This is a genomic window from Leifsonia sp. Root1293 (assembly GCF_001425325.1).
In the GTDB taxonomy this organism is placed as follows: domain Bacteria; phylum Actinomycetota; class Actinomycetes; order Actinomycetales; family Microbacteriaceae; genus Orlajensenia.
In genome coordinates this window covers 113,166-168,019 of the sequence record NZ_LMEH01000002.1, presented here as the reverse complement: position 1 = coordinate 168,019, position 54,854 = coordinate 113,166, and the positions used below count along the sequence as shown (strand labels likewise).

The 54,854-nt window shown below is 68.5% G+C and carries 57 protein-coding genes and 1 tRNA gene (2 of these 58 cut by a window edge); 33 read left to right on the top strand and 25 right to left on the bottom strand.

Annotated features, from left to right (window positions below; genetic code table 11):
- On the top strand, nt 1–59 hold the end of the coding sequence (locus ASC59_RS12630) for a TIGR03618 family F420-dependent PPOX class oxidoreductase (RefSeq protein WP_055823685.1). Its footprint begins 352 nt before the window's first position; 59 of the gene's 411 nt are visible here — the last part of the coding sequence; its start codon lies off the left edge, out of view; the stop codon is at nt 57–59.
- Nucleotides 60–66: 7 nt separating this feature from the next.
- On the opposite strand, the gene ASC59_RS12625 is transcribed toward ASC59_RS12630, so the two are convergent.
- The 3 genes from ASC59_RS12625 to ASC59_RS12615 form a co-directional block, all read right to left on the bottom strand.
- On the bottom strand, nt 67–933 hold the full coding sequence (locus tag ASC59_RS12625; protein ID WP_055825456.1) for an AraC family transcriptional regulator: 867 nt from the start codon (nt 931–933) through the stop codon (nt 67–69).
- A gap of 122 nt (nt 934–1,055) precedes the next feature.
- Complete coding sequence (locus ASC59_RS12620) at nt 1,056–2,024, bottom strand: LLM class flavin-dependent oxidoreductase (RefSeq protein WP_055823682.1); 969 nt, start codon at nt 2,022–2,024, stop codon at nt 1,056–1,058.
- A 49-nt stretch (nt 2,025–2,073) separates the two neighbouring features.
- Nucleotides 2,074–2,631 carry a TetR/AcrR family transcriptional regulator gene (locus ASC59_RS12615; protein ID WP_055823679.1) on the bottom strand — a complete coding sequence of 186 codons (558 nt, stop codon included), beginning with the start codon at nt 2,629–2,631 and terminating at the stop codon, nt 2,074–2,076.
- Nucleotides 2,632–2,800: 169 nt separating this feature from the next.
- Here ASC59_RS12615 and ASC59_RS12610 point away from each other — a divergent pair, with 169 nt between their 5' ends.
- On the top strand, nt 2,801–3,892 hold the full coding sequence (locus ASC59_RS12610) for an SDR family NAD(P)-dependent oxidoreductase (protein WP_055823676.1): 1,092 nt from the start codon (nt 2,801–2,803) through the stop codon (nt 3,890–3,892).
- 9 nt (nt 3,893–3,901) lie between these two features.
- On the opposite strand, the gene ASC59_RS12605 is transcribed toward ASC59_RS12610, so the two are convergent.
- Complete coding sequence (locus ASC59_RS12605; protein WP_055823673.1) at nt 3,902–4,327, bottom strand: hypothetical protein; 426 nt, start codon at nt 4,325–4,327, stop codon at nt 3,902–3,904.
- Nucleotides 4,328–4,458: 131 nt separating this feature from the next.
- Entirely contained in the window at nt 4,459–5,016 is a 558-nt protein-coding gene (locus tag ASC59_RS12600; protein WP_082513661.1) for a CGNR zinc finger domain-containing protein, read from the bottom strand.
- 99 nt (nt 5,017–5,115) lie between these two features.
- On the opposite strand from ASC59_RS12600, the gene ASC59_RS12595 reads away from it, so the two are divergent.
- Nucleotides 5,116–6,132 (top strand): EamA family transporter, encoded by a 1,017-nt coding sequence (locus ASC59_RS12595; protein ID WP_055823671.1) that lies wholly within the window; start codon nt 5,116–5,118, stop codon nt 6,130–6,132.
- On the opposite strand, the gene ASC59_RS12590 is transcribed toward ASC59_RS12595, so the two are convergent.
- The 3 genes from ASC59_RS12590 to ASC59_RS12580 form a co-directional block, all read right to left on the bottom strand.
- Nucleotides 6,033–6,536 carry an FBP domain-containing protein gene (locus ASC59_RS12590; RefSeq protein ID WP_055823668.1) on the bottom strand — a complete coding sequence of 168 codons (504 nt, stop codon included), beginning with the start codon at nt 6,534–6,536 and terminating at the stop codon, nt 6,033–6,035. The two genes, ASC59_RS12595 and ASC59_RS12590, sit on opposite strands and share 100 nt — an antisense overlap.
- A 208-nt stretch (nt 6,537–6,744) precedes the next feature.
- The gene (locus ASC59_RS12585; protein ID WP_235492719.1) at nt 6,745–7,281 is read right to left on the bottom strand and encodes a MarR family winged helix-turn-helix transcriptional regulator; all 537 of its coding nucleotides are present in this window, start codon (nt 7,279–7,281) and stop codon (nt 6,745–6,747) included.
- An 8-nt stretch (nt 7,282–7,289) separates the two neighbouring features.
- Nucleotides 7,290–7,649: a nuclear transport factor 2 family protein gene (locus tag ASC59_RS12580; RefSeq protein ID WP_055825447.1), complete on the bottom strand. Its 360-nt coding sequence runs from the start codon at nt 7,647–7,649 to the stop codon at nt 7,290–7,292.
- Between the two features lie 119 nt (nt 7,650–7,768).
- Here ASC59_RS12580 and ASC59_RS12575 point away from each other — a divergent pair, with 119 nt between their 5' ends.
- Nucleotides 7,769–8,449 (top strand): ThuA domain-containing protein, encoded by a 681-nt coding sequence (locus ASC59_RS12575; protein ID WP_082513660.1) that lies wholly within the window; start codon nt 7,769–7,771, stop codon nt 8,447–8,449.
- A gap of 64 nt (nt 8,450–8,513) precedes the next feature.
- On the opposite strand, the gene ASC59_RS12570 is transcribed toward ASC59_RS12575, so the two are convergent.
- Entirely contained in the window at nt 8,514–9,116 is a 603-nt protein-coding gene (locus ASC59_RS12570; RefSeq protein ID WP_235492718.1) for a TetR/AcrR family transcriptional regulator, read from the bottom strand.
- 78 nt (nt 9,117–9,194) lie between these two features.
- Here ASC59_RS12570 and ASC59_RS12565 point away from each other — a divergent pair, with 78 nt between their 5' ends.
- Nucleotides 9,195–11,681, top strand: a complete 2,487-nt coding sequence (locus ASC59_RS12565; RefSeq protein ID WP_055823663.1) for an MMPL family transporter — start codon at nt 9,195–9,197, stop codon at nt 11,679–11,681.
- Between the two features lie 90 nt (nt 11,682–11,771).
- On the opposite strand, the gene ASC59_RS12560 is transcribed toward ASC59_RS12565, so the two are convergent.
- From ASC59_RS12560 to pdhA, 4 genes are all read right to left on the bottom strand, one after another.
- On the bottom strand, nt 11,772–12,413 hold the full coding sequence (locus ASC59_RS12560) for a class I SAM-dependent methyltransferase (protein ID WP_055823661.1): 642 nt from the start codon (nt 12,411–12,413) through the stop codon (nt 11,772–11,774).
- Between the two features lie 260 nt (nt 12,414–12,673).
- Nucleotides 12,674–14,035 carry a dihydrolipoamide acetyltransferase family protein gene (locus ASC59_RS12555; RefSeq protein ID WP_055823659.1) on the bottom strand — a complete coding sequence of 454 codons (1,362 nt, stop codon included), beginning with the start codon at nt 14,033–14,035 and terminating at the stop codon, nt 12,674–12,676.
- A complete protein-coding gene (locus ASC59_RS12550; protein ID WP_055823657.1) occupies nt 14,035–15,051 on the bottom strand; it encodes an alpha-ketoacid dehydrogenase subunit beta in 1,017 nt (338 codons plus the stop codon). The genes ASC59_RS12555 and ASC59_RS12550 overlap by 1 nt, the downstream gene beginning before the upstream one ends.
- The gene (gene pdhA / locus ASC59_RS12545) at nt 15,048–16,136 is read right to left on the bottom strand and encodes a pyruvate dehydrogenase (acetyl-transferring) E1 component subunit alpha (protein WP_055823654.1); all 1,089 of its coding nucleotides are present in this window, start codon (nt 16,134–16,136) and stop codon (nt 15,048–15,050) included. The genes ASC59_RS12550 and pdhA overlap by 4 nt, the downstream gene beginning before the upstream one ends.
- 159 nt (nt 16,137–16,295) lie before the next feature.
- On the opposite strand from pdhA, the gene ASC59_RS12540 reads away from it, so the two are divergent.
- The 5 genes from ASC59_RS12540 to paaZ all read left to right on the top strand — a co-directional run bounded on the left by ASC59_RS12540 (nt 16,296) and on the right by paaZ (nt 21,707).
- Entirely contained in the window at nt 16,296–16,730 is a 435-nt protein-coding gene (locus ASC59_RS12540) for an Lrp/AsnC family transcriptional regulator (RefSeq protein WP_200942396.1), read from the top strand.
- 153 nt (nt 16,731–16,883) lie between these two features.
- On the top strand, nt 16,884–18,071 hold the full coding sequence (locus ASC59_RS12535) for a thiolase family protein (RefSeq protein WP_055823651.1): 1,188 nt from the start codon (nt 16,884–16,886) through the stop codon (nt 18,069–18,071).
- Complete coding sequence (locus tag ASC59_RS12530) at nt 18,068–18,799, top strand: enoyl-CoA hydratase/isomerase family protein (RefSeq protein ID WP_055823648.1); 732 nt, start codon at nt 18,068–18,070, stop codon at nt 18,797–18,799. The genes ASC59_RS12535 and ASC59_RS12530 overlap by 4 nt, the downstream gene beginning before the upstream one ends.
- Nucleotides 18,796–19,674, top strand: a complete 879-nt coding sequence (locus ASC59_RS12525; protein ID WP_055823643.1) for a 3-hydroxyacyl-CoA dehydrogenase family protein — start codon at nt 18,796–18,798, stop codon at nt 19,672–19,674. The genes ASC59_RS12530 and ASC59_RS12525 overlap by 4 nt, the downstream gene beginning before the upstream one ends.
- Complete coding sequence (gene paaZ / locus ASC59_RS12520; protein WP_055823639.1) at nt 19,671–21,707, top strand: phenylacetic acid degradation bifunctional protein PaaZ; 2,037 nt, start codon at nt 19,671–19,673, stop codon at nt 21,705–21,707. Before ASC59_RS12525 ends, paaZ begins: the two co-directional genes overlap by 4 nt.
- A gap of 101 nt (nt 21,708–21,808) precedes the next feature.
- Here the strand turns inward: paaZ and ASC59_RS12515 are convergent, their stop codons facing one another.
- Complete coding sequence (locus ASC59_RS12515) at nt 21,809–22,426, bottom strand: TetR/AcrR family transcriptional regulator (RefSeq protein WP_055823637.1); 618 nt, start codon at nt 22,424–22,426, stop codon at nt 21,809–21,811.
- Nucleotides 22,427–22,485: 59 nt separating this feature from the next.
- Nucleotides 22,486–22,917 (bottom strand): hydroxyphenylacetyl-CoA thioesterase PaaI, encoded by a 432-nt coding sequence (gene paaI, locus ASC59_RS12510; protein WP_082513659.1) that lies wholly within the window; start codon nt 22,915–22,917, stop codon nt 22,486–22,488.
- Between the two features lie 104 nt (nt 22,918–23,021).
- Between paaI and paaA the strand changes: the two genes are divergently transcribed.
- The 6 genes from paaA (at nt 23,022) to ASC59_RS12480 (ending at nt 27,662) form a co-directional block, all read left to right on the top strand.
- On the top strand, nt 23,022–23,993 hold the full coding sequence (paaA, locus tag ASC59_RS12505; protein WP_055825439.1) for a 1,2-phenylacetyl-CoA epoxidase subunit PaaA: 972 nt from the start codon (nt 23,022–23,024) through the stop codon (nt 23,991–23,993).
- A complete protein-coding gene (paaB, locus tag ASC59_RS12500; protein WP_055823634.1) occupies nt 23,990–24,295 on the top strand; it encodes a 1,2-phenylacetyl-CoA epoxidase subunit PaaB in 306 nt (101 codons plus the stop codon). Before paaA ends, paaB begins: the two co-directional genes overlap by 4 nt.
- 173 nt (nt 24,296–24,468) lie before the next feature.
- Nucleotides 24,469–25,251, top strand: a complete 783-nt coding sequence (gene paaC, locus ASC59_RS12495) for a 1,2-phenylacetyl-CoA epoxidase subunit PaaC (RefSeq protein ID WP_055825436.1) — start codon at nt 24,469–24,471, stop codon at nt 25,249–25,251.
- On the top strand, nt 25,245–25,727 hold the full coding sequence (gene paaD, locus ASC59_RS12490) for a 1,2-phenylacetyl-CoA epoxidase subunit PaaD (protein WP_055823631.1): 483 nt from the start codon (nt 25,245–25,247) through the stop codon (nt 25,725–25,727). Before paaC ends, paaD begins: the two co-directional genes overlap by 7 nt.
- Nucleotides 25,727–26,881: a 1,2-phenylacetyl-CoA epoxidase subunit PaaE gene (paaE, locus tag ASC59_RS12485; RefSeq protein WP_055823628.1), complete on the top strand. Its 1,155-nt coding sequence runs from the start codon at nt 25,727–25,729 to the stop codon at nt 26,879–26,881. Before paaD ends, paaE begins: the two co-directional genes overlap by 1 nt.
- A 7-nt stretch (nt 26,882–26,888) precedes the next feature.
- Entirely contained in the window at nt 26,889–27,662 is a 774-nt protein-coding gene (locus ASC59_RS12480; RefSeq protein ID WP_055823624.1) for an enoyl-CoA hydratase/isomerase family protein, read from the top strand.
- A gap of 16 nt (nt 27,663–27,678) precedes the next feature.
- Here ASC59_RS12480 and ASC59_RS12475 read toward each other — a convergent pair whose 3' ends face one another.
- Entirely contained in the window at nt 27,679–28,677 is a 999-nt protein-coding gene (locus ASC59_RS12475) for a TIGR00341 family protein (RefSeq protein ID WP_055823620.1), read from the bottom strand.
- 166 nt (nt 28,678–28,843) lie between these two features.
- Nucleotides 28,844–28,917 (bottom strand) — tRNA-Gly (locus tag ASC59_RS12470).
- A gap of 57 nt (nt 28,918–28,974) precedes the next feature.
- Between ASC59_RS12470 and dcd the strand changes: the two genes are divergently transcribed.
- Entirely contained in the window at nt 28,975–29,580 is a 606-nt protein-coding gene (gene dcd, locus ASC59_RS12465; protein WP_055823617.1) for a dCTP deaminase, read from the top strand.
- 10 nt (nt 29,581–29,590) lie between these two features.
- Here the strand turns inward: dcd and ASC59_RS12460 are convergent, their stop codons facing one another.
- Nucleotides 29,591–30,427, bottom strand: a complete 837-nt coding sequence (locus tag ASC59_RS12460; RefSeq protein ID WP_055825433.1) for a class II glutamine amidotransferase — start codon at nt 30,425–30,427, stop codon at nt 29,591–29,593.
- Between the two features lie 253 nt (nt 30,428–30,680).
- Between ASC59_RS12460 and ASC59_RS12455 the strand changes: the two genes are divergently transcribed.
- A complete protein-coding gene (locus ASC59_RS12455) occupies nt 30,681–31,205 on the top strand; it encodes a hypothetical protein (protein WP_055823614.1) in 525 nt (174 codons plus the stop codon).
- A 40-nt stretch (nt 31,206–31,245) separates the two neighbouring features.
- On the opposite strand, the gene ASC59_RS12450 is transcribed toward ASC59_RS12455, so the two are convergent.
- Nucleotides 31,246–31,890 carry a TetR/AcrR family transcriptional regulator gene (locus ASC59_RS12450; RefSeq protein WP_055823612.1) on the bottom strand — a complete coding sequence of 215 codons (645 nt, stop codon included), beginning with the start codon at nt 31,888–31,890 and terminating at the stop codon, nt 31,246–31,248.
- Between the two features lie 146 nt (nt 31,891–32,036).
- Here ASC59_RS12450 and ASC59_RS12445 point away from each other — a divergent pair, with 146 nt between their 5' ends.
- The 6 genes from ASC59_RS12445 to ASC59_RS12420 all read left to right on the top strand — a co-directional run bounded on the left by ASC59_RS12445 (nt 32,037) and on the right by ASC59_RS12420 (nt 39,944).
- Nucleotides 32,037–33,713 (top strand): ABC transporter substrate-binding protein, encoded by a 1,677-nt coding sequence (locus ASC59_RS12445; RefSeq protein WP_055823609.1) that lies wholly within the window; start codon nt 32,037–32,039, stop codon nt 33,711–33,713.
- 85 nt (nt 33,714–33,798) lie between these two features.
- A complete protein-coding gene (locus ASC59_RS12440; RefSeq protein ID WP_055823605.1) occupies nt 33,799–34,623 on the top strand; it encodes an ABC transporter ATP-binding protein in 825 nt (274 codons plus the stop codon).
- The gene (locus tag ASC59_RS12435) at nt 34,620–35,432 is read left to right on the top strand and encodes an ABC transporter ATP-binding protein (RefSeq protein WP_055823603.1); all 813 of its coding nucleotides are present in this window, start codon (nt 34,620–34,622) and stop codon (nt 35,430–35,432) included. Before ASC59_RS12440 ends, ASC59_RS12435 begins: the two co-directional genes overlap by 4 nt.
- Nucleotides 35,429–36,586: an ABC transporter permease gene (locus tag ASC59_RS12430; RefSeq protein WP_082513657.1), complete on the top strand. Its 1,158-nt coding sequence runs from the start codon at nt 35,429–35,431 to the stop codon at nt 36,584–36,586. Before ASC59_RS12435 ends, ASC59_RS12430 begins: the two co-directional genes overlap by 4 nt.
- A gap of 2 nt (nt 36,587–36,588) precedes the next feature.
- Entirely contained in the window at nt 36,589–37,674 is a 1,086-nt protein-coding gene (locus tag ASC59_RS12425) for an ABC transporter permease (protein WP_055823600.1), read from the top strand.
- Entirely contained in the window at nt 37,671–39,944 is a 2,274-nt protein-coding gene (locus ASC59_RS12420) for a glycoside hydrolase family 3 N-terminal domain-containing protein (RefSeq protein ID WP_055823597.1), read from the top strand. Before ASC59_RS12425 ends, ASC59_RS12420 begins: the two co-directional genes overlap by 4 nt.
- Nucleotides 39,945–40,001: 57 nt before the next feature.
- On the opposite strand, the gene ASC59_RS12415 is transcribed toward ASC59_RS12420, so the two are convergent.
- The 4 genes from ASC59_RS12415 to ASC59_RS12400 form a co-directional block, all read right to left on the bottom strand.
- A complete protein-coding gene (locus tag ASC59_RS12415; protein WP_055823595.1) occupies nt 40,002–41,303 on the bottom strand; it encodes an MFS transporter in 1,302 nt (433 codons plus the stop codon).
- Nucleotides 41,304–41,447: 144 nt separating this feature from the next.
- A complete protein-coding gene (locus tag ASC59_RS12410) occupies nt 41,448–42,374 on the bottom strand; it encodes a serine protein kinase RIO (RefSeq protein ID WP_200942395.1) in 927 nt (308 codons plus the stop codon).
- 300 nt (nt 42,375–42,674) lie between these two features.
- Nucleotides 42,675–43,259, bottom strand: coding sequence for a hypothetical protein (locus ASC59_RS12405; protein WP_055823592.1), 585 nt, complete (start codon nt 43,257–43,259; stop codon nt 42,675–42,677).
- 494 nt (nt 43,260–43,753) lie between these two features.
- Complete coding sequence (locus tag ASC59_RS12400) at nt 43,754–44,371, bottom strand: hypothetical protein (protein ID WP_157488130.1); 618 nt, start codon at nt 44,369–44,371, stop codon at nt 43,754–43,756.
- 333 nt (nt 44,372–44,704) lie between these two features.
- Here ASC59_RS12400 and dnaK point away from each other — a divergent pair, with 333 nt between their 5' ends.
- From dnaK to ASC59_RS12375, 5 genes are all read left to right on the top strand, one after another.
- Complete coding sequence (gene dnaK, locus ASC59_RS12395; RefSeq protein ID WP_055823583.1) at nt 44,705–46,555, top strand: molecular chaperone DnaK; 1,851 nt, start codon at nt 44,705–44,707, stop codon at nt 46,553–46,555.
- Between the two features lie 2 nt (nt 46,556–46,557).
- Entirely contained in the window at nt 46,558–47,181 is a 624-nt protein-coding gene (locus ASC59_RS12390) for a nucleotide exchange factor GrpE (RefSeq protein WP_055823580.1), read from the top strand.
- Between the two features lie 25 nt (nt 47,182–47,206).
- Complete coding sequence (locus ASC59_RS12385; protein WP_055823578.1) at nt 47,207–48,193, top strand: DnaJ C-terminal domain-containing protein; 987 nt, start codon at nt 47,207–47,209, stop codon at nt 48,191–48,193.
- A 14-nt stretch (nt 48,194–48,207) separates the two neighbouring features.
- Nucleotides 48,208–48,627 carry a heat shock protein transcriptional repressor HspR gene (locus tag ASC59_RS12380; protein ID WP_055823575.1) on the top strand — a complete coding sequence of 140 codons (420 nt, stop codon included), beginning with the start codon at nt 48,208–48,210 and terminating at the stop codon, nt 48,625–48,627.
- A 171-nt stretch (nt 48,628–48,798) separates the two neighbouring features.
- A complete protein-coding gene (locus ASC59_RS12375) occupies nt 48,799–49,935 on the top strand; it encodes a class I SAM-dependent methyltransferase (RefSeq protein WP_055823572.1) in 1,137 nt (378 codons plus the stop codon).
- Here ASC59_RS12375 and ASC59_RS12370 read toward each other — a convergent pair.
- Complete coding sequence (locus ASC59_RS12370; protein WP_157488128.1) at nt 49,907–51,292, bottom strand: glycosyltransferase 87 family protein; 1,386 nt, start codon at nt 51,290–51,292, stop codon at nt 49,907–49,909. The two genes, ASC59_RS12375 and ASC59_RS12370, sit on opposite strands and share 29 nt — an antisense overlap.
- A 128-nt stretch (nt 51,293–51,420) precedes the next feature.
- On the opposite strand from ASC59_RS12370, the gene clpS reads away from it, so the two are divergent.
- Both clpS and ASC59_RS12360 read left to right on the top strand, forming a co-directional pair.
- The gene (clpS, locus tag ASC59_RS12365) at nt 51,421–51,717 is read left to right on the top strand and encodes an ATP-dependent Clp protease adapter ClpS (protein ID WP_055823566.1); all 297 of its coding nucleotides are present in this window, start codon (nt 51,421–51,423) and stop codon (nt 51,715–51,717) included.
- The gene (locus tag ASC59_RS12360; RefSeq protein ID WP_055823563.1) at nt 51,714–52,238 is read left to right on the top strand and encodes a DUF2017 family protein; all 525 of its coding nucleotides are present in this window, start codon (nt 51,714–51,716) and stop codon (nt 52,236–52,238) included. Before clpS ends, ASC59_RS12360 begins: the two co-directional genes overlap by 4 nt.
- On the opposite strand, the gene ASC59_RS12355 is transcribed toward ASC59_RS12360, so the two are convergent.
- Nucleotides 52,235–52,675, bottom strand: a complete 441-nt coding sequence (locus tag ASC59_RS12355; protein ID WP_055823561.1) for a nitroreductase family deazaflavin-dependent oxidoreductase — start codon at nt 52,673–52,675, stop codon at nt 52,235–52,237. The genes ASC59_RS12360 and ASC59_RS12355 overlap by 4 nt on opposite strands.
- Before the next feature lie 135 nt (nt 52,676–52,810).
- Between ASC59_RS12355 and ASC59_RS12350 the strand changes: the two genes are divergently transcribed.
- Both ASC59_RS12350 and ASC59_RS12345 read left to right on the top strand, forming a co-directional pair.
- The gene (locus ASC59_RS12350) at nt 52,811–54,460 is read left to right on the top strand and encodes a SulP family inorganic anion transporter (protein WP_055823558.1); all 1,650 of its coding nucleotides are present in this window, start codon (nt 52,811–52,813) and stop codon (nt 54,458–54,460) included.
- A gap of 58 nt (nt 54,461–54,518) precedes the next feature.
- On the top strand, nt 54,519–54,854 hold the 5' end (the start) of the coding sequence (locus tag ASC59_RS12345) for a GAP family protein (RefSeq protein WP_055823555.1). Its footprint extends 336 nt past the window's final position; only the first 336 of its 672 coding nucleotides appear in the window; the start codon lies at nt 54,519–54,521; its stop codon lies off the right edge, out of view.

Below are 54,854 nucleotides of genomic sequence, written 5' to 3'. Positions count from 1 at the left end.
TGGTCATCGCGATCACTGTGACGAAGGTGCTCGGTTCGCCGGGCCTCGTTCAGAAGTAGGACGCCGTCAGGCCCGTTCCACCGGCAGCCACAACTCGCACGTCGCCGTACTGAAATCGGCAGCGCGGTCGAGCACTGCCACGATGGAGGGTCCGGGCCGGAGGCGCCACGGGTTCGACGGGAACCAGTCGGTGGCTGTTGCGGCCCAGGTGGACTGCAGTGCCGCCGGGTAGTCCCCGTCGACACGGAACACGGCCCACGTGCCTGCGGGAACCTCGATCGCGTCGAGTTCTGCCGGCACCGGTGTCTCCTCAGTGACGGCGACGCCGTGGAGATAGATGAGTTCGCTGCCCTCCGTGTAGTCGGGGTCGACATCTGCACTCACCTGGAGGAGCCCCACCGGCTCGGTGTTGCCGAGTTGCTTGAGTCTGGCGTGCTCCGACATCGGGAGGCCGGCGATGTGGGCCTGGATGTGCGGATTCGCACCGTGGTGGATGAGCGGTACGCGAGCCGAGTGGCCGACGAGTCGGAATCCGGGTCGATCCGTGATTCGAGTGTCCATGGAGGTGTTCCCTTCTACGCTCAGGCGGAACCTGAGCCGTGGTTGCGTGCGAAGGGGGCCGCCGTGGCGACGGACATCACCGACGCTGGCACCATGCACTGCTCGGAATGCACGACCGAACGCGTCAGTCGACCCGTAGCCGTAGCGCAGGGCGATCTCCAGCAGCATGTCATCTCCGACGACGTCTGCCGCCGCGGCGGTCATCCGACGTCGCCGGATGTATTCCGACAACGGCATGCCCGCCAGCGACGAGAACATGCGACGGAGGTGGTACTCGGTCGTTCCGAGGCTGCTCGCAACGCCGGCGACATCGGTCTCCTCGGCGAGGTGATCCTCGACGTGGTCGACGACCTGGTTGAGAAGTGCGATCACTGATTCCCCCTTCGCCATCAAGCATGCGCGTCAGGATCGGCCCTCGCCCGATACCTGCGGACCGATTCGATCGGCCTCGGCCTCTGCCCCGAACGCCGGACCGGTCCGCGCCGTGGTCTGGATCACAGCACCGAGGCGAGCGACTCCAATGCCTCGAACGGATAGCCCACGGGGATGAACACGCTGCTCGTCACTCCCGCGGTCGAGAGCTCGGCCAGCCTGTCGCGCACCTGCGCCGCCGTGCCGGCGAGGGCCAGCTGCGGCACCCAGTCGGCCGGCATCCGTGCGACGAAGTCCTCGCCCGAGGCGCAGTTGGCCCGCAGCGCGGCGAACTCGGCCGCGAACGGCAGCGGCGCGATGTGGGGCGCCCAGTCGGGCTCGCCGATGGCCGCGAGGCCGGGTCGCGCGGCGTCGATGGCGACATCGGCATCCGGATGCACCGAGCCGATGTTGAAGGTGACGAGCCGGTGCGGTCCCGTGGCCGCGATGTGTCCGAGGGCAGCCCGCGCGTACTCGGGGCCGGCCGGCTCGGCGAGGATCGTGCCGTCGGCGACGCGGCCCGAGACGGCGAGCGACTTGGGTCCGCGCACGCCCGCTAGCACGGGTGGCGCGGCAGCCGGAATCGACGACGGCTCGAGGCCGGCGTCTGCCAGCTTCACGTAGCGCGCCGAGTCGGCGGTGTCGACGCGCTCCCCGGCGAGCAGGCCGCGCACTGTGGTGAGGTATTCCTCGAGCAGGGTGAGCGGGCTGGCCGGCCAGGCGCCGATCGACCGCATCCACTGCGGCATCCCGTGCCCGATGCCGGCGACGAGACGCCCCGGGAACAGCTGCTCCAGCGTGGCGAGCTCCATGGCGGCGAACGCGGCGTTGCGAGCGCCGGCCGGGAGGATGCCGATGCCCAGCACGATGTGCGACGTCGAGGCGAGAACGGATGCCGCCTGCGCGATGCCACCGCGGAAGCCCAGGTCTTCGACCACCCAGAGCTCGGCGAACCCGAGCTCCTCCGCCCGTCGGGCGAACGGGATGACGTCGGCGGCGGGCAGGTCACGGGGGAGCATGACGCCGACGGCGGCGCCCTGGGATTCGGTCATCTCGCCACGCTAGCAGCGGGGTCGGAGCGGCAGCAGGCTGACGGCCGCCCTACTCCTCGGTGAAGGCCGCGCGGAAGATGCCGCGCGCTCGGTCGGCCACGTGCACGCGGTCGTCGGCATCCGTCTTCGCCAGAAGGAAGGCGAGCATGCCGATCGCCAGCATCACGTCTTCCGTCGTGACCTGCTCCCGGATGCGGCCCGAGGCGCGATCGCGGATCACCAGCGCGTCGACGAGGGTCGTCATGCGGCTGGCGAGATGTTCGGCCCGCTCGTCGTGCCGGGCGGCAGCCGTGAGCTCGATGAGTGCGGTGGAGCTCATGGCCTGCTCGGCGATGCCGTCGAAGAGGTCGACGAGCGTCGACCCGGATGCGGCGGCCAGGGACTCGAGCTCGGCGATGTTGTCGTCGAACACGGCCACGGCGAGGCCGATCCGATCGGGGAAGTGGCGGTAGAGGCTGCCCTGGCCCACTCCGGCCCGGCGGGCGACCGCGCTGAGCGGAGCGTCGAGGCCCGACTCCGCGAAGACCTCGCGAGCGGCCGTGATCAGTGCGGCCCGATTCGCCGGCCCGGCGCTGGGGCCGCGATTCGCTTTCGGGTTCTCAGGCACAGGTGTTAGCGTACAACCGGACAACGTAGTCCGGTATGTGGAGTCCAGTGGATCGCGCAGTGCTTCACGCCGCCGGGGCGGACGTCACCGACGGGACACGCCGGTCGACGAGGCATCCGATCACGTCACGACACCACGACCACCCGAGAGAACAGAAGGAAACATCAGCATGAGCACCCCAGCACCCCTCACCGGCGACTCCTCTATCAAGACCTGGCTCGAGCACCCCGTGGGCGGACCCATCCTGCGCGAGATGCTCGCGCAGTCCGGACAGGATGCCGACGTCCTGAAGCCCGTGCACCGTCTGGCGCTGAAGCGCCTCATCAAGCTCAGCAAGGGCCAGTTCTCGCAGGAGGCGGTCGACGCCCTCGTGGCGCGGGCTGCGGCCGGCGATGTTCCGGTCGCGGCGACCGGTGCTGAGGGCGCTGCGGATGCCGGCGCCGGCGGGGCATCCGTCACCACCGACACCGAAGAGGTCGTGCCCGTCGCCGAGGCTCCGGAGTGGGTCGAGAAGGTGACCGGCGGTCGCTTCGACGGCCAGACCATCATCGTCACGGGTGCGGGGTCCGGCATCGGCCGTGCCACCGCCTCCCGCGTGGCTCGCGAAGGCGGCCGCGTGATCGCCGTCGACATCTCGCAGGAGCGCCTCGACGAGTTCGCTGCCGACCACGCCGGCTCCGATGTCGTGGTCGTGTCCGGCGACATCACCGATGACGCCGCCATCGCCGCGATCGTCGACGCAGCGGGCGACCGCATCGACGGCCTGGCCAACATCGCCGGGATCATGGATGACATGACGCCCGTCGGCGAGGTGTCCGACGCCGTCTGGGACCGCGTGTTCCACATCAACGTGACCGGAACCATGAAGCTCACCCGGGCGGTCATCCCCGCCATGCTCGCGCAGGCGAAGGGCTCGATCGTGAACACGGCCTCCGAGGCTGCCCTCCGAGGCTCAGCCGCCGGAGTCGCCTACACGGCGTCGAAGCACGCCGTCGCCGGCATCACCAAGTCGACAGCCTTCATGTACGGACCGAGCGGCATCCGTGTGAACGCCGTGGCCCCCGGTCCGACCATCACGAACATCGAGGCATCGTTCGGCTCGCCCCTCGGTGCAGCGCGCGTTCAGCTCGCGATGACCCTGCTGCCGGATGCCGCCGAGGCCGAGGCGCTCGCCGCGTCGATCACGTTCCTGCTCAGCGACGACGGCGTGAACGTCAACGGCGTCATCCTCCCGTCGGACGGCGGCTGGTCGGTCGCGTAGCGACCACAGCTATCGGCGGCTCGCGCAGAGTTCCCGGCGGATCCACTCCGCCGCGGAACTCTGCGCGAGCTCTCCGCTCCGGATGCCGCTCGCGAAGGCGATCGCCGAATCGGTGAGGCGTCCGTCCGCGGAGTCGGGATGGTCGCGCCCCACATGCACCGAGAGCCAGCGCGTGAGCGGTGCCCCGAGTCGGGCGCTCACCGCGACCAGCCCGGCGAAGTGCCGCGCCTGGCCATCGCTGCCGTCATCGAACCGGCGGCGGAAGCCGCGGCCGCTGAGCACATTGCGCCCGCCCAGCCCGGCGTCGATGACCCAGAGCGGTCCGCTGCGCACCCCACCGGCGGCGGAGCCCAGCTCGACCAGGAAGCGTCGCGAGCGGTGGCCGGCCGCCGCGAGCCGGGTCGCGGTCTCGGCGAGTGAGTCGCAGGCGTTCATCCATTCAGCCTACGGATCGCGGGCTCCTGCTCGCCGAGGACCGCGCGAAGCGTGCGTCCGAAGCGTCGTTCCCTCACACAGCGCGCTTCGGCCGCGGACTTCGTGCGGGCCTCAGCGAACAGATCGCGCCGCTACTCCGCTGCCGCCGCCTTGCGCTCGCGGAACGCGATCATGTTCATGCGGCTGCCGCAGCGCACGCTGCAGAAGCGCTTGGAGCGGTTCCGCGACAGGTCGAGGATCAGGCCGGTGCAGTCGTCGGCTTCGCACACCCGCAACCGCTGCATCTCGTCCATGCGGATGACGTCCATGAGCGCCAGGGCCGCCTCGACCCGCATCCGCTCGCCCAATGGGGCGTCATCCGACGTGGCGTGCAGGTGCCAGTCGATGTCGTCGTGTCTGGCGAGGTAGGGCAGCGCGTTCGCCTCGCGGAGCATGCGGTTCACCTCGACCACGGCGGCATCCCGGTCGAGTGTCCAGAGGTGCCTGATCTGCTCCCGGGTGTCGAGAACGTCGAGGCGCTCGGCCTCGTCTCCGTCGATGCGCCCCGTGAACGGGTACTGCTGCAGAAGCGCTGCCAGCTCCTCGACGCTGCCGATCTCCTCGAGGTCGCTGCGCGAGGAGCCGGCGGCGGTGTTCCCGAGCTCGACCGCGAACTCGAGCGCCACGACCGTGTCATGGGCAAACTGCATGTTGACTCCTAACAAGGGCCGCAGTAGCGTTATGGGCTAACAGCATTTCAATCCTAACGCTTCGTCGATTCCGACGGGCCGGGTTTCGACGGAGGCATCGTGAGAATATCGTCCAGGGCATCCGGTCTGGCGATCGCCGTGCTCGCCGCAGCCTCGTTCGGCACGTCGGGTGTGCTCATGAAGCCGCTCCTGGAGGCGGGCTGGTCACCGGCCGCGGCCGTCACCGCTCGGGCCGTCGGTGGCGCGATCATTCTGCTGCCGATCACCCTGATCGCACTGCGCGGCCGCTGGAACGCGCTCTGGCGTGCCCGCTGGCGCGTGCTCGTGATGGGTGTCGTCGGAGTGGCCTCCACGCAGTTCTTCTACTTCGCCGCCATCCGCACGGTGCCGGTCTCGACGGCGATCCTCATCGAGTTGCTCGCCCCCCTGCTCCTCGTTGCGGTGGTCTGGGCGAGGACCCTCCGGATGCCGCGCCCCCTGGTCCTGGCGGGCTCCGGGCTGGCGATCGTCGGTCTCGTGATGGTCATCGGCCCCGGCTCCATCGGGGCGCCAGACCCGGTCGGCCTGCTCTTCTCGGTGCTCGCCATGGTGGCCTGCGCCGTCTACTTCGTGATCGCTGCGCGGCCGAGCGACGGCCTGCCGGCCGTCGCCTTCGCCGGCGTCGGGCTCGTCATCGGTGCGCTCACGCTGAGCTTCCTCGCCCTCATCGGCGTGCTGCCCTTCACCGCCACGTTCGGCGACCTGCCGCTCTTCGGCGCCGCGCTGCCGTGGTGGGTGCCGCTGCTCTTCGTCGCCGTCGTGAGCACCGCCCTGGCCTATGTCGCCGGCATCACGGCGGCGGAGTCGCTCGGCTCCCGGCTGGCGTCGTTCGCGGGCCTGCTCGAGGTCGTGTTCGCCGCGCTCTTCGCGTGGATCCTGCTGGGCGAGCAGCTCCAGCCGCTGCAGCTGGTGGGTGGAGCGCTCATCCTCGGCGGGATCGCGGCGGTGAGGGCGTCGGAGCCCATGGAGGATGCCGATCAGGCGGTTCCCGCGACCGTTGCGGCGAACGCCGCCGACCGCAGGCGGAGTCCCAGCATCCGTTCCTCCCGGGCGGCCTCCACGTCGAACCCGATGTAGGCGACGGGCGGCTTCCTGCGCACGTTCGCCGAGCACTCGAAGTCGGCGCACACGAGGGTTCCGGCGGTGTCGCCGTTGCGTCCGGCCGAGCCGGCGAGGCGTGCGCCGAAGAACACGACGTCATTGGGCAGCGTCACGTCCTGGCACCACGAGCACTGCGCTCGCTTCTGCGGCGAAGCCTTCGCCTGCTGCAGCATGACGCCGACGAGTTCGTCCTCGCCATCGCCGAGGCCGGGAACCACGATGTACGCGCGCCGGGCGATCCGGCGGTCGCGCCAGCCGAGGAAGTCGAGTCGTCCCCAGTCGAGGTCGGCGAACTCGGCCGGCAGGGTGATGTCGGTGATCTCCTTGCGCGAGGCGTTCACGAAGCTCGCGCGGATGGTCTTCTCGCTGATGGGCAGCATGATTGTTCTCCAGTGGTGGGCTGGTCGCATCGACGTCTCCAGAAGACGGATGCGGCCAGCAGGTTCGTTCGGATGAGGGAGGGGTAGCGACTACCTGCCGCCGGCGGGTGAAGCGCCGACGACCTCCCCACGCCCCGAGGGCAGTGCGAACGAACGTGAAGAACTCATGGCTCCACCCTATGTCGCCGTGGTGCGGTATCGCGCGTCGCTAGGGACGGTCCGTCGGGCGGGGGAGGCTGCCGTGCGCGATGAGGAGTTCGTAGATGTTCTCGAACGCCTCGGCGAGCTGGGCACCCTGCTGCGGGTTCAGTGCGTCGAAGAACACGGAGCGGACGAAGTCGATGTGGCCCGGCGATGCCCGGACGAGGAGTGCTCGGCCGTCGTCGGTGAGAGCGACATCGGTCGCCCGCCGATCGTCGGGATTGGGCTGCAGCGCGATCAGCCCCTGCGTCGCCATCCGTCGAGCCTGGTGCGAGATGCGGCTGCGTTCGGCCCCGATGCGGATGGCGAGGTCGGAGATGGTCATGGTTCCGTTGGATTCGCTGGTGAGGGCCACGAGAACGTCGTAGTCGGCGAGCGAGATTCCGCTGTCGTCGCGCAGTTGGCGGTTCATCTCGTAACGCAAGCGCAGCTGCACCTTCATGAAGGCGTACCAGGCCCGGATGTCGTGGTCGTCCAGCAACGCGAATGGCGACTCGGGCGGGACCTCGTAGCGGCTCACGGTCCCGTCATCCGTCGCGCTCACGCCAGGCCTCAGGCGAAGAGGAAGGTGTAGACGTGCGAGATCCTGCCGTCGCGAACGAACACGGCGTCGGCTCCGCGTGCGATCGGCTCGGCTCCTTCCGGGCCGAGTGCCCACCCCAGGTAGTGCAGGTCGCCTGCGGTGTAGACGCTCCCTTCGGCGCGGAACACGAATCCGGGTGCCCCGTCGAGGATCTCCTGCACCTTGGCGTCGAGCTCGTCGTAGCCGCCGACCTGGCCTTCGGGGTCTGCGGCGACGACATCCTCGGTGTACGTGCGCGCCATGGCGTCTCGCCGCTTCGCCGGGTCGCGTTCTCCGAACACCTCCAGCAGGTTCGCGTGCATCAGCTTCTCCACAACCGTGTCAGCCATCGTGCCCTCCCTCATTGCGTGAACTTTCAATCAATGTAGGTCGCGACCCGGCCAGCGTCAAGGCATCCGGACCCGGCTCGATGGTGTTGCCGGCTGGTCGACTGCGACAGGATCGGTGCATGACGACCATCACCGTGCTCAGCGGCTCCGGAGACTACGCCGACCCGTGGCATCCATTCGCCGAGACATCGCAGCGGCTTGCGGACGTGCTCGCCCCTCTCGGCGAGGTGTCTGTGCGCGACGATGTCGAGGCGGCGCTCGCCGCATTGACGGCGACGGATGCCCGCCCCGACCTGCTCGTGCTCAACATCAGTCGCACCGAGGGCGTCGAGCACTCGGCTCCGTCGGCGCCGGCGCGCGAGGGACTGCTCGCCTACCTCGGTGACGGTCGGCCGCTGCTCGCCGTGCACTCCGCCGCGCGATCCTTCGCCGACTGGCCCGACTGGTCGTCGATCCTCGGCGGCCACTGGGAGGACGGACGCACGTTCCACCCCGAGCGCGGAGCCGCGCACATCGTGCCGACCGCTCTCGCCGGCGAGCTGCTCGGCCGAACCCAGCCGTTCGACACCATCGACGAGCGCTACACGGCACTCGTAGTCGAGCCGCGCGCCCGCCCGCTCGCGATGCATGAGCACGACGGCTCGGAGCATCCGCTGGCCTGGTACGCACGCTTCGGCGACGCGGAGGTCATCTACAGCGCCCTCGGTCACGACGTCGAGGCCTACGAGGCACCGGATGCGGTCGCCCTGCTGCTCGCGGCTGCTGTCCACCTGCTGCCGACGCGGGCGTCGAGAACGTAGTGTCCGCGGGTCGCGACGCGATCACACCCGCACATCCTGCGTTCTCGGCGGATGTCAGCCGAGGTCAGGACCCCGAACCGCGGCCGATGCCGAGGCTCAAGGGCCCGAGCACGACATCCACGAGTCGTGCGGCCGTGCCCGGCGTGAGCGCCGTGCGGCTCAGCATCCGCACGATGAGCGGACCCATGAGCGCCTCGCCGATCTCCTGCACCGGTGCGTCCTCCCGGATCTCGGACGCCGCGATCGCGTCTTCGAAGCGCTCCACGAGCGCCGAGGTCGCCCCCATGCTCGCGTAGAGGCGCCGGCCGACCTCGGGGTTCTCGGCGGCCGCGGCGATGAGCGAGAGGATGAGGGACTCACCGATCGGCTGGGCGACGAGCTCGAAGATCTCCTCGAGCCAGGCGACGAGGTCGGCGCGGACGTCACCGGTGTTCGGCGGGCCGAGGCGATTGGGCAGCAGCAGCCCCTCCAGCAGGCAGTCGGCGACGAGCGCACTCTTCGAGGGCCACCATCGGTAGATCGTCTGCTTGCCGACGCCGGCCTCGGTGGCGACGCCCTCGATGGTCAGGTGGTCGTAGCCGCGGGCGGCGAAGAGGCGCGCGGTCGCCTCGAGGATGGCACGCCGCGCCGCTTCACTGCGGACGGCCCCGCGACGGTGCTCGGACATGCTCACATCGTATTCCCATTCAGCGAGACGAACCGTTGCGTATTATCAGCGAAGGCTTTCGAGAGGCGAACGACACACATGGCTGAACTCCTGTACCGCTTGGGTAGATTCGCGGCGCGGCGCGCGTGGACCGTCATCACCGCGTGGGTGCTCGTGATCGTCGTCGCGGCCGTGGGCTTCGCCGTCGGCTACACGGGGCTGTCGTCGAGCTTCGACATTCCGGGAACGGCATCCGGAGCCGTCACGGACGAGCTGCAGGAGAAGCTGCCCGACTTCAGCGGTGCGGCGGGGACCGTGGTCTTCGAGACCACGGACGGTTCGGCGTTCACCGATGAGCAGAAGAGCGAGATCACCGCCCTGGCGACGGATGCGGCCGACCTGCCCGACGTGGCCAAGGTCGTCGACCCGTTCCAGACCGAGACGGAGCGTGCCGCCCAGGAGCAGCAGCTCGCCGACGGCCGCACGCAGATCGCCGACGGCACCGCGCAGATCGATGCCGGGCAGACGCAGCTCGATGCCGGCCAGGCCCAGCTTGATGCGGGCCGGGCCCAGCTCGACGCCGCGCGCCAGCAGGCCGAGGCGGCGGGCGCGCCGGCTGAGCAGATCGCAGCCCTCGACGCCCAGCAGGCGACCCTCGACGCGCAGCAGGCCGAGATCGACGCCCAGCAGGACAAGCTCGACGCATCCCGCACCGAGATCGAGGCTCAGACCACCAAGCTCGACAACGGCGCGACGCTCATGGAGCTGTCGAAGGACATCCGCGTCGTGTCGGAGGACGGCTCGACCGCCCTCGTGAACGTCGCTTTCACGGAGCCGCGCCTCGAGCTCTCCGAGGACTCGAAGCACGCCGTGATCGACCACTTCGAGTCCGAGCCGATCGACGGCGTCGAGGTCTCGTTCTCCACCGACATCGCACAGGGCACTCCCTCGATCGTGGGAGTGGGCGAGATCGTCGGCGTCGTCTTCGCCGCCATCGTGCTTCTCGTCATGCTCGGATCGGTCATCGCAGCAGCGCTTCCGCTGGTGACGGCCATCGTCGGTGTCGCCATCGGCGCGCTCGGATCACTGGCGTTCTCGGGGGTCGTGCAGATGGCATCCGTCACCCCCGTGCTCGGCCTCATGCTCGGGCTCGCCGTGGGCATCGACTACTCGCTCTTCATCATCAATCGGCACCGCAAGCAGTTGCTGCAGGGGGCGGAGCCGCACGAGTCCGTCGGGCTCGCGAACGGCACGGCCGGCAACGCCGTCGTCTTCGCGGGGACCACCGTCATCGTCGCCCTGTTCGCCCTGAACATCACCGGTGTTCCGTTCCTCGGGCTCATGGGCACGGTGGGCGCCATCAGCGTGGCGATCGCCGTGCTCATCGCCACGAGCCTGACGCCGGCGATGCTCGGCCTGCTCGGCACCCGCATCCTGAGCCGTCGCGCCCGAGCGCGCATCGGCGAGGAGCACCACGAGGACACCAAGGCCAAGCCGATGAAGACCTGGCGCGCCGTGGTGACGGTGCTGGCCACCGCCGCCGCCCTGCTCACCATCGCCATCCCGGCGCTGTCGATGCGCGTCGGCCTTCCGGATGGCTCGTCGGAGCCCGTCGAGTCGGCCTCCTACCAGGCCTTCACCACCACCGAGGACCAGTTCGGCGCCGGAGCGACCGGTCCGCTGCTCGTCACGGCGCAGCTGCCGTCCGGACTCGACGACGACGAGGTGCTGCAGACGCAGGTCGATGTCGCCCAGACGCTCGCCGACCAGGACGACGTGGTCGCCGTCGCTCCCATCGCCGTCTCGGACGACAACCGTCTCGCGGCGTTCCAGGTGGTGCCTGCCGAGGGTCCGAACAGTGTCTCGACCGAGCAGCTCGTCATCGCCCTCCGCGACCTCGAGCCCATCGACGGCGACATCACCCTCGGCGTCGCCGGACAGGCTGCGATCAACATCGACATCTCGGCGAACCTGGCAGCGGTGCTCCCGCTCTACCTCGGTGTGGTGGTCGGGCTGTCGCTGCTCATCATGATCCTGGTGTTCCGGTCGATCCTCGTGCCGCTCATCGCGACCGGTGGGTTCATCCTGTCGCTGTTCGCCACCTTCGGTGCCGTCGTCGCGGTGTTCCAGTGGGGCTGGGGTGCCGATGCCCTCGGCATCCACACGGGTCCGATTCTGAGCTTCCTGCCGGTCATCCTCACCGGCATCCTGTTCGGGCTTGCGATGGACTACCAGCTGTTCCTGGCGTCGGGAATGCGCGAGGCCTATGTGCACGGAGCTCCGGCGCGCCTGGCCGTGGCTCGTGGCTTCAGGGCCGGTCGGGCGGTCGTCACGGCAGCCGGGCTCATCATGGTGTCGGTCTTCGGCGGATTCATCTTCTCGGAGTCGACCATGATCCGCTCGATCGGCTTCGGACTCGCCTTCGGCGTGCTCGTCGACGCCTTCGTCGTGCGGATGCTGCTGATGCCTGCGCTCATGCACCTACTGGGCGACTCGGCGTGGTGGCTGCCGCGCTGGCTCGACCGGATCCTGCCGAACGTCGACGTGGAGGGCGCCGCGCTCGAGCGACGGCACCACGCGGGCTGACGCTGAGCGGGGCGGATGCTGCCGGTCGGCGGACCTTCGCCTGTCCGGGCGCCGTGCCGCGTTTGCGTGTTGGCGTGTGCCACGCCGCGTCTAGGCGATGCGCGTCGCCCGTACCACCACGTCCCGCAGGTGAACGCTTCCGTGGCCGGCCGCGTCGACGGTGCGGTCGAGCTCGGCGGCGCTCTCGATGCGCCAGCTGTTCGTATCGAGCACCCTCGAGATCGCCGCCGCCGTCACTGTCGTCTCCTCGGGCGGATGGTGCCCGTTCGCCGTCGACGTCGATCCGTGCAGATGCCCCACGATGAGCAGCGTGCCGCCGGGCGCGACCCACGTACCGATGCGGGCGTAGAAGTCGAGCTGCGGAGTCGTCGGGTGCGCGTAGTTCGTGGTGACGAGGTCGAACTGCTCCGGCGGCTCCCAGGTCGTCAGGTCGGCTTCGACCCAGGTGACGGCGACGGATGCCGCCTCAGCCCGAGCGGCCGCCTGAGCGAGGGCACTCGCCGAGATGTCGGCGCCGGTGACCGTCCAGCCTTGATGCGCGAGCCACACGGCCTCGGCGCCGGAACCGCAACCGGCATCGAGCGCGGTTCCCGGGCGAAGGCCCGCCAGCTCGCGGGCGAGGTGGGGGTTGGCGGTGCTGGACTGAGCGGCATCCGTCACCGAAGCAGGATCGGGTTCGGGGCGCTCGTGCCAGTGCTGCTCCCAGTAGTCCCTGTCGAAGTCCGCGGTCATGATTCGATCGTGGGCCGAGCGCGACTGCGCCGCAACCTGGTTTGCCGAACCGGCAACGCGAGCCACGCGGTCGGGCCGCCTGGCCGCCGGGGCACCGGCTCGCCGGCTCGCCAGTTGTGGCCGCATCCCCGGCCGATCAGCGGCCACAGGTGGCGAGCGGGCGACTGTCACACGACCACAGGTGGCGAGCGGGCGACTGCCACGCGACCACAGGTGGCGAGCGGGCGACGGCGGTCGCGAGCACTCCGTCGGCGCCGACCTCAGATGCGGTCGTAGAGACCGATCGGGTTCTCGATGGCCCGCACGATCGAGCCCAGGAAGCGCGCAGCGTAGCCTCCGTCGCAGACCCTGTGATCGAACACGAGCGACAGCTGCACGATGCGGCGCGGAACGATGGCGCCGTCGACGACCCACGGACGCTCGATCATGCGCCCGATCCCCAGGATGGCGACCTCGGGGTGGTTGATGATCGCGGCGGATCCGTCCACGCCGAGGCTTCCGTAGTTGTTGAGCGTGAAGGTCGACCCCGTGAGATCGGCGGGCGCGGCCGTGCCGGAGCGCGCGGCGTCGGCGAGCCGCCGGATCCGAGTGTCGAGCTCGGCGATCGAGTGCCGCTCGGCGTGCCGCAGCACGGGGACCATGAGGCCGCGCGGGGTGTCGGCCGCGACGCCGAGGTTCACGCCGTCGTACTGCAGCAGCTCCGTGCCGTCGTCGCTGAGCCGTCCGCCGAGCACGGGGTGTTCCGCCAGCGCCAGCAGCACGTACTTCGCCACGAAGGCGGTGAGCGAGGGCGTGGCCTCGCCCATCGACTGCCGCAGCTGCCAGAGCGCAGTGGCGTCGACGTCGACCCAGACCGTCGCCTCCGGAATCTCGGAGCGGCTGCGCGCCAGCTTGGCGCTCACCGTGCGACGCAGCATCCCCAGCGGCTCCCGTCGCACGATCTCGAGGTCTGCCTCGCTGCGCGACGGCGCGGCACGCCCGCCCTCGAGCACGTCGGACCGTCGGATGATGCCGTCGGGCGCTGCGGGCTGGATGGTGTGCAGGTCGATGCCGCGGGTCCTGGCGAGGCTGCGCACGATCGGGGAGCGCACGGGAACGGGCCCGCTGCGTTCGCCCGTCCCGCCGCTGCCGACCACCCCGCCGCCGCCCCTGGCTCCACTGATGTCGGTGACGGATGCGCCCCCCGCGGATGCGGCAGGCCCGGTGCTGGCCGGTGCCGGGGCCGGAGCCGGAGTCGCCCGACGTCGCGTGCGTCCGCGGGCATGGTGTTCTGCGGTGCCGTACCCGATGAGCACGTTGCCCGAGCCCGCCCGCTCCTCGGCCCGGTAGGCCTCGTGCTCCGGCGCAGCGGGCTGCCGCCCCGCGGCTGGCGCGGCATCCGCGGTTTCGACGACCTCGAGGAACGGGGAACCCACGGCGAGGGTCTGGCCCTCCTCGCCATGGCGGGCGCTGACCGTGCCCGCGAACGGCGATGGGACCTCGACGATGCTCTTGGCCGTCTCCACTTCGGCGATCGGCTGGTCGACGGCCACATCGTCTCCCACGGCGACGAGCCAGTGCACGAGGTCGGCCTCGGTCAGGCCCTCGCCGAGGTCGGGCAGGCGGAACACCCGCGTGGCCATCAGGCGTCCCAGTTCAGCGAGTCGACGGCGTCGAGCACGCGGTCGACGTCGGGCAGGTAATACCGCTCGAGCTTGGGCGGGGCGAACGGAACGTCGAATCCCGTCACCCGGCGCACCGGGGCCTCGAGCCAGGAGAAGCAGCGCTCCGACACCCGCGCCGCGATCTCCGACGAGACGCTCGCGAAGCCTGGAGCCTCGGCGATCACCACGGCACGGCCCGTGGAGCGCACGGCCGCATCGACCGTCGCGTCGTCGTAGGGCGTGAGGCTGCGGAGGTCGACGACCTGGAGGCTCCGCCCCTCCTCCTCTGCGGCTTCTGCCGCCGCGAGGGCGATGGGCACCGACGTGCCGTAGGCGATGAGGGTGGCATCCGTTCCCGGCCGGACCACCTGGGCGGATCCGATCGCGACCTCCAGCGAGGTGTCGACCTCGCCCTTGGCCCAGTACAGCTTCTTGGGTTCGAGGAAGACCACCGGATCCGGGTTGCGAATGGCGGCCCTCAGGAGGCTGTAGGCATCCTGGGGAGTCGACGGGGCGACGACCAGCAGCCCGGGCGTGTGCACGTAGTAGGACTCCGAGGAATCGCAGTGGTGCTCGACACCGCCGATTCCTCCGCCATAGGGAATGCGGATGACGAGAGGCATCCGCACGCGTCCACGGGTGCGGTTCCCCATCTTGGCCACATGGCTGACGACCTGTTCGAATGCCGGGTAGGCGAAGGCGTCGAACTGCATCTCGACGACCGGGCGCATGCCGTTCATAGCCATCCCGACGGCCATGCCCATGATGCCGGCCTCGGCGAGGGGAGTGTCGAAGCAGCGGCGCTCGCCGAAGCGGGCGGTCAGCCCATCCGTCACCCGGAAGACACCGCCGAGTGCGCCGACGTCCTCGCCGAACACGAGCACGCTGTCATCGTCCGCCATCGCGTCGCTGAGAGCCCGGTTCACGGCGGCGGCCATGCTCATGGTCTCGCGGGTGGCGGATGCCGCCGCCGGCCTGTCCTGGATCATCGTCATGACTGCGCCTCCTGGCCGGTGCGGTCCAGCTCGCCCTGGAGCATGGCCGACTGCTCATCGAGCTGGGGAGTGCTGGTCGCGTAGACGAAGCGGAAGAGATCTCCCGGATCGAGCTGCGCGTCGGTGTTGAGGGCGTCACGCAGCGTCGCGGCGATGCCGTCGGCTGCTGCGGCGAACGACGCCTCGTCCTCGTCGGTGAGCAACCCCTTCCGGCGCAGATGCGAGCGCAGACGGAGCAGCGGGTCGCGATCCGCCCAGGCGCGCACCTCCGCGCTGTCGCGGTAGCGGGTGTCGTCATCGGCATTCGTGTGCGCCTGCATCCGATAGGTGTGGGCCTCGACCAGGGTCGGACCGCCGCCGTTGCGGGCACGATCCACGGCGGTCTCGAGCACAGCGAGGAGGGCAGCCAGGTCATTGCCGTCGACGCGTTCGCCGGGCATGCCGTAGCCGATCGCCTTGTGCGCGAGCGACTCGGCCGCGCTCTGTCGCGAGAGCGGAACCGAGATCGCGAAGCCGTTGTTCTGCACGAAGAAGACCACAGGCAGGTGGAACACCGCGGCGAAGTTGAGCGCCTCGTGGAAGTCGCCCTCGCTGGTGGCCCCATCGCCGCACATCGCCAGCACGACGGTGCTCTCGCCCTTGAGCACCGCGGCGTGGGCGAAGCCGACGGCGTGGAGCAACTGGGTGGCGAGGGGCGTCGCCTGGGGTGCCACGTTGTGCACATGGGGGTCGTACCCGCCGTGCCACTCGCCCTTCAGCATGAGCGTCGCCTCAGCCGGCGCGACACCCTTCAGCATCACGGCCACGGAATCCCGGTAGGTCGGGAACAGCCAGTCGTCGGCATCGAGAACCCTGACGGCCGCCACCTGGCAGGCCTCCTGGCCGTGAGAGGAGGGATACACCGCGAGCCGCCCCTGTCGCACCAGCGCGTTGCACTGGTCGTTGACCCGACGTCCGATGACGAGGGAGCGGTAGCCGTCGAGGAGATCCTCGGGTGCCGGTGTCGGGTACTCCGAATCCGCGCGGAAGGCACCGGTCGCGTCGACCAGCTGCACAGGGGTCTCCCGAGGGAGGAAGTCGGTCATTCAGTCTCCGTTGACGTGATGGACGCTCTGTCGTTCAGGATGCGCTTTTCGCCCAGAAGTCACAAGCCGGGCGCACCACGCTGGACTTTCTGCATCCAACAAGAGAAATCTCATTACAATCGGTCTCACGCCGACCCGCGCAACGAGGAGCTGGGGACCATGGAGCTGGACGATCTGGACCATCGCATCCTGCACGAGCTGCGCAAGGACGGCCGGGCGTCGGTGAGCGCCATAGCGGCGATCACGCACATCTCGCGCGCCAACGCCTATGCCCGGGTCAACAGGCTCGTCGAGTCGAAGGTGATCCAGGGCTTCGGTGCCCGCATCGATCCGGTGCTCTCAGGGCAGCATTCGTCGGCCTACGTCACCCTCACCCTCGAGCAGACGGCGTGGCAGGAGACGCGGGAGCGCCTCGCGCAGATCGCCGAGGTGGAGCACATCGCTCTGGTCGGAGGAGACTTCGACGCGATCCTGCTGGTGCGCGCCCGAGACAACGGCGACCTCCGACGGGTCGTGCTCGAGGAGCTCCAGTCCATTCCGGGGGTGCGTTCCACCAAGACGGCGCTCATCTTCGAGGACTTCGACGCGGTCTGAGCGGAGAGCAGTCGTGTCGCGCAGACCGGCCTCTCACTCCGGTCGGCCTCGCTGGACCTCGAGCTCCCATATACTGTCTGAACGATCGGTCACTAAATAGACCCACGACCTGATTTTCGCGAGCAATGAAGCTGACACGGGAGGGGAGCGATCATGCCCGAGGCCTATCTCGTCGGCGGTGTTCGCACTCCCGTCGGTCGTTACGGCGGGGTGCTGTCCGGCGTCCGGGCCGACGATCTCGCTGCCCTGGTGGTGCGCGCTGCCGTCGACCGGTCGGGCATCGACCCGGCCGTGCTCGACGAGGTCATGCTGGGGGCCGCGAACCAGGCCGGCGAGGACAACCGCAACGTGGCGCGCATGGCGGTGCTCCTGGCTGGACTGCCTGACTCGGTGCCGGGGATCACGGTCAATCGGCTGTGCGCATCGGGGATGTCGGCGATAACGATGGCCTCTCAGGCGATCCGCTGCGGCGACGCCGACGTCATCGTCGCCGGCGGGGTGGAGTCGATGACGCGAGCACCCTGGGTGCAGGCCAAGCCGGAGAAGGCCTTCGCGAAGCCCGGCGCGCAGTTCGACACCTCGATCGGCTGGCGCTTCACGAACCCACGGCTCGCTGCGCGTGACAAGGCGACGTTCTCGATGCCCGAGACCGCCGAGGAGGTGGCCCGCGTCGACGGGATCAGCCGGGCGGATGCCGATGCCTTCGCCCTGTCCAGTCACCAGCGTGCCGTCGCGGCGATCGATGCCGGGCACTTCGACGAAGAGATCGTCGGCGTGCAGACGGCGCGCGGGGTCGTCAGTGTCGACGAGGGTCCGCGTCGCGAGACGAATCTCGACGCCCTCGCCGCACTCCGCCCTGTCGTCGAGGGTGGATCGGTGGTCACGGCAGGCAACGCCAGCTCCCTGAATGACGGCTCGTCCGCCATCGTCGTCGCCAGCGGTGAGGCCGTCAAGCGCCACGGACTCACACCCCGGGCGCGCATCGTCGTCGGGACCTCGGCCGCGCTCGCCCCCGAACTCATGGGCCTCGGTCCGGTGCCGGCAACGCAGCTGGCCCTCGCCCGCGCCGGGTTGACCGTCGGCGACATCGGAGCCGTCGAGCTGAACGAGGCTTTCGCCAGCCAGTCGCTTGCCTGCATCCGTCGTCTCGGCCTCGACCCGGCAATCATCAACGCCGACGGAGGCGCCATCGCGCTGGGGCATCCGCTCGGCTCCAGCGGATCCCGCCTGATCGTGACCCTCCTCGGGCGCATGGAGCGCGAAGACGTGCGCTACGGCCTCGCCACCATGTGCGTCGGGGTGGGCCAGGGCACGGCCATGATCGTGGAGCGGATGCCGTGAGCCTCGCGATCGAGTATCAAGACGACCGCGTCGTGGCCACGCTCGACCGGCCCGAGCGCCGCAATGCGATCGATCAGGAGACCATCGACGCCCTCCACTCCGTGTGTGCGGAGTTGGAGCGGCATCCGCGCATCCTGATCCTGACGGGCTCTGGCGGGGTGTTCGCATCGGGGGCCGACATCGCCGAGCTTCGCGAGCGGAGGGCGGCCGATGCCCGCGCCGGCATCAACGCCAACGCCTTCGACCGCATCGCGCGCCTCGAGCTGCCCGTGATCGCCGCCGTCGACGGCTACGCACTGGGTGGCGGAGCGGAGCTCGCCTACGCCGCCGACATCCGCATCGCCTCGACGACGGCGCGGTTCGGCAATCCGGAGACCGGGCTCGGCATCATCGCGGCGGCCGGGGCCTCGTGGCGGCTGCCCGAGATCGTCGGGCGGGCCCGGGCGACCGAACTGCTCCTGACCGGACGCACCATCAGTGCGCCCGAGGCGCTGGCGATCGGGCTGGTGTCGGCGCTGCACGAACCGGCCGACCTGATGGGTGCGGCGCACGCCATCGCCGACGGCATCTCCGCCCGCGACCGCGCCGCCACCATCGCGATGAAGCGTGCCATCTCGGCGCCCCGTGACCGGCATCCGGAGATCGACCTCGAACTGCAGGCCGAACTGTTCGAGAGCCCGGAGAAGGAGCGCCGTATGACGGACTTCCTCGAACGGCGCAAGCGATGACCGCCACGGACCTGCCCGGGGTCGTCGGCGTGCTCGGCGGCGGGCGCATGGGCTCCGGCATCGCCCACGCCTTCGTGCTGGCCGGATGCCGCGTGATCGTCGTCGAGCGCGACAGTGCCGCGGCCGATGCCGCATCCGCCAGCATCCGTTCCTCTCTCGACGCGAGCGTGGCCCGGGGATCGACGACCTCTCCGCTGACTGAACTCGTCGCGGCGGTGCGGACGACGACAGATGTCGCAGCCTTCGCCGACGCCGGACTCGTGATCGAGGCCGTGCCGGAGGACTTCGACGTGAAGCGCTCGGCCCTCCGTCGCGTCGAGGCCGTGGTCGCGCCCGGTGCCGCCATCGCCACCAACACGTCGTCGATGTCGATCGACGCCCTGGCCGACGAGCTCGCGCGGCCGGCGCGCTTCATCGGACTGCACTTCTTCAATCCGGTGCCGGCATCGAAGCTCGTCGAGATCGTCGTCGGAACGGCGACGGATGACGCCCTCGTCGCCCGCGCCGCAGCCTGGGTGGGCGCGCTCGGGAAGACGGCGGTGACAGTCCGAGACGCGCCGGGCTTCGCCTCGTCGCGTCTGGGAGTCGCTCTCGGCCTCGAGGCGATCCGCCTGCTCGAGGATGGCGTCGCGTCGGCAGCAGACATCGACGCTGCGATGACCTTGGGATACCGGCATCCGGTCGGGCCGCTCGAGACCACCGACATCGTCGGGCTCGACGTGCGCCTCGGGATCGCGGAGTACCTGCACCGTCAGCTCGGACCTCGGTTCGAACCGCCCCAGCTGCTGCGTCGCCTCGTCGCCGAGGGCAAGCTCGGCCGCAAGACCGGTCAGGGCTTCTATGTCTGGACCGATGGACAGAAGGAGATCAGATGAGTGTCGTACTGCCCAGCTTCGTGAATGGAGCCTGGTGGACGCCGGCCACCGCCGAGGGCGCGACCGCGGTGCGCGACGCGTCGACCGGGGAGACCGTCGCACAGGTCTCGACCGACGGCCTCGATCTCGCGGCCGCCCTCGAATACGCCCGCACGACGGGGCAGGCGAGCCTCGGCGAGCTCACCTTCCACCAGCGCGCCGTGCTCCTCAAGCAGATGGCCCTCGCCCTCACGGAGCGGAAGGCGGAGCTCTACGAGATCTCGGCGCGAACGGGAGCGACGAAGGCCGACTCCTGGGTCGACATCGACGGCGGCATCGGTGTGCTCTTCACTTACTCGTCGAAGGGTCGTCGCGAATTGCCGAACACGCGGGTCTACGTCGACGGCGCCGTGGAGCAGCTCTCGAAGGACGGCTCCTTCATCGGACGCCACATCTACACGCGGCTGCCCGGCGTCGCCGTGCAGATCAACGCGTTCAACTTCCCGGTCTGGGGATCGCTGGAGAAGTACGCTCCGGCGTTCCTGGCTGGCGTGCCGTCCCTGGTGAAGCCGGCCACGCCGACCGGCTACCTCGCGGAGGCGTTCGTGCGCATCCTCGACGAATCGGGACTGCTGCCGGCGGGATCGCTGCAACTCGTCTCCGGCAGCGTTCCCGACCTGTTCGAGCACCTCCGCCTCGGAGACCTCGTCGCATTCACGGGCAGCGCCTCCACCGCGGATCGCCTGCGTTCGCACGCCAGCGTGCAGACCGGCGGCGTGCGATTCACGAACGAGACCGACTCCATCAACGCGTCCATCCTCGGAACGGATGCCGGCGCAGGCACGCCCGAGTTCGATGCCTACGTGCGTCAGCTGGTCACGGAGATGACGTCGAAGGCCGGGCAGAAGTGCACGGCCATCCGGCGGGCGCTCGTGCCGACGGCATCCGTCGACGCCGTCATCGACGCCGTGCGCTCCCGCATCGGCGAGCGCATCGTCGTCGGCGACCCGCGCACCGACGGCGTGACCATGGGGCCGCTCGCGTCCCTCGAGCAGCGCGACGAGGTGCTGCGCCAGGTCGGGCGACTGGTCGAGGCCGGAGGTGACCTCGTGATCGGCACGGGTGCGGCAGAGCCCGGACCGGGCGCTTTCGTCTCGCCGATGCTGCTGCGCTTCCAGAACACCCTGGATGACGCCGTCCACACGATCGAGGCCTTCGGGCCGGTGTCGTCGATCATCGGCTACGACAGCCTCGACCAGGCAGCCGACCTGGTGGCGCGCGGCGGTGGATCGCTGGTGACGAGCATCGCCACCCACGACACGGCCATCGCCGCAGAGCTGGCCGGGCGCATCTCGGCCTTCAACGGACGCGTGCTCCTGCTCGACCGGGACGACGCGCGGTCGTCGACCGGGCACGGATCGCCGTTGCCCCAGCTCGTGCACGGCGGGCCGGGCCGAGCCGGTGGAGGAGAGGAGCTCGGCGGCATCCGTGCGGTGCTGCACCACATGCAGCGCACGGCCGTGCAGGGTTCTCCCGAGATGCTGACCGCCCTCACGGGCATCTGGCACGCCGGCGCCGCAGCCAGGCCGGGCGGGCGGCATCCGTTCCGCAAGAGCCTGGCGGAACTCGTCATCGGCGATCAGGTGGTGTCGGGATCGCGCGAGGTGAGCCTCGACGACATCGAGACCTTCGCCCGCTTCACCGGCGACACCTTCTACGCCCACATGGACGAGGTTGCGGCCGAGGCGAACCCCTTCTTCCCGGGGCGGGTCGCCCACGGGTACCTGCTGGTGTCTTGGGCGGCGGGACTCTTCGTCGACCCTGAGCCCGGACCCGTACTGGCCAACTCCGGCCTGGAGAATCTGCGCTTCGTCACGCCGGTGTCTCCGGGGGACTCCATCCGGGTCGAGCTCACTGCCAAGCAGATCACTCCGCGCGAGACGGACGAGTACGGAGAGGTGCGCTGGGACGCCGTGCTACTCAATCAGAACGACGAGCTGGTCGCCAGCTACGACGTGCTGACCCTCGTCGCCAAGGAGCCTGCGGCGGCGTAGCAGGCTCGATGTCGTCGTGCCGCTGTGCCGCTGTGCCGCTGTGCCGCTGTGCCGCTGTGCCGCTGTGCCGACGGATGCCGACGGATGCGGCGCGGCCGTGATCAGGCGCGCTGGCGGAGTCCGTCGAGTGCGACGGCCACGACGTCGGCCGCGAGCTGGTCGGCATCCTCCGGCCCGCCCGGGCGGTACCACTCGACGATCGAGTTGATCATCCCGAACAACAACCGCTCGACCACCCGCACATCGATGTCGTCGCGAAGCGATCCCTCGTCGCGGGCCCGGCCCACGAGCTCGGTCACGGATCGGTCGAAGGCGCGTCGTCGTGCCAGCGCGCGCCGCTCGACGTCGGTGTTGCCGCGCACCCGGAGCAGCAGCGTGACGGAGGGGAGTTCGTCGACCAGCACGTGCACGGCTCCGCGGAGCACCAGCTCGAGGCGATCGGCGGCGCTCCCCGCTGCGGCATCCGAGGCGGCGAGAACGCCCTCCAGAGCGCTGAGGGCACGGTCGAGCGCGCTCTCCAGCAGGGCCTCCTTCGACGGGAAGTGGTGGTAGATCGCCGACTTCGAGATGCCGAGGCGCTCGGCGAGCACGGCGATGGACGTCGCGTCGTAGCCGTATTCGTTGAACGCGGCGACGGCGACGTCGAGCACGGCCGCCTGGTCGTAGCCGGGGCGTCCACGGCGGGCAGCGGCGGGCGGGCTCTCGGTGTGGCTCGTCATCGTGCTCCAGTGTGCCACGTGGTGACCGAACGGTCGGTCACGTGGGTGCCCCCACGGCGTCAGTGCTCCTCGGAGCCCTCGGCGGGCGCGCGGCGCGTCGAGATCGACCGGCCCCGGAACTCCGCGACGGGGGTGCCGTCGTCGGCCGTGACGGACACGTCGTACAGTCCGGTGCGACCGCTCCGCACGACTCGACGCGCTGTAGCGGTCAGTGTCTGCCCGGCGCGAGTCGACGACAGGAAGGTGATGTCGGCCCCGGCGGCCACGGTCACCGATTCGTCTTCGTTGCAGGCGATGGCGAATGCCGTGTCGGCGAGGGCGAACACCATGCCGCCGTGCGTGATGGCGAAGCCGTTCGTCATGTCGTCGCGAACGAGCATCGAGACGACGGCCAGGCCGGGTTCGTCACGCTCAACCACCATGCCGAGCGCGGCCGAGGCGCGATCACGCTGCATCATGGCCCGGGACGAGGTCGCGCCGGCATCCGTCATGACGTCCTCCTCGATGGGCGGGGTCGCGTTGCCGACCGCGGAAACCGACTATATACTAACTGAACGATCGGTTGGTAATGCCGATCACAACCGAGGAGTCGACGATGACCACCCCCGCAGACCTCACCGCCGTGGCGACCGAGCCGACGCCGGAGGAGGATCAGTTCGCCGCCATCATCGAGGCCGACGGGCGCATCGAGCCGCGCGACTGGATGCCCGACGCCTACCGCAGAACGCTCGTGCGGCAGATCTCCCAGCACGCCCACTCCGAGATCATCGGGATGCAGCCGGAGGCCAACTGGATCACCCGGGCGCCGAGCCTCAAGCGCAAGGCCATCCTCATGGCCAAGGTGCAGGACGAGGCCGGACACGGGCTCTACCTCTACTCGGCGGCGCAGACGCTGGGAACGACGCGCGACGACATGATGGACGCGCTGATCGCCGGCAAGGCGCGGTACTCGTCGATCTTCAACTACCCGACGCCCACATGGGCGGACATGGGCGCGATCGGGTGGTTGGTCGACGGAGCCGCGATCTGCAACCAGGTTCCGCTCTGCCGGGCGTCGTACGGACCCTACGGCCGCGCGATGGTGCGCATCTGCAAGGAGGAGTCGTTCCACCAGCGGCAGGGGTTCGAGATCCTGCTCGAGCTCATGCGGGGGACGCCGGCTCAGCAGCGGATGGCGCAGGATGCCGTCGATCGCTGGTACTGGCCATCCCTGCAGATGTTCGGACCGCCCGACGACCAGTCGCCCAACTCGGCGCAGTCGATGGCATGGAACATCAAGCGCTTCACGAACGATGAACTCCGCCAGCGCTTCGTCGGCATGCTCGTTCCCCAGGCCGAGGTGCTCGGCGTCACGCTTCCCGACCCCGAGTTGACACTCGATGAGGCGACCGGCCGCTACGTCATGAGCGAGATCGACTGGACCGAGTTCCACGAGGTGCTGGCCGGGCGGGGGCCGATGAACGCCGAGCGCCTGAAGCGTCGCCGGGAGGCCCACGAGGACGGCGCGTGGGTGCGGGAGGCCGCAGCCGCCTACGCCGCGAAGCGTTCGCAGGAGGCTGCCGCATGAGCACCCCGGGTCAGTCCGCGGCCGAGCCGTGGCCGCTGTGGGAGGTCTTCGTCCGAGCCGGGCGCGGCCTCAGCCATGTGCACGTCGGATCGCTGCACGCGCCCGACGCCGAGATGGCCGTGCGCAATGCCCGGGACGTGTACACCCGCCGCAATGAGGGGGTGTCGGTCTGGGTGGTACCGGCCGATGCGATCACGACGAGCGACCCCGATGCGAAGGGCGCCTGGTTCGAGAGCCCGGCCGGCAAGAACTACAGGCATGCCAGCTACTACACCGCCAGCGAGGGGGTGAAGCACCTGTGAGCACCCCCACCCCCACCCCCACCTCCGCTGATCGAGGAGCGACAGCCCCCGCCCCCGCTGATCGAGTAGCGACAGCCCCCGCCTCCGCTGATCGAGTAGCGGCCGACGGAGGCGGACGCGTATCGAGATCACCCCAGACAGCCGAACCCCACGGCGAGGTCTCCGTCGATCAGATCACCCTGTCGGCGGAGCTGGCGGGCGAGATCGATGCCGTCGCATCCGCCGACGTCGCCGAGTACGCGCTCTGGCTCGGGGATGACGCCCTCGTGCTCGCCCAGCAACTCGGATGGTGGATCTCGCGCGCACCTGAGCTCGAGGAGGACGTCGCGCTCGGAAACATCGGGCTCGACCTCATCGGCCACGCGCGGTCGCTGCTCCGGTACTCGGGCACCGCGACCGCGCGCACCGAGGACGACCTGGCGTACTGGCGCGACGAACCCGAGTTCCGCAGCGCCTGGCTGTTCGAGCAGCCGAACGGCGACTTCGCCCACACGATCGCCCGCCAGCTCATCGCCTCGATCTACCTCGTCGAACTGTATTCGCGCCTGCGGGCGTCCCAGGATGCGACCTTGGCCGCCATCGCGGAGAAGGCGGTGAAGGAGGTCGACTACCACCGCGACCACGCCACGCAGTGGACTCTCCGGCTGGCCCTCGGCACGGAGGAATCCCGCCGACGCATGACCATCGCGCTCGCCGACCTCTGGCCCTACGTCGACGAACTGTTCGTCGACGAGCCCCTGATCGACCGGCTCGAGGGCGTGGCCGTGCGGCCGTCGACCATCCGGACGGCTTTCGACGCCGTCATCGATCCCGTCCTCGACGAGGCGCAACTCGCGCGCCCCGCTGGCTTCATCGCCGCGTGCGGGGGTCGGGCCGGCAGGCACTTCCCCACGCTGGGGTACGTGCTCGCCGAGATGCAGGTGCTCGCCCGGCAGCATCCGGGGGCATCATGGTGACTCGCGCCTGGGCCGTCGCCGCCACCATCGTCGACCCCGAGATCCCGGTGCTCACGATCGAGGACCTGGGCATCCTGCGGGCCGTCGATGAGGACGGGTCGTCCGTGCGCGTGCGCATCACCCCCACCTACAGCGGATGCCCGGCCGTCGACGCCATCCGTGACGACGTGACCGATGCCCTCCGCGCATCGGGCTACGACGAGGTGACCGTCGAGCTCGTCCTCGCTCCGGCGTGGACCACCGACTGGATGAGCGAGAACGGGAAGCAGAAGCTGCGCGACTACGGGATCGCCGCACCGAGCGGTCTCGCCGCGGCACGCCCATCGGGGCCGGTCCGGGTGAGGCTGACGGTGAAGTGCCCACGCTGCGACTCCCTCGACACCCGGGAGATCGCCCGGTTCGGCTCCACCTCCTGCAAGGCGCTCTACGAATGCCGCGCCTGTCTGGAGCCGTTCGACTACTTCAAGGTGCTGTGATGGCCGCCAGGAACCTGGGGGCGGCCGCGGCAGCGACGTCCACAGCATCCGCCCGCCGTCGCGCGCGATTCCACGAACTCGAGGTCTCCGAGGTGCGGCCACTCACCGCAGACAGTGTCGAGGTCACCTTCGCCGTGCCCGACGCCCTGACCGGAGAGTACGACTACCTGCCCGGTCAACACGTGGCCCTCAGGGCGATCATCGACGGGCACGAGCTCCGCCGCAGCTACTCCATCTGTCGCCCACCCCACCGCGCTGGTGCGATGACGAGCATCTCCGTCGCCATCAAGCGCGACCTGGGCGGCCGGTTCTCCAGCTGGGCGAACAGCGAACTGCACGCCGGAGACCGGATCGACGTGATGAGTCCGCAGGGCACCTTCACCACCTCGCTCGCGGACTTCGACGGTCGGCACATCGTGGGCATCGCCGCCGGATCGGGCATCACCCCGCTCATGTCGCTAGCCCAGACCGTGCTCTCCACCTCGGAGACGGCACGCTTCACGCTCGTCTACACGAATCGGTCGAGCCTCGACGTGATGTTCCTCGACGACCTGGGAGACCTCAAGGACCGATATCCCACGAGGCTCGCGCTGCATCACGTGCTTTCGCGCGAGCAGCGGACGGCGCCCCTGCTCTCCGGGCGCATCGACGAGGACAAGCTGCGCCGGATGCTCGACGTGCTCATTCCGCCGACGACCGTCGACGAATGGTTCCTGTGCGGGCCGTTCGACCTCGTCCAACTCTGTCGCGACACACTCGAGAGCGTCGGCGTCGAGCGTTCCCACGTTCGATTCGAGCTGTTCACAACCGGAGAGGAGAACAGGCCGACCGGTGATCGCGGTCGGCCCGTCGTGGTGCGCGCCGGCGATGAGGTCGTGCGCATCGAGTTCTCCCTCGACGGACAGTCCACGACCGTCGAGAGTCCCGTCGGTGCTCATGAGTCGATCCTGAACGCCGCCCTGCGCGTGCGACCCGACGTTCCCTTCGCCTGTGCGGGTGGAGTCTGCGGCACCTGTCGGGCCCGCATCCTGGAGGGCAGCGTGCAGATGACCGAGAACTACGCGCTCGAACCCGACGAGCTGGAGCGCGGCTACATCCTCACCTGCCAGTCCCACCCCACGACGGAGCGCGTGCTCGTCGACTACGACGTCTAGGAGCCCCATGATCGAGCTGACCATCGCCGACGGCATAGCCGAAGTCGTCCTGAATGCGCCAGAGCGGATGAACGCTCTCGATCCGGCGGCGCTCGCCGAACTGCTGGAGGCCTATGTCGAGGCTGAGCGCTCCGGCGTTCGCGCCCTCGTGCTCCGTGGGGAGGGTCGCGCGTTCTGCGCCGGCCGTGACATCGCGAACGTCGACCCGGCGACCGACGATGTGCTCGGCTACCTCGGCGACCTCGTCACGCCTCTTCTCGAACAGATGAGCCGCTTCCCGGCGCCCACCTTCGCCACCGCCCACGGCGCGTGCCTGGGCGTCGGCCTCGGCCTGCTCATCGCGACGGATGTCGTCTACGTCGCTGAGACTGCGAAGATCGGTTCCCCGTTCGCCAAGCTCGGCGCGACCCTCGACTCCGGCGGGCACGCCCTGTTCTTCGAGAGGCTCGGGGCCCACAAGACCCTCGACCTGATCTACACCGGTCGGCTCATGAGCGGCACGGAGGCTGTCACGTCCGGGCTCTTCTCCCAGGTGCTGCCTGACGACCAGGTGCTCGAGTCGACCCGGGCGGCTGCCCGTGGGGCGGCATCCGGTGCCACTCGGGCCTTCCTGGAGAGCAAGCGTCTGGTCGCAGCCCTGCGTGATGAACGCCTGGGGCTCTGGCGGTCGATGGATGCGGAGAACCGTGCCCAGGCTGCACTCTGCGCAACAGCGGACTACCGGGAGGGCTTCGCTGCCTTCCGCGAGAAGCGTCGGCCGGTCTTCACCGGACGTGGCTGAGCCCGGCGCTCTCCGCTCATTGCACGACGTGCTCGACGCCCTGCCCTACGTCGATCACCACGCCTACGAACGACGGCACGACCGCGGACATCGCCGTCTGGAGCGTGTCGATCGGCGGAACCGAGCCGTCGTCGGTCGTGACGTCGATCGTGGCCGTGAGGCCGCTCCATGCGACGGCGTAGGTGCGTGCGCCCTCCTCGCCGTCGAGCCAGTCCTCCGTCGTCTGCTGGATGGCGACTCCCCACCGGGCCGTGGCGATCGAGAGCACCGAATTGACCGCGAGCGGCACGGCGATGATCGCGGTGAGCACGGCAACGACCGTATAGGCCCGTCGACGGTTCGCGCTCGGCGACGAGCTCGGATCACGGGAGTACCCGGCCACGGTGAAGACGACGCTGCCCGCGATGACCAGTGCCACGACGTTGGAGAGGAAGAGGACGAGGGCGCCAGCGGCATCCTGCCAGAGCCCCTGTCCGACGCACACGCCGACGACGCCGAGGGGAGGGACGAGCGAGATCGCGATGGCCACACCAGGAAGGATGGCGCTCAAGTCCTTCCTGCTCATCGCGAACCCGCCGGCCAGCCCGGTGGCGAGCGCCGCGACCAGGTCCATGAGGCTGGGAGACGTTCGTCCGACCACCTGGGAGTTGGCGGCGAGGCTCTCGGGTGTGGCCACGAACGCTGCGAAGGCGAGTCCGAGCAGAACGACGACGACGACACCCGCGAGAACCCACCCGATCGACCGCACGACGAGCCCCAGATGCCCGGTGACGATGCCGAGACCGATTCCCAGGATCGGGGTGCCGAGCGGCGCGATGATCATCGCGCCGATCACGGTGGCTGTCGAGTCGGTCAGGATGCCGGCGATCGCGATCGTTCCGGCGAGAACCAGCATGATGAGGAACGCGCTGCGCTTGCTCAAGCTGTTGCCGCTGTCGAGGTCGAGGGCATCGATCAGGAACTCGACGGGCTGGCGCTTCGATGGCGGTATGAGGGCATCGACAAGACGAGACATGACGGCTCCAATCGAACGGTGCTGCGTTCATGCTGGCACGCTCAGGCCGCCGAAAGCACTCACCGAGTCGAGTCGCCCAAGTTCGTCGCCAACGCATCCGTTTCGACGCGCGGATGCGACGAACTTGGGCGAGTCAGCGAAGGAAGAGTGAAGCTCCACCGCGCAATGGAGCGGATGACGGGAATCGAACCCGCGCTATCAGCTTGGGAAGCTGAAGTTCTGCCATTGAACTACATCCGCGTTACGGCAGTGAAGCCGTGCGAGAAATACTAGCAACCGCGCCGTTAGGCTGACGACGTGCTTCTCTCCGACCGTGACATCAAGGCCGATCTCGCCGCCGATCGCATCAGTCTCGAGCCCTACGACGAGGCGATGGTGCAGCCCTCGTCGATCGATGTGCGACTCGACCGCTTCTTCAGGCTGTTCGACAACCACAAGTACCCGTTCATCGATCCGGCAGAAGACCAGCCGGAGCTCACCCACCTCATCGAGGTGGCTCCCGACGAGCCGTTCATCCTGCACCCCGGCGAGTTCGTGCTCGGCAGCACGTACGAAGCCGTCACCCTTCCCGACGACATCGCCGCCCGCCTGGAGGGCAAGTCGTCGCTCGGCCGCCTCGGTCTGCTGACGCACTCCACCGCCGGCTTCATCGACCCCGGGTTCTCGGGCCACGTGACCCTCGAGCTCTCGAACGTCGCGACGCTGCCCATCAAACTCTGGCCCGGCATGAAGATCGGCCAGATGTGCTTCTTCAGGCTGACGTCGCCGGCGGAGAAGCCCTACGGGTCGGCGGAGTACTCCTCGCGCTACCAGGGACAGCGCGGGCCGACGGCATCCCGTTCGTTCCAGAACTTCCATCGCACGGATGTCTCCGCCACCGAGGCCGGTCGCCCCGGCGCCTGACTACGAAGACCTACGCGGGCGAGAACGGCTGGTACTCGTAGCCCGATTCGTCGAGGATCGCCACAGTCGCCTCCGGCACCTCGATGAAGGCGCCGGGCAGGTCGGTCAACGGCTCGGAGACCACCACGCGCGCCCGGGAGCCGAAGACGTCGAGGCGCTCGGCGTCGGGATACAGCTCCCGCAGCGCGGAGATCTCAGCGGAGTGGAACAGCGTGCGGGTGCGGCCCTCGGTCGAATACCGGAACGCCCACAGGGTCTTGCCGTTCGACACGGCCACGGTGCCCTGCATCGGGAACTCGATCCCGTGAGCGCGCCCGACGCTCTCGACCATCCGCACAGCAGCGGCCATCCCGGCGATGGGGTCGTCTCGGAGCCCGAGGGTGAGCGCCAGGTGGAAGAGCACCTCGGAATCGGTGGTGCCGTGGATCAGCGGATACAGCGACGGGTCGACCGCGAATGTGAGGTCGCGCTTCATCGCCGTGAACCCGCTGAGGAATCCGTTGTGCATGAACAGCCAGTTCTCGTAGCGGAACGGGTGGCAATTCGTCTGCTGGATGGGGGGACCGCCAGCCGCTCGCACGTGGGCGAAGAACAACGGGCTCTCCACCGCGTGCGTGATCTCGCGCAGGTTCTCGTCGTGCCAGGCAGGCTCGATGCTGTGGAAGATGGCCGGGATGCCGCCGGTTCGGTTGTCGCGCGGATACCAGCCGAACCCGAAGCCGTCTCCGTTCACGGTCTCAGCACCGAGGGGGGAGTTCAGCGACTGCGCCACGAGGGAGTGCTTCGCATCCAGGATCAGAGTGGACGGTTGGATCGGTTCACCCGAATAAGCCAGCCAACGGCACATGAAGCCACCTCCGTGATCGTCATCGATGCTCGTGATGCTACTCGCGATGCGTGAACGCGCCACCCGAGGGGTTCCATCCGTCCCGCCGCATCCGCTCGCCACCTGTGGTCGGGTCGGCAGCGCCGGCTCGCCATGTGTGGTCGCTCCACGCTCCGGCGAGCGACCACAAGTGGCGAGCGGGCGGGCGTAGGCCCGCCGCCGAGGCGTCCCCCGACGACACCTGTCCGTAACCCGGGCCGGGTATCGTCGGAGTATGAGCCCCGTCTCCACGTCCGCGTTCACGGCGGCCCTCGTCGCCGACGGGCCCGCGCCCGAGAGCAGCGTGTACGCGCGCGGCTTCGGCTCGCTGGTCGGCTCGTGGGATGTGAAGGGCCGACGCCTCGATGAGGCATCCGGCACCTGGAGGGAACGGCAGTTCACCTGGATCGTCTCCTTCATCCTCGGCGGCCACGCCATCCAGGATGTCGAGGTGGTGCCCAGCGCCGACGATCCCGAGGTGATGGAGACTCTCGCGACGGGCGTGCGTGTCTACGATCCGGATGCCGGCCTCTGGCGTGTGAGCTTCTTCGCTCCGCAGACCGGCGACTTCTGCCACCTCGTGGCGAGCACGCACCGCGACGGCATCCGCCAGGACGGATCGCAGACCGACGAACGACCGATCCGATGGAACTTCAGCGCGATCACCGAGACCAGCTACACCTGGGATGCCTGGGTCTCGAACGACGGCGGACGCACGTGGGAGCTCACCGAGCACAACGAGGCCGTGCGGATCAGCTGACGCCGCTCACGGGATGATGCGTTCGCGCGCGCCGGTAGGGTCAGGCGTCGCGGACGTATGAGGACAGCGGCGGACCCGGATGCACGACGGCGTTGACGATCGCCTCGATGGCGAATTCGCTCACGTCGGCGAGATCGACGGCGGAGGGATCGAGCAGCCACTGCAGTTGCAGGCCGTCCATCACCGCGAGGATCGATGCCGACGCCTGATCGATCCTGACGGAGTCGCGCACGTTCTCCTGGGCGCACAACTCGCGGAATGCCCCGTCGACGTCGTTGCGGAGCACGCGATAGCGCTTCTCGAAGTACTCGCGGGCGGCGTGACCGTCGGTGACCGACTCGGCGGAGAGCACCGTGTAGGCCTGAACGATGCCCGGGCGCAGCGAGTTCCGCAGTGCAGTGCCGACGAGGTGGAGGAACAGCGCTGGGCCCCCGGGAATGTGGCGCTCCGCCAGGGCGGCGACGTCGTCCCGATCGCGGTATTCGAGCACCTCCAGCAGGAGACGCTGCTTCGATCCGAAGTGGTGCAGCACGCCTGCGTGGGTCATCCCGACCTCGTCGGCGATATCGGCGAGGGTTCCGTTCGTCGATCCTTTTGCGCCGAAGATGTCGAGCGCGGCGCGGAGGATCTCGGTGCGTCTGCGCTCCGTCTCAGGACGCGCATTGCTTGTGTTCGCGGTACTCATGACACTCCGTCGGCCTCTGCTTGTGTAAGTGAAATACTATCCAGTACTCTCTGTTCAACTTACTTACTAGCAAGTAAGTAAATGACCGGTCGATCGGTCCACCCCGCACAGAGGGACACATCGATGTGTCCCACGAAGGAGAAGCAATGAGGCTCAAGAATCACCTGATCGTGGGGGGCGCAGTCCTCGCGCTCAGCGCGCTCGCACTCACCGGATGCTCTGCACCGTCATCCGGTGACGACAAGACCGCCAGCTCGGGCTCGCTCACGATCGCGAAGCCTGACGGCTCCGCCGTCCTCGCCACGCAGATCAACAACCCGTTCATCACCACCGGCTCGGGCATGTCCCTCGGATACGACCGGATGATCTACGAACCGCTCGCCATCGTGAACCCCGTCGGCAAGAACGAGACGACCCCCTGGTTGGCATCGAAGGTGGAGTGGAACAGTGACTACACCCAGCTGACCGTCACTCCGCGTGCGGACGTCAAGTGGAACGACGGAAAGCCGTTCACGGCTGACGACATCATCTTCACCTTCACCATGATCAAGAACACCCCTGCTCTCGACCTCGCGGGTCTGAAGCTCGACGACATCAAGAAGGACGGCGAGAACGTCGTCATGACCTTCAGCGAGTCGAAGTTCGTCAAGCAGGGCGATGTCCTGCAGACCACCATCGTGCCCGAGCACCTGTGGAAGGACATCAAGGACCCCTCGAAGGACCCGGTCAAGGACGCGGTCGGCACCGGCCCGTACACGGTCGACAGCTTCTCGTCGCAGGGCGTCGTGCTGAAGGCCCGCACCGACTACTGGGGCGGCGCGGTTCCTGTCGCAACGCTCAAGTACCTCGAGTACAACGACAACACCGGCCTGCTTCGCGCGCTGCAGAGCGGCGAGACGGACTGGGCGCAGATCTTCATCACGGACTACCAGACGAACTACGTCGACAAGGACCCTGAGCACAACGTCTTCTGGGGTGCCAACATCCTCAGCCCGGACATGATCCTGGTCAACACGACGAAGGCCCCGTTCGACGACGTGGCATTCCGCAAGGCCGTGAACATGGTCATCGACCGCAAGGCCCACGCCGAGAAGGCCCGCAGCAACGCCGGCCCCGAACTGACGAACGTCACGGGCATCCCCCAGCCGACTGGCGACCAGTACATCGCTCCCGAGTACCAGGACGAGACCTTCTCGATCGACGTCGACGGTGCGAAGAAGGTTCTCACCGACGCCGGCTACACCTGGGATGGCGACGCATTGGTCGATCCATCCGGCGCGAAGGTGTCCTTCACGCTGCAGGATCCGCAGGGTTGGAACGACTACGTCACCGGCATCCAGCTGGTCGCGTCGCAGGTCAAGACCGCCCTCGGTGCCGACGCCAAGGTCGCTACTCCCGACGCCAACACGTGGTTCGGGAACATCGCCTCCGGCAACTTCGACGCCGCACTCCACTGGACGGGCTCCGGCTCGAACCCGTGGCACATCTACGACGACACGATGAACGGCGCATACCTCGAGCAGGAGTCGGGCGGCCAGGTTGCCGACAACTTCGGACGATACGACAACCCGGAGGCGACGAAGCTGCTCCAGCAGTACGCCAGCGCATCGGATGACGCGACCCGCACGGATGCGCTCAACAAGCTCCAGAAGATCTTCGTCGAAGACGTGCCCGCCATCCCGATCGGTACCCACCCGACGTTGGGCGAGTACAACACCCGCTCGTTCACCGGTTGGCCCAGCGAGGACAACCAGTACGCGACAGCCGACCCGACGCAGCCGTCGGCGGTCCAGGTCCTGATGAGCCTGAAGCCCGTCAAGTAACCATCCAGTGCATCTGGGGTGGGTGGGGGATCTTCCCCACCCACCCCAGACCACGCGTGCTGTGAGCGAAGAAAGTGTTCCTCCCATGACAGATTCCCTCCTTTCCATACGCGACTTCTCCGTCGTGTACGACGTGGATCCGCCGGTCGCGGCGGTGAAGAACGTCACCATCGACATCAAGCGCGGCGAGATCGTCGGGCTGGCCGGAGAGAGCGGGAGTGGGAAGACCACGCTCGCATACGGTGTGCAGCGCCTGCTCAAGCCGCCGGCGGTGATCACGAGCGGCAGCGTCGTCTTCCACGACGCCGACGGAGACGACATCGACATCAACACCCTCGATGCTGAGGCGATGCGGCAGTTCCGCTGGGACAAGATCTCGATGGTCTTCCAAGGGGCGATGAACGCCCTCAATCCGGTCATGACGATCGGCTCGCAGCTGGACGACGTGTTCCTCGTGCACCGTCCCGAGATGAATCGCTCGGAGCGGCGTGCGGCCGTCATCGAGCTGCTCGAGATCGTCAAGGTGGGCGGACAGCGGATCCGCTCCTATCCTCACGAGCTGTCCGGTGGCATGCGCCAGCGCGTGATGATCGCCATGGCTCTCGCGCTGCGCCCTCAGCTGATGGTCATGGACGAGCCGACGACCGCCCTCGACGTGCTCGTGCAACGCGAGATCCTCAAGCAGATCTCTCAGCTCCGCCATGAATTCGGGTTCTCGGTGATCTTCATCACCCACGACCTGCCGCTGCTGCTCGAGATCAGCGACCGCATCGCGATCATGCGCGAGGGTGAGATCGTCGAAACCGCCACCTCCGAGCAGCTCTGGTCCGACCCAGAGCACGAGTACACCCGGAGCCTGCTCCGTTCGTTCCCACGCCTCACCGGCGAGAAGGGAGTGGTGGTCCGATGACCACTCTCGAGTTCAAGAACGTCACGAAGATCTACAACGTCCGCGGTTCCGGCCAACTCAAGGCCCTCGACGACGTGAGCTTCACTCTGCGCTCGCACCAGACGATCGGCCTCGTCGGCCAGTCAGGCAGCGGCAAGTCCACGATCGCGAAGATCCTCACGCAGCTGGAGACTCCCACTCGCGGCGAGGTCCTGCTCGACGGCGCCCCTATCCCCCGCAGCGGCGCTGGCCTGCGAAGGTACCGCCAGCAGCTTCGGATGGTGTTCCAGGATCCCTTCGCGTCCCTGAATCCCTCGCACTCCATCCGCCACCACATCGAGCGGCCGTTGCGACTGGACAAGGTGGTGCCCCGCCAGGAGATCGACGACGAGGTGCGCCGCCTGCTGCTGCGCGTGCGTCTGGATCCGGATTCGGTGATGGAGCGCCGCCCGCACGAACTGTCAGGCGGCCAGCGGCAGCGCGTGGCCATCGCGCGCGCACTGGCATCCCGTCCCGCACTGCTGGTGGCCGACGAACCGGTCTCGATGCTCGACGTGTCGATTCGACTCGGAGTGCTGAACCTGCTCGCCGACCTCCAGCGCGAGGAGGGGCTCGGAGTGCTCTACATCACTCACGACCTCGCCACGGCCCGCCACTTCAGCGACGAGATCATGGTGCTCAATCAGGGCAAGGTCGTCGAGCGCGGAACGGCCGACGACGTCATCCTTCGTCCGCAGGACCCTTACACGCAGGAACTGCGTGCGGCTTCACCCGATCCGGAGGAATTCTTCCGCAACCGGTCGGTACAGACTCTCGGAGGTGCGCGATGAGCGCCGACCTGTCAACCGGCCACCACGATCCCGAGACGGCGGCATCCACGGACGGCCAATCGCTCGTCACGTTGCCGGTCGACCAGCCGCCGGCAGAGACGTTGCCGGTCGATCCCACGCTCGTCGGCACGACCGCGACCAAGGCGGAGCGCGCCGGACGTCGCCTGCCGTGGCGATTCCTCGGCGGCCGCGTGCTGTTCTACGCCTTCACCGCGTGGGCGGCCATCACCATCAACTTCTTCATCCCGCGGATGATGAAGGGCGATGCGGTGCAGGCCTACATGGCGCAGAGCCGAGGTCTGCTGCAGCCTGAGGCGGAGAAGGCGCTGCGGATCCAGTTCGGCCTCGACAACTCGTCGTCGCTGTGGGAGCAGTACCTGCACTACTGGAACATGCTGTTGCACGGCGACCTGGGCGTCTCGATCTCGAGCGGCATGGCGCCGGTGGCCGACGTGATCGGGGCGGCCCTGCCTTGGACGCTCTGTCTCGTCGGGTTCGCGACCATCATCTCGTTCGTCGTCGGCACCGTCCTCGGGGCCATCGTCGGCTGGCGGCGCGGCGGGCGACTCGACCTGCTCGTCCCGGTCACGACCTTTCTGGGCACTGTGCCCTACTTCTGGCTCGGACTGATCTTCATCGCGGTCTTCGCGTCCCTCCTCGGCTGGTTCCCGGCCGGGCACGCGTACGAGCTCGGCGTGACACCGGGGTGGAACATCGAGTTCATCGGCGACGTGGTCGCCCACGCAGCACTCCCAGCGCTCACCATCGTGATCGCGTCGGTCGGCGGCTGGGTGCTCGGGATGCGCAACATGATGCTCACGGTCCTCGATGAGGACTACGTCACAGTGGCGCAGGCCAAGGGGATGCCGGACAAGCGCGTGCTCTGGCGTTACGCGGCGCGCAACGCCGTCCTGCCGCAGATCCAGAGCTTCGCCCTCGCCCTCGGGTTCATCGTGGGAGGCACGCTCGTGATGGAGATGGTGTTCTCGTACCCCGGCATCGGACTGCTGTTGCTCAACGCGACCAACGCGAAGGACTACGCCCTGATGCAGGGGATCTTCCTCGTGCTGGTCCTGGCCGTACTGGCCGCCAACATCCTGGCGGACATCGCGTACGCCATCCTCGACCCCCGCGTACGCGAGACGGAAGCCTGAACATGAATGCACCTGAAGAGAAGTCGTCGACGCTGGTTCGCCCTGCCGGCGCCGGCGCACCGGAGACCGCGAGCGTTCTCACGGCCACCCTGCCGACCGTCAGGAAGAAGACGTTCCGGAGTCAGCTGAAGACATCCCTGGCGATGTTCCGCAATCCGAAGTCGACGGCCGGACTCATCATCCTCGGAGTCTTCGTGCTCGTGGCCATCTTCGCGCCGTGGATCGCGCCGTACGACCCGACGACGCAGAACCTGGAGGAGACCCTCCAGCCGCCGTCGCTCGATCATCTGCTCGGAACGACTCACATCGGCGAGGACATCTTCAGCCAGCTCGTCTACGGAACCCGGGGCGTGCTCGTGGTCGGGTTCCTCGCGACGATCATGGCCACTGTCATGGCGATCGTGGTCGGCGTGACGGCCGGCTACCTGCGCGGCTGGAAGAGTGAATCACTCTCGGCGCTGTCGAACGTGTTCCTCGTTCTGCCCGCGCTGCCGCTGATGATCATCATCGCCTCGCAGTTCCAGGACCCTCCCCTCTGGCTCATCGCTGCCGTGCTGGGACTGACTGGATGGGCTTGGGGTGCACGAGTCCTGCGCGCCCAGACGATGTCGCTGCGCAACCGCGACTTCATCCAGGCCGCGCGCGCCAACGGCGAACCGCTGCACCGCATCATCCTGGTCGAGATGCTGCCCAACCTGTTGGCGATCATCGCATCGAGTTTCGTCGGTACGATGACGGCCGCGGTTCTCGGCCTCACCACCCTCGCGTTCATCGGCGTCATCCCGGTGTCGAACCTGAACTGGGGAACCATCCTGTTCTGGGCGCAGCAGAACAACGCCTTCCCGGACTACTGGTGGTGGTACGTGCCTGCCGGACTGTGCATCGCGCTTCTGGGTGTTGCGCTCTCGCTGATCAACTTCGGCATCGACGAGTACGTGAACCCCCGGCTCCGCTCGGCCGGCGAGCGCGCTCGCGCCATGAAGAAGAAGGGCATGGACGTGAACGCCGCCGTCACCCAGGTGCGCACGGACGTCGTCGTCCCGAGTGGCGACTCCGGCCGACCCGCGGCGGGAGGATCCAGCGCATGACCTCGACCCAGACCGTGAGCATCGAGCACGCGCAGAAGGTCCTCCCCTATCAGGATCCATCCCTGACCACCGCGGAGCGCGTCTCCGACCTCCTCGGGCGCATGACCGTCGAGGAGAAGGTCGGGCAGATGCTCCAGCTCGACGCGCGCGACGACCTGGATGACATCGTCGTGCATCGCCGTGCCGGTTCGATCCTGCACACCTCTCCGGAACGGATCCTCGAGGCGAACCGGCTCTCCGCCGGAACCCGCCTGCGCATCCCTCTGCTCGTCGCCGAGGACTGCATCCACGGGCACTCGTTCTGGCCCGGCGCGACGATCTATCCGACGCAGCTCGGCATGGCCGCAGCGTGGGACGCGGACCTCATGGAGCGGGTCGCGCGAGCGACCGCGGAGGAGGTCGCCGTCACCGGCGTGCACTGGACGTTCTCACCGGTGCTGTGCATAGCCCGGGACCTGCGCTGGGGTCGCATCAATGAGACCTTCGGTGAGGATCCGTTCCTCATCGGCGAGCTCGCAAGCGCCATGGTGCGCGGCTACCAGGGCGATGGGCTGGATGATCCGACCGCGATCCTCGCGACGGCCAAGCACTTCGCCGGGTACTCGGAGACGCAGGGCGGGCGGGATGCGAGCGAAGCCGACATCTCGCAGCGCAAGCTGCGCAGCTGGTTCCTCCCCGCGTTCGAGCGGGTCGCCCGCGAGGGATGCCGCAGCTTCATGCTCGGCTACCAGAGCATGGACGGCGTGCCCATCACGGTCAACGACTGGCTGTTGAACGACGTGCTCCGTGGCGAGTGGGGATACACCGGAACCCTCGTCACAGACTGGGACAACGTCGGCCGCATGGTCTGGGAGCAGAAGCTCCACGAGGACTACGCCCACGCCGCCGCCGCTGCTGTCAAGGCGGGCAACGACATGGTGATGGCCACGCCGAAGTTCTTCGAAGGGGCATTGGACGCGGTCGCGCGTGGCCTCCTCGCCGAGGATGCCTTCGATGAAGCCGCGGCGCGAATCCTGACCCTCAAGTTCGACCTCGGACTCTTCGAGAACCCGCGCCTTCCCATCGACGGCCTCGACGACGTGGTCGGCAGCGCCGAGCACGCGGAGCTGAACCTCGAGGTGGCACGCCGCTCGATCGTCTTGCTCGAGAACGACGGAATCCTGCCGCTACGGGCTGCAGATCCCGTGCGCGTGGCTGTGGTGGGCCCGCTCGCCGACGATGCGCAGACCCAGCTCGGCGACTGGGCCGGTGGATCCGGCCAGGCTGGCTGGCTGGACGGTCAGCCGCGCGAGATGATCACGACCGTGCTCGATGGATTCCATCAGATCGACGGCTGGACCGTCCGTCACGCACGCGGAGCCGACATCCTCACGCTCGAGAACGACCCGCAGGGATCCCTGTTTCCGGACGGACAGCCGCGGCCGCAGATCGTCGTGCCGTGTGCCCCCGACCAGGAGCTCCTCGACGAGGCCATCACGGCCGCGGAGAACTCCGATGTCGTGGTTGCCGTCGTCGGCGACCGCATCGAGCTCGTGGGCGAGGGTCGCTCCACGGCGACCCTCGAGCTGATCGGCGGGCAGATCGCGCTGCTCGAGGCCATGATCGCGACCGGCAGGCCCGTCGTCGTGGTGCTGCTGGCGTCGAAGCCGCTCGTCCTGCCGCCCTCGGTGGCCCAGGCCGCCGCCGTGATCTGGGCGGCGAATCCGGGCATGCTCGGCGGTCAGGCGATCGCCGAGATCGTCGCCGGCCGGGTCGAGCCGTCAGGGCGGCTGCCGATCTCGTTCGCACGGCATGCCGGTCAGCAGCCGACGTACTACAACCAGATCCGTGGTCAGCACGGTGACCGGTATGCGGACCTCACCATGGCGCCCGCGTGGGCGTTCGGTGAGGGCCTCTCGTACACCACCGTGGAGTACGCCGACCTGCGCCTGGCAGATCCCGTGCTCAGTAGGGGCGACACCATCGTCGCGGAGGTGACGGTGACGAACACCGGCGAACGCTCGGTGCTGGAGACCGTGCAGGTGTACGTGCGCGACTGCGTCACGAGCGTCAGCTGGACCGACAAGGAGCTGAAGGGCTACAGCAAGGTCCACCTCGCCCCGGGCGACTCGACCCGTGTGCGGATCGAACTGCCGGTCGCCGAGTGCACCATCGTCGACTCCGCCGGACACCGCCTCGTCGAGCAGGGAGATTTCGATCTGCTGGTCGGACCATCCTCCGTCGACGAGGCGCTGTTAGCCGCACGGTTCACCGTCTGGGACGAGGACTGACGAGCTGGCCGCCCGGCTCAGACTGGGACCGGCATCCGTCCGGCTTCTTCGTCGAACTCAGGTGAGTTGGTCCTGCTTCGCCTTCACCGGGATGAGCAGGAGCAGCCCGACCAGCAGCACCAGCACGATGCCCAGGATGCCCCAGTACTGCTCGCCGCCGATGGTCACGAACAGGGCGAACGCTGTGGGAGCGAGGAAGGTCGCCGCGCGGCCCGTCGTGGCGTAGAGGCCGAAGACCTCGCCCTCACGGCCAGCGGGGATGAGGCGTGACAGGAACGTGCGGCTGGCCGACTGCGCCGGGCCAACGAACAGGCAGAGCATGAGGCCGAAGATCCAGAAGACGACGGTGCCGCCGTCGTGCAGCAGGAACACCAGCGAGCCGGAGATCACGAGCCCGACGAGCGCCGTGATGATGACCGGCTTCGCGCCGAGCCTGTCGTCGAGGTAGCCGACGCTGATCGTCGAGATGCCGGCCACGACGTTCGCGGCGATGGCGAAGATGATCACGTCGCCGGGGGAGAAGCCGAAGGTGCCCGCCGCCAGCACGCCGCCGAAGGTGAAGACGCCGGTGAGTCCGTCGCGGAAGACGGCGCTCGCCAGCAGGAAGTACACCGTCTGGCGGCTGGTCTTCCACAGGCGGGCGATGTCCTTGCCGAGAACGGCATACGACTGGATGAAGCCGACCCGGGCGCGCTTGGCGGCATCCGTCACCGGAAGTTCGGGAATCGCGAACAGCACGGGCAGTGCGAAGACGGCGAACCACAGGGCGGCGATCACCATCGAGACGCGCACGGCCAGGCCGTCATCGCCTGTGACGCCGAACAGCCCCACCTCGGGCTTGATGAAGCCGAAGTAGACGATGAGCAGCAGCACGATGCCGCCGATGTAGCCCATGCCCCACCCGAACCCACTGACACGGCCCACCGTCTTCGGGGTCGAGATCTGGGCGAGCATCGCGTTGTAGTTGACGCCGGCGATCTCGAAGAACACCGTGCCGACGGCCAGCAGGATGAGCCCGAGCAGCAGGTAGTCGGGGCTCGGCTGCACCAGGAACATCAGCGCCAGACAGGCCACCACCACGGCGGTGTTCACCGCGAGCCACAGCTTGCGGCGCCCGGAGGTGTCCGAGCGCTGCCCGGTGACCGGCGCGATCAGCAGCACCACGATGCCCGCGAGCCCGAGCGCCCAACCGAGCTGGGCCGACACCGCGGCCTCTTCGCCGAATGCCTGTCCGGTGAGGTAGACGGTGAAGACGAAGGTGGTGGCGACGGCGTTGAACGCCGCCGATCCCCAGTCCCACAGGCCCCACGCGAGGACCTGTCCTCGGGTGGTCTGCGGATCGGCAACGGTGCTGGTCATGCGCTCAGGCTAGCGCCGCGTGGTGAACGACACGCTGCATCCCGGTGGCGGAATACGAGCGGCGGATGCCGGCGGCCTGCGTGCCGCCGGCCGGCGGGATCCGTGCGGCGGCATCCTGTCCCGGGCATGCGTCACCGGCATGCGTCACCACAGTTCGGCGACGAGCTCGGCGAAGAACGACTCCGCGTCCCTGTCGAGGCCGTGCCGACTGAACCAGGTGCACACGTTCGCGACGTCGCGGTGCAGGAAGTCCAGGCCGCTCGGGTTGGCTGCCACGTCGACGAGCTGCGGCAGGTCGATGACGACGACCCGGCCCTGATGCACCAGCAGGTTGTACGCGGAGAGGTCGCCGTGGGCGACGCCCGCCCTGGCGAAGGAGCGCATGATCTCGAACGTCTGGTCGAAGAGCGGCTCGAGTTCGTCGCGCCGGGCCCGCACCTGGGCGAGCCGGGGCGCCGCAGTACGTCCGTCGCCGATGAACTCCATGAGTACCTCGGTGGAGTTCACCTGCACGGGGTAGGGAACCGGGACCCCGGCCTCGTGAGCGCGGCAGAGCGCCTCGAACTCGGCGAAGGCCCACCGGCCCGATGCGACGCCGCGACCGTAGGAGGATCCACGCGCGATGGCACGGGTGTCGCGGGTGTTCCGCATCCGTCGCCCCTCCTGATACTGCGCCGAGCGGTGGAAGTCGCTGGTCTCGAGCCCGCGGTAGCGCTTGGCGGCGAGCAGGCAGCTGGGTCCGGATCTGCCGGTTCCGTCATCGGGCACTCCGCGCTCGATGAGGAACACGTCGCCCTCCTTGCCCGTCTTCACGACGCCGAGCTCGGTGTCGAATGCGGCGGCACTGGTGACGAGCCACGACGGATGCGGCTGCGGGCCGCGCTCAGACGGGGTGATGGATGGCCACGTCGACCAGCGTTGACCCTCACCGGGCTCGGCGAGGCTGAAGGCGCCGTCGAAGTCGTCGAAGCCGCTGACTGCTGCGGTACGTGAGGGGGCGGGCGTGGGCGTGGGGGTGGCGAGCGTGGATGTTGCGCGTGCCGGGGTACTGAAAGGGGTGTCGAAAGACAAGGTGATGTTCTCCGGATGAGACGGAGGCCACCGGATGTCCGCGCCACGTGAGACGCAGGGCGGGTGCTAGCGGATGACCTCGATGAAGGGGGAGTGAGCAGGTGTCACTGAGAAGACGGCCATGCGATATCACTCCCTTCGGTCTCCGGTGCATCGGATGCGCGAACGCGCGCGCTCAGCATATGCCCGCGGGCGCCGTGCGGGCAATGCCCGCCCGGGGGCCCGAGCGCCGCCCGCCGGCGCTGCACTTGCGGCTGGTGCCAGTTGAGCATGCCGACCACTACTGCGTCGCATCCGCTGTCATCGGGTCCAGCCGCGGGAGCGCAGTGCGCGATCTAGGCGGGCGAGGGCTTCGCGTTCGCTCGTGTGCCTGACCACCCGGATGACGATCCAACCGTCCTCGGAGAAGTCGTTGAGGCGCTTCACATCGGTGGCGAACTGGCCACCGTCGAGCCGATGCTGCTCGCCGTCGTACTCCAGGAGGATCTTGTACTTCCGGTAGACGAGATCGCCGTGCGTTCGACGACCGGATGAGAGGACGATGAGTCCGTTGAGCTCGGCGTCGGGATATCCGGCGCGTAGCGTCGCGAGCCTCAGCAACGTTTCGCGTGGTGACGCCGACCACTCGCGTATGTGAGGCCGGGCGTCGGCAATCCGCCGCGCTCCGGGTCGGCGGCCGAATCGCTCGATCGCGGTGTCGAGATCATCAAGGGTGGCCAGAGGATGCGGCCAGCCCACGAGTCCGTCACCTGCGACGATGGCCTCATCGAGGTCGAGACTGGAGACCATCTGGCACCAGGCGTCGCATGGCGACACTACGCGGAGTCCGTTCTGGACACCGAGAGCGACGCCGGGAAGACCGCGATGGCCGATGATGCCGCGCATACGCGGTGGCTGGCTGCCAGGGTGGGCGCTCACGTGGAGCGCAGTATCCGTCTCGACCCGCCGAGGGACAGCAAGACCCCACAACCGTGCAGCGGTCGCGTGACTGAAGTACTGGGGTGACGGCATGCGCACCGCGTAGGCCTGGCACAACCGGACAAGGGACGGTGGCTGGGCGGAGGTTCTCACCCCACGAAACGGCGACCAGAGGTCGCTCGCACGGGTCCGGGATCGAGAGACTCCCGCAGCATCAGCCTGCGCGGTGGTGAAGGGATGGCCCGCGAGCGTCGGCGGGAGATGGGCGGGGTGGCGCATCGATCCACCATCGTCGGTGTGTCGGTTCTGCGACCAAGTCCGCGGCCGGCGGTGAATCGCGTCCGTTCCACGGTCCCTGTGGAGGAAGCGTGATGACGAACTGCGCAGCACTTGAGGTCGCTATCGAGCGCCGATTCCAACCACTACTGCTGCGCCGAGCGGCGGGCGTGTGGAGCCCGTCATCATTGCAGCACGGTGACGGATGCCGCCAGCTTCGGATCGCTGACGTACACGAGGTAGCCGTCGGCGTAGACGAATCCGCCGTCGACATCGGGCGCGCCCTCGTCGGGCAGGGCGATGAAGCCGGGCCGGCTCGCGTCATCCTCGGTGGCGCCCTGAGCGATGAGGTCACCGCGCTTGGCCTGCCACAGCGCTTCGGGAATCGCGACGACACCGCCCCGGATGTCGGGCGACCCGTCCGGCGCGGTCCAGGCGCACCAGGTGCCGCCGGCGGCAGCGGCCTCGGCCATGACGTCTGGCCACGTCGACGTGGGGTCCGGCACGTAGCCCTGGTCGACAAGAGCGACAGTCTGCTCCTCGGTCAGGAACGTCTCGCAGCCCGGGGCGTAGATGGGTGATTCGGTCCCGAACGCGGACTGGTCTCGCGGGGCGACGGGCGACGACGAAGCCGGCGACGACGTCGAGGGCCCGAAGGTCGGCGTCGGGTTCGGGGAGTCGGATGCGGCATCCGATGGTGCCGGCGATCCTCCGGCGCACCCGCTGAGCGCGAGCGCGAGCGCGGCGGCGATGGCCACGGTGGCGGGCAGTGCAACGAGGGCGGTGGGCGTCCGGGTCGGCATGGCGCCATCGTAGGCAGCCGAGATCACGATTGGCCGGGAATGGCGGGGATCGTGCTGCAAGCGATATCCGTTCGACTCCGGCCGCCGCCTGACGGCCGCGAAATCGGCGCATGGTCAGGGCTTCGACAACGAGTCAAGCTGAGAGTTGAGTGGGTCCGACTCAACTTTGGCCACTTCGGCTTGACACCCTTTCGCCCCAGTGGAACACTTGAGTCATCAAGGCTCAAGTCTTGATGTACAGACTTCGGATCGCTCTCACGAGCCTGCCGAAGGGCAGGCCGCAAGGCCGAACCACAGGCCGCGGCATCACAAGCGGCAGAAGGAGAAACACACATGTCACGTGCAGTAGGTATCGACCTCGGAACCACCAACTCGGTCGTCAGCGTCCTCGAGGGTGGCGAGCCCAAGGTCATCGCGAACGCCGAGGGCTTCCGCACCACCCCGTCGGTGGTCGCGTACACGAAGGACGGCGAGGTGCTCGTCGGCGAGACCGCCAAGCGCCAGGCCGTGACCAACGTCGACCGCACCATCTCCAGCGTCAAGCGCCACATGGGCACCGACTGGAAGACCGACATCGACGGCAAGAAGTACACCGCGCAGGAGATCTCCTCGCGCATCCTCTCCAAGCTCAAGCGCGACGCGGAGCAGTACCTGGGCGACACGGTGACGGATGCCGTCATCACGGTTCCCGCTTACTTCAACGACGCCGAGCGCCAGGCCACCAAGGAGGCTGGCGAGATCGCGGGCCTCAACGTGCTTCGCATCATCAACGAGCCGACCGCCGCTGCCCTGGCGTACGGCCTCGACCGCGGCAAGGAGGACGAGCTGATCCTCGTCTTCGACCTCGGTGGTGGAACCTTCGACGTCTCCCTCCTCGAGGTGGGCAAGGACGACGACTTCTCGACCATCCAGGTGCGTGCCACCGCCGGTGACAACCGCCTCGGTGGAGACGACTGGGACCAGCGCATCGTCGACTGGCTGATCAAGCGCTTCAAGGACTCCACCGGCGTCGACGTCTCGAACGACAAGATCGCCAAGCAGCGCCTGAAGGAGGCTGCAGAGCAGGCCAAGAAGGAGCTCAGCTCCTCCATGAAGGCCACCATCCAGCTCCCGTACCTCTCGCTCACCGAGAACGGCCCGGCCAACCTCGACGAGACGCTCACCCGCGCCGAGTTCGAGAACATGACGACCGACCTGCTCGACCGCACGAAGAAGCCCTTCGAGGACGTCATCCGCGAGGCCGGCGTGAAGCTCTCCGACATCGCGCATGTCGTGCTAGTCGGTGGATCGACCCGTATGCCCGCCGTCTCCGACCTCGTGAAGAAGGAGACCGGCCAGGAGCCCAACAAGGGCGTCAACCCCGATGAGGTCGTCGCCGTGGGCGCCGCCCTCCAGGCCGGCGTTCTCAAGGGTGAGCGCAAGGACGTGCTGCTCATCGACGTCACCCCCCTCAGCCTCGGCATCGAGACCAAGGGCGGCATCATGACCAAGCTCATCGAGCGCAACACGGCCATTCCGACCAAGCGCAGCGAGACCTTCACCACGGCCGACGACAACCAGCCGTCCGTGGCCATCCAGGTCTTCCAGGGCGAGCGCGAGTTCACCCGCGACAACAAGCCGCTCGGCACCTTCGAGCTCACCGGCATCGCTCCGGCTCCCCGGGGCGTTCCGCAGGTCGAGGTCACCTTCGACATCGACGCCAACGGCATCGTGCACGTGTCCGCGAAGGACAAGGGCACCGGCACCGAGCAGTCGATGACCATCACGGGCGGCTCCTCGCTGCCCAAGGAGGACATCGAGCGCATGGTGCGTGAGGCGGAGGAGAACGCCGCAGACGACAAGAAGCGTCGTGAGTCCGCCGAGACCCGCAACTCCGCCGAGCAGCTCGTCTACTCGATCGAGAAGCTCATCAAGGACAACGAGGAGAAGCTCCCCGAGGACGTCAAGTCCGAGGTGCAGGGCGACGTCGACGCCCTCAAGAGCGCCCTCGCCGGCGATGACGACGAGGCCGTGAAGACCGCCTTCGACAAGCTCAACGCGTCGCAGGGCAAGCTCGGAGAGGCCATCTACTCGCAGTCGCAGGCTGCTCCGGATGCCGCTCCCGCCGACGGTGCAGAGCAGCCTGCCGCATCCGATGAGGATGTCGTGGACGCCGAGGTCGTCGACGACGAGGAGCAGAAGTAACCATGGCCGACGATCGGGACAACGAGAACACGGCTCCTGAGCCTGTCGACGGCCCCGAGCAGTCCCAGACCGACGGGGCGTCCGCACAGGACGCCCCCGAGGCTGGACTGTCGGGGGCCGATGTCGAGGAAGGCTTCGAGGGCCCTGATGTCGAGACGAGCCTCTCGGATGCCGACCTGAGTTTCCTCTCGGGCCAGTCGTCCGCCGAGGAACTCGCTGAACAGCACCTCACCGACCTCAAGCGGGTCACCGCCGAGTACGCGAACTACCGCAAGCGCACCGACGCGAACCGCGAGGTCGAGCGCGAGCGCTCCATGGGAGAGGTCGTCAAGATCCTCCTCCCCGTGCTCGACGACCTCGACCGTGCCGAGAAGCACGGTGACCTCGAGGGCGAGTCTGCGTTCTCGACCATCGCGTCGAAGCTGCGGACATCCGTCGAGCGACTCGGACTCACCCCATTCGGAACCGTCGGCGACCTGTTCGACCCGAACATCCACGAGGCGATCTTCCAGCAGCCGACCGACGAGGTGGAGACTGACACTGTCGCCGACGTCGTCGAGACCGGCTACTACCTGGGTTCCTCCATGCTTCGCGCGGCCAAGGTCGTCGTGAAGGTTCCGGCCTAGGCCCAGAACCTCAGAAGGGAGCCAGATGGCCAGCCAGGACTGGTTCGACAAGGACTTCTACAAGGTTCTCGGCGTCTCGAAGGATGTGACGCAGGCCGACCTGAAGAAGACCTACCGCAAGCTCGCCCGCAAGTACCACCCCGATTCCAACCCGGGGAACGCTGCGGCGGAGGCGAAGTTCAAGGAGATCAGCGAGGCGAACTCGGTGCTCTCCGACCCCGAGCAGCGCAAGGAGTACGACGCCGTGCGCGCGATGGGCGGCGGTGCCCGCTTCACAGCAGGAGGCGCCGGCGGTCAGGGTGGCTTCGAGGACGTCTTCGGCGGCATGTTCGGCGGTGGAGCGCGCGGTCAGCAGTACAGTCAGCAGACCCAGTTCGACGACCTGCTGGGCGGCATGTTCGGTGGTCAGGGTGGCCGGTTCGGACAGTCGACCGGCGGGTATCGCGGCTTCGGCGGCCCGACGCCCGGACGCGACGTCTCGGCGTCGACGACCCTGGACTTCCAGACGGCTGTCACGGGCGAGACCATCACCCTGCAGACATCGGCCGGTCGGGAGATCAAGGTCAAGATCCCGGCCGGTGTCTCCGACGGGCAGAAGATCCGGCTGCGCGGCAAGGGCGAGCCGTCGCCCGACGGCGGGGCGGCCGGTGACCTCATCCTCACGGTCGCCGTGCGCAAGCACCCCGTCTTCGAGCGCGACGGCCTCAACCTCCGCGTGACGGTGCCCGTGACCTTCGTGGAGGCCGCCCTCGGCGCCACGATCGAGGTGCCGACCCTCGGTGGGGACATCGTGAAGCTGCGCGTGGCTCCGGGAACCCCCGGCGGCCGTGTGCTGCGCGTGAAGGGTCGTGGCGTCTCCACGACGAAGGGCACGGGCGACCTTCTCGCCGTCGTGCAGATCGCCGTGCCGTCGCACCTCTCCAAGGAGGCGCAGGAGGCCGTCGAAGCTCTCGCCGCCGCTCTCCCCTCGGAGAATCCGCGTGACGAGTTGCTGGCGCGAGCCCGGGGTTGACGGGCGGTCTGCGGATGAATGAGCACAGCGCCATCTTCGGCATCTCGGTTGCCGCCGAGCTCGCCGGCATGCATCCGCAGACCCTGCGTCAGTACGACAGGCTCGGACTGGTGTCTCCGTCGCGCACCTCGGGCCAGTCACGTCGCTACTCGATGCACGATGTCGTCCAGCTGCGCGAGATCGCCCGGCTGAGCGCCGAGGGAGTGAGCCTCGAGGGCATCAAGCGGGTGCTCGAACTGGAGAACCAGGTCGTCACCCTCACCGAACGGGTGCACGAACTCGAAGCGGCACTCGCCGATGAGATGCTCCAGCGTCCGGGGCGTCGGGTGTTCGCCGCGGGGTCGAAGGGCGACGTCATCTCGTTGAAGGCCGGAACCCGCGTGCGGCGCTCCACCCAACTCGTGGTCTGGCGGCCGCTGGAGCAGAGCGAGTAGTCCCGCGAGCGCAGCGAGCAGGCGGGCCCCGCTGATCGAGTAGCCCGCGAGCGAAGCGAGCAGGCGTATCGAGATCACTCCGCGAATCCGAACGGTGGTCTCGATACGTGACCTCGCTCCGCTCGGGCACTACTCGACCAGCGGGAGCGCTCGGGCGCGTAGCCTTGGCACATGTTCGAGTTCGAGTCCCTCCGCCGGTTCCCCGACGTCGAGGCGCCGAACCTGTTCGCCTCCGACGCGGCCGACAGGCTCATCATCGACGAGGCCGGCCCGGCGCTGCTCGACGCAGCACCCGGATCCGTCGTGGTCATCGGCGACGACTACGGAGCGCTCACCCTCGGTGCCGCGGCGCTCTACGAGGTGACGGGCATCCGCACCCACCAGGATGACCTCTCGGGCGAACTGGCTCTGGCCAACAACGCGACCGCCGCCGACCTCGCCGACGTCTACTCCGCGCACGGACTCGACGAGCAGCTGCTGAGCGGCGCCTCCATCGTGCTGCTGCGGCTGCCGCGCGGCCTCGACGCCCTCGACGAGATCGCGGAGGCCATCGCGCGCTTCGCCGAACCCGACGTGCGCGTCGTGGCCGGCGGTCGCCTCAAGCACATGACACCCGCGCAGAACGATGTGCTGCTGCGCCATTTCGGCCGCGTCGACGTGAGTCTCGCGCGCCAGAAGTCGCGCGTGCTGCTCGCCACGGAGCTCCGCCGGAGCGCCGAGGGCACCCCGCCGGCGCCGCCCCGCTGGCCGCGCCGCAGTCACGACGACGCCCTCGACCTCGAGATCGTGGCCCACGCTGCCGCCTTCGCCGGGGCATCCGTCGACATGGGAACGCGGATGCTGCTCGGCCACCTGGGTCAGGCTGCACCGGATGCCACGAGCGTGATCGACCTCGGATGCGGCACGGGGGTGCTGGGCACAGCGCTGGCGCTCCGCCGCCCCGAAATCCGTGTCATCGCGACCGACCAGTCCTCGGCTGCCGTGGCATCGACCCGCGAGACCGCAGAGGCCAACGGCGTCGCCGACCGCGTTAGCGTCGTGCGCGACGACGGGCTCAGCCGGCAGGCCGATGCCAGCGCCGAGTTCATCGTGCTCAACCCGCCGTTCCACATCGGCGCCACAGTGCACACCGGCCTCGCGCACAAGCTGTTCGCCGACGCCGGACGAGTGCTGGCGCCCGGGGGCGAGCTCTGGACGGTCTGGAACACGCACCTCGGCTATCGATCGGCGCTCACCAGCCTCGTCGGGCCCACCCGTCAGGTGGCGCGCAACGACAAGTTCACCGTGACGGTCTCGACCCGCCTGTGACCCTGCCTGTTCGGGTCGCGTCGAGACGGGGCCTGGCGACTCGGGGCTCAGTGACACGGGCTTCAGCGACACCGGCCTCAGTGACACCGCCCGCCCTGCCGATGCGCCAGAGCTCCCTCACGGTCCATCCGAGCAGCACGACGAGCAGCAGGTTGCGCACGCCGAGCACGGACGCGGCCCACGGATCCAGATCGATGAGCTCGAGGTAGAACAGCGGGAACACCAGTGTGGTGGCAGCGGCGATCACCGTCAGCAGGACGGCCGGAACCCTCCAGGCTCGTCCGAGCTGTGCGATGCCGACCACCACGATGGGCGCGAGCCACAGCATGTACTGGGGAGAGCCCACCTTGTCGAACACGATGAACGCCGTCGCCAGCGCGAGGGCGCCCGTGAGGAGCAGGCGGGTCTCGCCGGCTGGCCGTGACCTCTGGTGCGCCCAGCCGATCACAACGGCGATCGCAGCGACGGCGACCAGCATCACGCCGGTGCCGTTCTCGAGAATCCAGATGTCCCCGGGTCCGCTCACCTCACGCGTCTCGAGCGCCCAGTCCTGGTAGACCTCGGCGCCGGGAACGTGGGCGATGGCCATCCACAGCCAGGGGGTCCCGAGCACCGACTCGAGCTGCAGATGTCGGCTGCCCTGGGTCGTCAGGAAGCTCGCGACATGGGTGATCCCTCCGGCGGCGACCGCGGTCGCGACGATGACGAGAGAGGTGAGCGCCGCCGAGATCGCGATGACCCGCCGTCGCCCGGAGGAGATCACGGCGGCGAGCACAACCGCGGCGGGCCACACCTTGATCCAGGCGGCGGCGGAGAGCAGTGCGGCGGCGAGCCGCGGCCGCGTCCCCAGTAGCACCAGCGCGACGATCACCATCGGTCCGGTGAATCCCTCGAGCCGCAGCAGTGCCACGGGGCTGAGCAGCAGCAGGACGCCGAGCCACCACCACGCAGCCGGGTAGGCGCTGCGCCGCCTGCCGGCATCCGTCAGCACCCAGAGCGAGACGCCGTTCGCCGCGGTGAGCAGCAGGAACCAGACCAGTTGATAGGGGCCGGCTCCGAAGACGGCCGGCAGCACGACGGGCACGAGGGCGCCCACCGGGTAGACCCAGTCGCTGTCGATGCCGACCCAGACGCCGTGATCGACGACGTGCATGGCCCACTGGCGGTAGAGCGGAAGGTCGCCGGCGACGGCGCCGGCCAGCATGAGCGGGAGCAGCCACGCGAGGAAAGCCAGGTGCAGCAGCACGAACGCGATCACCAGGGCCCGACGAGACCGCACCAGGCGTCGAGGGAGGAGCCGCCACTGGATGCCGCGGCTCCGGCCGAGGTCGGCCGGGAGTAGAAGAGTGGCGGGCACCTGCGCACGCTATGCCCGAACTCTGCATCCGGGATGGGCGTTTGCTTGGATCCTCCTATGACACGGCATCCGGATATCACCGCGCAAGCCGGATGCGCCCCGCTGCCGTTCGTGGGACGCTTGATGGGATGCCCGACACACTGGAACAGATCGACACCCGCCTCGAGGGCCAGCTGCGCGATGCCCTCGCGACGCCGTGGGTGACCATCGTCTGGAACGACCCGGTCAACCTCATGAACTACGTCGCCTACGTGTTCCGCAGCTACTTCGGCTACTCGGCCGCCGAGGCCGACCGCCTCATGCTGCTGGTGCACAACGAGGGCCGCGCCACAGTGGCCAGCGGCAATCGCGAGCAGATGGAGCGGCACGTGGCCGCCATGCACGGCTACGGGCTGCAGGCGTCCGTGGCCAGGGAAGACGCATGACGAGCGTTCAGCTGACGGATGCCGGCCGCATCCGCATCGACTTCGAACCCGACGAGGCCACGATGCTGGCCGATCTCGCCGCACAGATCGCCGACCTCATCACCGATGCCCCTCAGGACAGTGCGTTCACGCGACTGTTTCCTCCGGCGTACCGCGACGACTCGGCTGCGGCGGCCGAGTTCGAGCGCTTCGAGAAGGCCGGCCTCGCCGAGGGCAAGGTCAACGCCGCCCGCGCAGTGCACGCTGCGGCATCCGTCGGCGAACTCGATCCGGGCGAGATCGTCGAGGTCGAACTCGACGACGACGATGTCTGGCCGTGGCTCACCCACCTCACCGACGTGCGCACGGTTCTGGCCGACAGGCTCGGCATCGAGGACGACGACAGCGAGATCGAGCCCGACGACGAGCTGCTCACCCTGCTGCCGCTCTACGACTGGCTGGGGTGGCTGCAGGGTGCGATCATCGCCGCCCTGGAGTCGCTCGAGCTCGAGGGCGATGCCGAGGGTGGGGCGGCCGACTAGCTCTCGCGTCGCGTCAGCACGAAGACCGGGATGAGCCTGTCGGTCTTCTTCTGGTACTCGGCGTAGTCGGGCCAGGCCGCCACCGAGCGCTCCCACCAGGCCGCGTACTCCTCGCCGGAGACCTCGCGGGCGTCGTAGTCGTGCTTCTCGGCGCCGTCCTGCAGCTCGACATGCGGGTCGGCCTTGAGGTTGTGGTACCAGACCGGGTGCTTCGGGGCTCCCCCGAGCGAGGCGACGACGGCGTACTCCCCGTCGTGCTCCACACGCATGAGCGGTGTCTTCCGGAGCTTGCCCGACTTGGCGCCGCGGCTGGTGAGCACGATGATCGGCTTGCCGCGCATGGTGTTGTGCTTCGCGCCGTTCGAGGCCTCGAAGCCCTCGACCTGCTTGCGCGCGAAGTCTGCGCTTCCGTGTTCGTATTCGCCTTCGAGCGGCATCCGTCGTCCCCTGTCTGTTGAGAGTGCTGCACATCCACCCTGCCACGTCGTGGCGCGGCATCCACCCCGCCAGTACTGTCGAGAGAGGTCGCGGACGCGCCGCGATCGCTCCGCACCGCCCGTCGAAGGGACGCAATGCAGAAGCCGCTCGTGGGCCTGAATCGCAGCAACATCGTGCGAGAACTCACGGCCGGCGTGACTCTGCTGGCCATCGCGATCCCGTTGAACATCGGCTACGCGCAGATCGCCGGACTCCCACCGACGGCCGGGCTCTACGCCCTGGTCCTGCCGGCCGTGGTGTACGCCCTGACGGTCTCGTCGCGCCAGGTGGTGGCGTCCCCGGATGCCGCTGCAGCAGCACTCGTCGCCTCGTCGATCGGCGGACTCGCCGTCGCTGGCAGCGCCGACTACCTCACCCTCGCCCTGGCGCAGGCGATCCTCTGCGGGTTCATGTTCCTCGCCCTCGCCTGGTTCAAGCTCGGGTTCCTCGCCAACTTCCTGTCGAAGCCCATCCTCGTGGGCTTCGTCGGCGGCCTGGCGCTCGACATCCTGGTCAGCCAGATCGCCAAGATGCTGGGGGTGAAGATCGACTCGGGTGGGGAATTCGTCGACAAGGTCGTCGGTCTCGTGACCGGCATGGGCACGATGAACGCCTGGTCGTTGCTCATCTCGCTGCTCGCGCTGGCCGTGCTGATTCTCGGAAAGCGCTTCGCCCGCTCCGTGCCGTGGGCGCTCGTCGTGCTGATCCTCGCGACCGTCGCCGTGGTGGTCGGCGGACTCGACGACGCCGGTGTCGCCGTGCTCGGACCGGTCGAGGCGGGGCCGCCCACCCTCACCTGGCCGGTGATCGAGTGGACCACCTGGCTCGCCCTCATCCCGTCGGCCATGGCGCTCACTCTGGTGACCACCGCCGAGGGGCTGCTGGTCTCCCGTTCCTACGGCGAGAAGCACCGCTACGCCACCTCACCCAACCGCGACCTGTTCGCCTTCGGTGCGGCCAACATCGCCGCCGGCGCCTCGGGCGGCTTCTCGGTCGGCTCATCGACGTCGCGTACGGCGGCCATGGACCAGGCGGGGTCTCGCACGCAGCTTCCGTCGCTCGTGATGGCCGCCGGGACCGTGCTGCTCCTGGTCTTCGGCACCGCATTGCTGGCCGACATCCCATCGCCGGCGATCGGTGCCATCGTCGCCTTCGCCGTGGTTCCCCTGCTCGGCATCCGCGAATTCCGCGCACTCTGGAGGATCGACCGCTTCGAGTTCATGATCGGCGCGGTGTGCTTCCTCGTCACGCTCTTCATCGGATCGATCCCGGGCATCCTCGTCGCCTTCGTGCTCGCTCTCGTCAATCTGGCCCAGCGCGCCTCCCACCCGGCCATCGACGTGCTCGCCGCGGATGGCGATCCCGCGAGCTCCCTGCTCGACGAGGCTCCGAGCGGTGCCGTGACCGCGCCAGGCGTGATCGTGGTGCGACTGTCGGCTCCGCTGTTCTTCGCCAACGGGTCCGTCTTCGGCGACGCCGTGAAGGTGGCCGTCTCAGCGGTGCCGTCCGGCGGCGTGCACCACCTCGTCGTCGACATGGAAGCCGTGACCGATGTCGACGTCACCGGAGCCGAGGCCTTCGAAGCTCTGTCGGACTGGCTCGACTCGCAGGGTGTCGAGCTCGCCTTCAGTCGCATGAGACCGGATGCGCATGCGCGGCTCGTGAAGCTCGGCATCTTGCACCAGCAGCCCGTCTTCGCGACGAATCGCGCGGCCATCGCCGCCCTCGCGGACGCTGTGCGCTAGCGTCGAGCCGAGGGGCGCCGGCACTCGTCGAGCCCCCGCGGTCGACGGAGGAACACGCATGGGCAGTGTCATCGGGGACATCCTTCCCCTCGCGCTCGGAATCGCCATCAGCCCGATCCCGATCATCGCCGCCATCCTCATGCTGCTCTCCCCCCGAGCCAAGAGCACCGGCGTCGGGTTCCTGCTCGGGTGGATTCTCGGCATCGTCGTCGCCGTCGTGGTGTTCGAACTGCTGGCCGCGATCATCCCGGCCAGCGATCCGGATGCCGCGAAGCCGGTTGCGGGCGTCATCAAGCTGCTCCTCGGTCTGGCCCTGCTCTTCCTCGCCTGGCGCCAGTGGAGGTCGCGCCCCCGGGACGGAGCCGAGGCGGTGCTGCCCAAGTGGATGGCCGCC

What these genes read in the sequence shown, in the direction of transcription:
- ASC59_RS12620 (WP_055823682.1), bottom strand. Translation starts at nt 2,024, where the DNA reads ATGACCGAATCCCAGGGCGCCGCCGTCGGCGTCATGCTCCCCCGTGAC.
- ASC59_RS12610 (WP_055823676.1), top strand. Translation starts at nt 2,801, where the DNA reads ATGAGCACCCCAGCACCCCTCACCGGCGACTCCTCTATCAAGACCTGG.
- ASC59_RS12605 (WP_055823673.1), bottom strand. Translation starts at nt 4,327, where the DNA reads ATGAACGCCTGCGACTCACTCGCCGAGACCGCGACCCGGCTCGCGGCG.
- ASC59_RS12600 (WP_082513661.1), bottom strand. Translation starts at nt 5,016, where the DNA reads ATGCAGTTTGCCCATGACACGGTCGTGGCGCTCGAGTTCGCGGTCGAG.
- ASC59_RS12590 (WP_055823668.1), bottom strand. Translation starts at nt 6,536, where the DNA reads ATGCTGCCCATCAGCGAGAAGACCATCCGCGCGAGCTTCGTGAACGCC.
- ASC59_RS12580 (WP_055825447.1), bottom strand. Translation starts at nt 7,649, where the DNA reads ATGGCTGACACGGTTGTGGAGAAGCTGATGCACGCGAACCTGCTGGAG.
- ASC59_RS12575 (WP_082513660.1), top strand. Translation starts at nt 7,769, where the DNA reads ATGACGACCATCACCGTGCTCAGCGGCTCCGGAGACTACGCCGACCCG.
- ASC59_RS12570 (WP_235492718.1), bottom strand. Translation starts at nt 9,116, where the DNA reads ATGTCCGAGCACCGTCGCGGGGCCGTCCGCAGTGAAGCGGCGCGGCGT.
- ASC59_RS12565 (WP_055823663.1), top strand. Translation starts at nt 9,195, where the DNA reads ATGGCTGAACTCCTGTACCGCTTGGGTAGATTCGCGGCGCGGCGCGCG.
- ASC59_RS12560 (WP_055823661.1), bottom strand. Translation starts at nt 12,413, where the DNA reads ATGACCGCGGACTTCGACAGGGACTACTGGGAGCAGCACTGGCACGAG.
- ASC59_RS12555 (WP_055823659.1), bottom strand. Translation starts at nt 14,035, where the DNA reads ATGGCCACGCGGGTGTTCCGCCTGCCCGACCTCGGCGAGGGCCTGACC.
- ASC59_RS12550 (WP_055823657.1), bottom strand. Translation starts at nt 15,051, where the DNA reads ATGACGATGATCCAGGACAGGCCGGCGGCGGCATCCGCCACCCGCGAG.
- pdhA (WP_055823654.1), bottom strand. Translation starts at nt 16,136, where the DNA reads ATGACCGACTTCCTCCCTCGGGAGACCCCTGTGCAGCTGGTCGACGCG.
- ASC59_RS12540 (WP_200942396.1), top strand. Translation starts at nt 16,296, where the DNA reads ATGGAGCTGGACGATCTGGACCATCGCATCCTGCACGAGCTGCGCAAG.
- ASC59_RS12535 (WP_055823651.1), top strand. Translation starts at nt 16,884, where the DNA reads ATGCCCGAGGCCTATCTCGTCGGCGGTGTTCGCACTCCCGTCGGTCGT.
- ASC59_RS12525 (WP_055823643.1), top strand. Translation starts at nt 18,796, where the DNA reads ATGACCGCCACGGACCTGCCCGGGGTCGTCGGCGTGCTCGGCGGCGGG.
- paaZ (WP_055823639.1), top strand. Translation starts at nt 19,671, where the DNA reads ATGAGTGTCGTACTGCCCAGCTTCGTGAATGGAGCCTGGTGGACGCCG.
- ASC59_RS12515 (WP_055823637.1), bottom strand. Translation starts at nt 22,426, where the DNA reads ATGACGAGCCACACCGAGAGCCCGCCCGCCGCTGCCCGCCGTGGACGC.
- paaI (WP_082513659.1), bottom strand. Translation starts at nt 22,917, where the DNA reads ATGACGGATGCCGGCGCGACCTCGTCCCGGGCCATGATGCAGCGTGAT.
- paaA (WP_055825439.1), top strand. Translation starts at nt 23,022, where the DNA reads ATGACCACCCCCGCAGACCTCACCGCCGTGGCGACCGAGCCGACGCCG.
- paaB (WP_055823634.1), top strand. Translation starts at nt 23,990, where the DNA reads ATGAGCACCCCGGGTCAGTCCGCGGCCGAGCCGTGGCCGCTGTGGGAG.
- paaD (WP_055823631.1), top strand. Translation starts at nt 25,245, where the DNA reads ATGGTGACTCGCGCCTGGGCCGTCGCCGCCACCATCGTCGACCCCGAG.
- paaE (WP_055823628.1), top strand. Translation starts at nt 25,727, where the DNA reads ATGGCCGCCAGGAACCTGGGGGCGGCCGCGGCAGCGACGTCCACAGCA.
- ASC59_RS12480 (WP_055823624.1), top strand. Translation starts at nt 26,889, where the DNA reads ATGATCGAGCTGACCATCGCCGACGGCATAGCCGAAGTCGTCCTGAAT.
- ASC59_RS12475 (WP_055823620.1), bottom strand. Translation starts at nt 28,677, where the DNA reads ATGTCTCGTCTTGTCGATGCCCTCATACCGCCATCGAAGCGCCAGCCC.
- ASC59_RS12460 (WP_055825433.1), bottom strand. Translation starts at nt 30,427, where the DNA reads ATGTGCCGTTGGCTGGCTTATTCGGGTGAACCGATCCAACCGTCCACT.
- ASC59_RS12455 (WP_055823614.1), top strand. Translation starts at nt 30,681, where the DNA reads ATGAGCCCCGTCTCCACGTCCGCGTTCACGGCGGCCCTCGTCGCCGAC.
- ASC59_RS12450 (WP_055823612.1), bottom strand. Translation starts at nt 31,890, where the DNA reads ATGAGTACCGCGAACACAAGCAATGCGCGTCCTGAGACGGAGCGCAGA.
- ASC59_RS12445 (WP_055823609.1), top strand. Translation starts at nt 32,037, where the DNA reads ATGAGGCTCAAGAATCACCTGATCGTGGGGGGCGCAGTCCTCGCGCTC.
- ASC59_RS12440 (WP_055823605.1), top strand. Translation starts at nt 33,799, where the DNA reads ATGACAGATTCCCTCCTTTCCATACGCGACTTCTCCGTCGTGTACGAC.
- ASC59_RS12435 (WP_055823603.1), top strand. Translation starts at nt 34,620, where the DNA reads ATGACCACTCTCGAGTTCAAGAACGTCACGAAGATCTACAACGTCCGC.
- ASC59_RS12430 (WP_082513657.1), top strand. Translation starts at nt 35,429, where the DNA reads ATGAGCGCCGACCTGTCAACCGGCCACCACGATCCCGAGACGGCGGCA.
- ASC59_RS12425 (WP_055823600.1), top strand. Translation starts at nt 36,589, where the DNA reads ATGAATGCACCTGAAGAGAAGTCGTCGACGCTGGTTCGCCCTGCCGGC.
- ASC59_RS12420 (WP_055823597.1), top strand. Translation starts at nt 37,671, where the DNA reads ATGACCTCGACCCAGACCGTGAGCATCGAGCACGCGCAGAAGGTCCTC.
- ASC59_RS12415 (WP_055823595.1), bottom strand. Translation starts at nt 41,303, where the DNA reads ATGACCAGCACCGTTGCCGATCCGCAGACCACCCGAGGACAGGTCCTC.
- ASC59_RS12405 (WP_055823592.1), bottom strand. Translation starts at nt 43,259, where the DNA reads ATGCGCGGCATCATCGGCCATCGCGGTCTTCCCGGCGTCGCTCTCGGT.
- ASC59_RS12400 (WP_157488130.1), bottom strand. Translation starts at nt 44,371, where the DNA reads ATGCCGACCCGGACGCCCACCGCCCTCGTTGCACTGCCCGCCACCGTG.
- dnaK (WP_055823583.1), top strand. Translation starts at nt 44,705, where the DNA reads ATGTCACGTGCAGTAGGTATCGACCTCGGAACCACCAACTCGGTCGTC.
- ASC59_RS12390 (WP_055823580.1), top strand. Translation starts at nt 46,558, where the DNA reads ATGGCCGACGATCGGGACAACGAGAACACGGCTCCTGAGCCTGTCGAC.
- ASC59_RS12385 (WP_055823578.1), top strand. Translation starts at nt 47,207, where the DNA reads ATGGCCAGCCAGGACTGGTTCGACAAGGACTTCTACAAGGTTCTCGGC.
- ASC59_RS12380 (WP_055823575.1), top strand. Translation starts at nt 48,208, where the DNA reads ATGAATGAGCACAGCGCCATCTTCGGCATCTCGGTTGCCGCCGAGCTC.
- ASC59_RS12375 (WP_055823572.1), top strand. Translation starts at nt 48,799, where the DNA reads ATGTTCGAGTTCGAGTCCCTCCGCCGGTTCCCCGACGTCGAGGCGCCG.
- clpS (WP_055823566.1), top strand. Translation starts at nt 51,421, where the DNA reads ATGCCCGACACACTGGAACAGATCGACACCCGCCTCGAGGGCCAGCTG.
- ASC59_RS12360 (WP_055823563.1), top strand. Translation starts at nt 51,714, where the DNA reads ATGACGAGCGTTCAGCTGACGGATGCCGGCCGCATCCGCATCGACTTC.
- ASC59_RS12355 (WP_055823561.1), bottom strand. Translation starts at nt 52,675, where the DNA reads ATGCCGCTCGAAGGCGAATACGAACACGGAAGCGCAGACTTCGCGCGC.
- ASC59_RS12350 (WP_055823558.1), top strand. Translation starts at nt 52,811, where the DNA reads ATGCAGAAGCCGCTCGTGGGCCTGAATCGCAGCAACATCGTGCGAGAA.